We start from the raw sequence: 57,432 nt of genomic DNA, 5'->3' as shown, positions 1-57,432 counted from the left end.
CGGCGTCGCGGTGACGTTGCGGCGCGGCCATGACACATGCTCGAGCGAGATCAACTGCACGACGAGCACGCGGTTGTGCGAGGCCTCGGCCACCGCGAGATGGAAGTCGCGCGACAGGCGGGTGAACTCGTCGAGGTCGTCCATCGCGGCTTCCGCGTCGCGCAGAAGCTGGCGCAGCCGCGCGATGTCTTCGGGCTTCGCGTTCTCGGCGGCGAGTTCGGCGCCGAGCGTTTCGATGGCGCGCTGCGCATCCATCACCTCGCGGGCGGAGACGCCGGTGAGGTCGAGCTGCACAGCGAGCGCCTCGGCGAACAGCCGCGGATTGCCGTTGGCGATGCGGGCGCCGCCGCCTTTGCCCATGCGGATCTCGACGATGCCGAGGGCTTCGAGCGTGCGCAGCGCGTCGCGCGCGACGATGCGGCTGACGCCGAAGCGGGCGGCGAGGTCTTTTTCGGTGCCGACGAAGTCGCCGGGCTTGAGACGCTTGGCGAACAGCGCGTCGCGCACGTCGGCGACGATTTGCGCCGACAGCGACGAGGAGCGCCCCGCGAACATGATCCGCGCGGTCAGCGTGCCGCTGGTCGTGACGGAATTGGCAACCCGGTGGCGCATCGGTCCGGCGTTCCTTGCCTCAAGGTGCGAAAAGCTAGGCCGGCTGGTTACGATAGTAAAGATACTATCTTTTAAAAAGACATAGAAAAATCAGTATGTGACAGCGATTTCTGTGGCTTAAGCCGAAAAAAAACCCGCGCTCTGGAGGACCATTAGCGGGGGTGTCCGGTGTCGCGAAGTTCCGCGCCATCTTCTGTGGCGTGGCGTCTGCGTTCGCCCCGGTCGAAGGCAGGGTTGCATTCTTGCGGATTGCTAACAGGCGGGCCGCTGCGCAACGTCCCGCACCCGATTCACTGGACCCGCGCGTGCACGACATTTCAATCTGGATTCTCATCGCCGCCGTTTTTCTCCTCGCCGGCACGGTGAAAGGTGTGATCGGCGGCGGCCTGCCGACCATCGGCATCGGCCTGATGGGCCTCGTCATCCCGCCGGCGCAGGCGGCGGCGCTGATCGTGCTGCCTTCGCTCGTCACCAATGTCTGGCAAAGCTTCGGCGCCAACTTCCTTCCGCTGCTGAAGCGGCTCTGGCTGATGCAGGTCAGCATCGTCGTCGGCTCGCTGTTCGCCTATGGCGTCATGACCGGCAGCGATGCCGACATGGTGCGTGCCGGCCTCGGCCTCGCGCTGATCGCCTACGCGGTGTCGGGCCTCCTGAAGATCCGGCTGCACCTTGGGCCGCGCGCGGAATTCTGGCTCGCGTCGCCGGTCGGGCTGGCGACCGGCGCGATCGGCGCGGCGACCGGCGTGTTTGTCGTTCCCTCGGCGCTTTATCTGCAGGGCATCGGTCTCGACAAGGACGATCTCGTGCAGGCGCTCGGCATCACCTACACAGTGTCGACCGTCGCGCTCGCCGCCGCGCTGTATGAAGGCGGCGCGATGCACGTCTCCGTCGCCGGGCCGTCCGTGCTGGCGCTGGCGGTGTCTTTGCTCGGGATGAAAATCGGCCAGTCGATCCGCGCGCGGGTGCAGGAAAAAACCTTCCTCCTGTTGTTTTTCATCGGCCTGCTGCTGATCGGCCTGCATCTGGTTTTGCGGACGGTTTTGTGATCGGCTAACGCTGATCTGTTGGAATGAACCGGAGCAGTACGATGAAAATCGTCGACCTCACCCATGTCATGAACGTCCACACGCCGGGCTGGGTCGGCTATGCCGGCAACAAGATGTATTATGCGCAGAACCTCCAGACCGTGCGCATTGTCGCGCAGCGCATCGACACCGCGCTGCATGTCGGCACGCATTTCGACGGCGCGATGCACGCCACCGACAATCCGGTCGGCGACATGGCGCATCTGCCGCTCGATTATCTGTGCAATCGCGGCGTCGTGGTCGACATCTCGAAGCACATGCACGACTGGGCGGTGATCACGCCGGAGATCATCGAGTCCGCCGGCGCCGACATCCGCGAGGGCGACATTCTCATCCTGCACACCGGTTGGCACAAACACTATGAAGGCCAGCCGCAGCAGGATCTGGTGCGTTACTTCTGCTACCACCCTGGGCCGAGCCTCGACACGCTCAAGTGGATGCTGAAGAAGAAGATCAAGTGGTGGGGCATGGACACCGGCTCCTGCGACCACGCGATGAACACCTCGATCCGCTACATGCGGCCCGATCTCGCCGAGGAGTTCACCAAAAAGCACGGCAAGACGCCGGGCGAGTTCTTCGGCACTTTCGAATACACCCACAAGCGTTCGGGCCGGAAAGTCTCGGCCGACGTGTTTCCGTTCCACAACTGGGCGTTTCAGGAAGGCCTGCTGCACGCGGAAAATATCGGCGGCGACATCGAGCTGATGCTCAACAAGCGCTGCCTGATCGGCGCGTTTCCGTGGCGCTACGAAGGGCTTGAAGGCTGCCCGTGCCGCATCGTCTGCTTCGAGGATGCCGGCGATAACGTTCAGGCGATCGGCGACGCCGCCAAGGGCATTCTCCCGCCGCGCGTTTAATCGCGCGTCAGCCGCGCGCCAATCTTGGATCTGGGCTGTTGTTCTGCAGCGTCGACTGGATCGCCTCGCGCAGCGGGCCGTAGTCCTGCTTCGGCCACTGCGCGACATGAATGTCGGCCAGCAGCTTCGCCGATTTTCCGAACACCACGATGCGGTCGCCGACCGCGATGGCTTCTTCAAGTTGGTGCGTGATGAGAACGGCGGTCGAGCCGCTTTCGCGCGCCAATGCAAGGAACGTCGTCCGCAGTTCCGCCGCCGTCACCTCGTCGAGATGGCCGAAGGCCTCGTCGGCCAGCATGATGTCGGGCTGCACCGCGAAAGCCCGCGCGATGGCGACACGCTGGCGCATGCCGCCGGACAGTTCGTGCGGATAGGCGTTGACGAAGTTTTCAAGTCCAAGCCGCTTCAGCCAGGTCATCGTGCGGTCGCGCTGCCCTTCCTCGGGCAGGCCGATCAGTTCCAGTGGCAGCTTGGCGTTGTCGATCGCGGTGCGCCACGGCAACAGGCGGTCCTGCTGGAACACCGTCGCGATGCGCCCGCGGAAATGATTGAAGTCGTCATGCGGGTTCTTGTCGCCGATCCGCAGCGTGCCTTCGGTCGGCGCTTCGAGGCCGATCAGCAAATCGAAGAAGGTCGATTTGCCGCAGCCGGTTTGCCCCACGATGGCGACCACCTCGCGGGGCGCAATCGTCAGGTCGAGCCGGTCGATGGCGACGACCGACTGGCCGGACGTCGCCTGCCGGAACATCTTGCGGACGCCGCGCGCCTCGATCGGCGGCGGCCCGCCGTTGTTGCCGTTCACGCCCGCCATCGCAGCATCCTTGCTTCGACCCGCGCGACGCCGGCTTCCAGGAGAAACAGCAGGGCGACCAGAACGATGGTCCAGGCGAACACGTCGGACACCGAGAACAGCTCCTGCGCCACCGACAACTGATGGCCGATGCCGGTCACCGCGCCGACCAGCTCGGCGATGGTGACGACGCGGATCGCGAGGCTGATGTTGACCTTCCAGCTGGTGAACAGGCTCGGCAGGATCGCCGGCAGCATCAGCTTGATGAAATATTGGGGGCTGGTCGGCCGGAACGAGCGCATCATGTGGCGCAGCTCGCGCGGCACGCCGCGCATGGCGTCGAGGGAGTCGACCAGGAACACCGGCCCGCAGACCACGAACAGCACGAAGCCGATGCGGAACTCGACGCCGGGGAACCACAGCACCGCGAACAGAATCCACGACACCACCGGCACCGCCATCAGGATGCGGATCATCGGGTGCAGGTAGTCGTCGAGCGCCTTGGAACCGTACATCACCATCGCCAGCGACACGCCGATCACGAACGACACGATCAGCGCTCCGACCACGCGGGCGAGCGTCACCACGATGTCGATCGGGGTGACCTTGACGATGCTCTGGGCGATCTTGAACCAGCTCGGAATCGCGAAAGGCGGGATCCCGAGATAAGGCGCGAGATAGGACAAGGTCTCCCAGACGACCGCGAAGACCAGTAGGGAGACGAGAGTCTGTTTCGGAAAACTCAGAGCCGGAACGGACTCCCGGTACTCCTCAGGCTGCATGACGAATGCTGCGGCGGTTACTGGAGGAAGATCTTGTCGTCGGCCGCCTTGTCATAAAAGCCGGCCTTCACGGCGCGATCCATCATGTCCCGCAGCGACTTTTTCACCTCGGGGTCGGACACCGGCTTGATGATGAATTGCAACCGGCCGCTGTCGATCGCGGTTTGCAGGATGCCGGGCGGCAGCTTGGTCGTCTCGGTCGCGATCTTGTCGCCGGCCGCGGTTTCCTTATGCATCACGGCCGCGGTGTCGGCCAACGCGGCGAGCAGCATCTTCGGCGCATTGGGGTGCTTGGCGATGAAGTCGGCCCGCATGGCCGGCACGATCTCCCAGCCCGCGTCGCCGGTGATTTCCTTCCAGCCCTCGGCGCCGTTGAAAATGACGTGCCAGTCGGGCCGCTGCTTGGCGATGATGCTCGCCAGCGGCTCGATCACCAGCGCGGCGTCGACCCGGCTCGCCTCGAGCTGGGCGCGTGCGACGGCGAAGTTGGCGTTGACGACGGTGATGTCCTTGCCGAGGTCGATGCCCTTGGCGTTTGCATAAATCTTGACCACCTGGAACTGCGAGCCGCCCATGTCGATGGCAAGCTGCTTGCCCTTCAGGTCGGCGAGCGACTTGATGCTCTTGTCCTTGGCGAAGATCACGAGGTCGCCGAGCGTGAAGCCGGAGCCGATGATGCGCAGCGGAACGCCTTCATTATAGAGTTTCTGCAGCACCGTCGGCCCGCCGATCAGCACGTCGGTCTCGCCGGTGGCGAAAGCCGCGTAGAACGCGGAGATCGATGGATAGGCTTTCGCGTCGAGCACGAAACCGTGTTTGGTGTCGAAGCCGCGCGCCTTCATGATGTTCCAGACCAGCGGGTTGAACACCGGCAAGGTCAGGCTCGAAACGCGGATTGTCGGCTTGTCTTGCGCCTGCACAGTCGCGGCGCTTGAAAATGCAATGGCGGCAGCGGCGACAAGCGTCGTGACGCAGCGTCGTGACAGCTTCAGCATGGACGTCCCCCGTATCGACTGCGCCGACCCGGTCGCGGTCGGCATCAGATTTTGCTCAGGCTGCTTGCGGACCGGCAATGAGTTTAATAGCCTTTCGTTTGTACGCAAATAATAACAGGGGAACGCGGGGACGCTAAAATGCCGCACATCACCTCCCACGACGGCACGCGCCTGTATTACGAGGAGGCCGGCACCGGTACGCCGGTTGTCTTCGTCCACGAATTCGCCGCCGATTACCGCACCTGGGAGCCGCAGATGCAGCGCTTTTCGCGCTCGCACCGCTGCGTCACCTACAGCCAGCGCGGCTATCCGCCTTCCGACATCCCGAACGATCCCGACAAATACGATCAGGCGAAATTCCGCGACGACGTGATCGCGGTGATGGACAGCCTCAAGATCGACAGGGCCCATGTCGTCGGCCACTCGATGGGCGCATCGACCGCGCTGCATGTCGGCATCAAATATCCCGACCGTTGCATCTCGGTGGTCGCGGCCGGTTGCGGCTACGGCTCGAGCGCCGACCCGAAGACGGTCGAGGCGTCGCGGGCCGCCTCGCGCGACAACGCCAAGATGTTTTCCTCGCACACGATGGAAGAGGGCGCGCGCATCTACGGCGATGGGCCGACCCGCCAGTCGCAGAAATACAAAGACCCGCGCGGTTACGCGCATTTCGTCAAGATGCTCGGCGAGCATTCCAGCGTCGGCCACGCGATGACGATGGCCAATCTGCAGGCCAAGCGGCCGACGCTCTACGACATGGAAGCGGACCTGAAGAAATTCAAACCGCCGCTGCTCATCGTCGTCGGCGACGAGGACGAGTGGTGCGTCGACGCCAGCGTCTATCTGCGCCGCACCGCGCCGACCGCCGGGCTTCTGGTGGTGCCGCGCACCGGCCACACCATCACCAGCGAGGAGCCGGACAAATTCAATGCGGCCTTGGCGGAACTGTTCGCCGACGCCGAACGCGGACGCTGGCTTGCGCACAAGCCGTCAAAATAACGGGAGAACGCAGATGGATCTTCAACTGAAAGGCAAGACCGCGCTGGTCACCGGCGGGTCCGAGGGCATCGGCAAGGGCATCGCCCTCACGCTCGCCAGGGAGGGCGTCGATGTCGCGATCTGTGCGCGCCGCAAGGAGCCGCTCGAGGCGGCGGCGGCGGAAATCGCCAAGGCGACCGGCCGCAAGATCGTGCCGATCGCCGCCGACCTGCGTAGCGACAAGGATGCGAAAAACTTCATCGAGCAGGGCCACAAGGCGCTCGGCCGCGTCGACATCATGGTCAACAATGCAGGCTCGGCCGCCGGCGGCGTCATTGAGCATCTGACCGAGGACGACTGGGAAAAGGGCCTGCAGCTCAAGTTCATGGGCTATGTGCGCTGCCTGCGCTACGTGCTGCCGCTGATGGTCAAGCAGGGTGGCGGCCGCGTCGTCAATCTGATCGGCAACGACGGCGTGAAGCCGTCCTACTGGGAAATCTGTCCCGGCGCCGCCAACGCCGCGGGGCAGAACCTCACGCTCTCGCTCGCCGGGCAGTACGGCAAGAACAACGTCAGCTTCGTCGCGGTCAATCCGGGCCCGGTGCGCACCGAGCGCTGGGCCGGCCTCGTCGACGCGATGGCGCGCGACATGAAGATTACGCGCGAGGAAGCCGACAAGCTCGCGCCGGCCTCGATCCCGATGGGGCGCATTGCCGAGGTCGAGGAGGTCGCGAACCTCGTCGTCATGCTGGCCTCGCCTTTGATGACGATGGTCAACGGCACCATGATCGAGGTCGACGGCGGTCAGGACAAGCCGCTGATGGACCGGTTCCGCGACAAACCGCGCGGCTAGAAGGGCGCAACCCCGCGTGGCGAGCGTGTACGACATTCCGCGGTGGGTTGTGAGGGAGGACGGGGCGCCGCCCCGCCTTCGTTGGGCATGCCATTTGCATGCAAATCAACGGGTGGCGCCGGCGCTTTGTCATTCGAGACGCATGCCTTTTAATATGTGGCCAGCCAACAGGGAGGGAGAGCAGCCATGAGAATCGCGAGCTGTCTACTTTCGATTGCTTTCGCGGGCGCGGTATCGCTCGCAGTGTCCGGTCCGGCGTCGTCGCAGGGGACGATCAAGATCGGTGAAATGAACAGCTACAAGTCGCAGCCGGCCTTCCTCGATCCTTACAAGAAGGGCTGGGAGCTGGCGGTCGAGGAGATCAACGTCAAGGGCGGCGTGCTCGGCAAGAAGATCGAGGTGATCTCCCGCGACGACGGCGCCAATCCGGGCGAGGCGGTGCGCGTCGCCGACGAGCTGGTGACGCGCGAAGGCGTCAACATCATCGCCGGCACGTTCCTGTCGCATATCGGTCTGGCCGTCACCAACTTCGCCGGCCAGAAGAAGGTGTTCTTCCTCGCCGCCGAGCCGCTGACCGACAAGATCACCTGGCAGAACGGCAATAAATACACCTTCCGCCTGCGCGCCTCGACCTACATGCAGGTGGCGATGCTGATGCCGGCCGCGATCGCGGCCAAGAAGAAGCGCTGGGCCATCGTCTATCCGAACTTCGAATACGGCCAGTCGGCGGCGGCGAACTTCAAGGAACTGCTGAAGAAGGCGCAGCCCGACGTCGAATTCGTCACCGAGCAGGCGCCGCCGCTCGGCAAGATCGACGCCGGCGCGGTGGCGCAGGCGGTCGACGACGCCAAGCCCGACGCCATCTTCAACGTGCTGTTCGGCGCCGACCTCACGAAGTTCGTTCGTGAAGGCGACACCCGCGGCTCGTTCAAGAACCGCACGGTGGTCAGCCTCCTGACCGGCGAGCCGGAATATCTCGACCCGCTGAAGGCCGAAGCGCCGGTCGGCTGGATCGTCACCGGCTATCCCTGGGACAAGATCAAGACGCCGGAGCACGTCGCCTTCGTCACCGCCTACCAGAAGAAGTTCAACGACTATCCGCGGCTCGGCTCGATCGTCGGCTACGTCACCTTCAAGTCGCTCGCCGCCGGCATCGCCAAGGCCGGTTCGACCGACACCGAGAAGCTGGTGGAGGCCTTCAAAGGCCTGAAGGTCGGCAGCCCGTTCGGTGCGTTCGAATATCGTGCGATCGATCATCAGGCGACGATGGGTTGCTTCGTCGGCAAGATCGCGCTCGAGAACGGCAAGGGTACCATGACCGACTTCAAGTATGTCGACGGCGCCTCGGTCATGCCGCCCGACGCGGAGATCAAGAAGCTGCGTCCGGTGGCCAACTGATCGGACGGTCCCCGACGGGACGGGTGACACCAACAATCCGGGGCGGCGAAAAATCGTCGCCCCGGAATCCACCGCCGGGATGAGTGGCGGTTTGATCGGGCGGCGCCCGGGAACCGCGCCGCGTGGGGACAACCGGCGAGGATGGGGGAAGGGCGGCAAACCCCAAAACTCTCACATGACTCTCAGCGGTCTTCTTTTCCAGGCGCTCAACGGCCTCTCGACGGCGTCCGGGCTGTTTTTCATCGCCGTCGGCCTGTCGCTGATCTTCGGCGTCAGCCGCATCATCAATATCGCGCACGGGTCCCTCTATATGCTGGGGACCTACATCGCCTACAGCTTCGCGACCAAGATCGGCGGCGTGCTTGGCTTCTGGGGCGGCATCGTCGCCACCGCGCTGGTCGTCGCCGCGCTCGGCGCGGTCATCGAAGTGCTGTTGCTGCGCCGGATCTATCGCGCGCCGGAACTGTTCCAGTTGCTCGCCACCTTCGCGCTGGTGCTGGTGTTCAACGACGCGGCGCTGGCGATCTGGGGGCCTGAGGATCTGCTCGGGCCGCGCGCGCCGGGGCTGCGCGGCTCCATCGAAATTCTCGACCGTCATCTGCCGGCCTACGACCTGTTTCTCATTGTCATCGGACCGGTGGTGCTGCTGGCGCTGCATTTGCTGCTGGCGAAGACGCGGTTCGGCCGGCTGATCCGCGCCGCGACGCAGGATCGCGAGATGGTCGGCGCGCTCGGCGTCAATCAGGCGATGCTGTTCACCGCCGTGTTCGCGCTCGGCGCCGGCCTCGCCGGCCTCGGCGGCGCGCTGCAGATCGCGCGGGAGCCTGCCAACCTCGCGACCGACCTGATCGCCATCGGCGACGCTTTCGTCGTCGTGGTGGTCGGCGGTATGGGTTCCATCACCGGCGCGTTTCTCGCCGCCATCATCATCGCGGAAGTGAAGGCGCTGTGCATCGCCGTCGGCGTGGTCGATCTCGGCTTCGTTTCGCTCAACTTCTCGAAGATGACGCTGGTTGCGGAATTTCTGGTGATGGCGCTCGTGCTGATCGTGCGGCCTTACGGCCTGCTCGGCAAAAAGCAGGGCGCGGTGCGCTCGATGGCCGAGCCGGACGAGCCGATCCGCCCGGCGACGCTGCCGCTGAAGCTCGCCGGCGCGGCGATCTTCGTCGTCCTGCTGTGCTTCCCGCTGATGTTCCGGGAAAGCTCGCCCTATCTGCTGGTGCTCGGCATCGACGTGCTGATCGCCATCCTGTTCGCGGCGAGCCTGCACTTCATCGCCGGACCCGGCGGCATGCATTCGTTCGGCCACGCCGCCTATTTCGGGCTAGGCGCCTATGGCGCGGCGCTGCTGGTCAAATGGCTGAGCCTGCCGATGGGGCTTGCGCTGCTGGCCGCGCCGCTCGTCGCGCTGGCCGGTGCGCTGCTGTTCGGCTGGTTCGCGGTGCGGCTGTCCGGCGTCTATCTCGCCATGCTGACATTGGCGTTCGCGCAGATCGTCTGGGCCGCCGTGTTCCAGTGGGAGGAACTGACCGGCGGCTCAAACGGGGTGATCGGCGTCTGGCCGCCCGCGCCGTTCGACAAGCGCGGCATGTTCTTTCTGCTGACGCTGGTGCTGGCGGCGGGCGGCGTGCTGCTGCTGCGGCGGTTCCTGTTCTCGCCGTTCGGCTACGCCATGCGCGCCGGCCGCGATTCCGAATTGCGCGCCGAGGCGATCGGCATCGCCGTCAAGCGCGTGCACTGGATCGCTTTCGCCATCGCCGGGGCGGTGTGCGGCGTCGCCGGCGGGCTGTTCGCCTTCGCCAAGGGCTCGATCTCGCCGGAGACCATCCATGTCGGCCGCTCCATCGACGGCCTCGTCATGGTGCTGCTCGGCGGCCTCGAAACGCTGACCGGCCCCATTGTCGGCGCGACAGTCTTCGTCACCCTGCAGGACACCATCATCCGGCAGACTGAATACTGGCGCGCGCTGCTCGGCGCGATCATCCTGCTCCTTGTGCTGGTGTTCCCCGGCGGCATCGTCGGCGGCCTCTCGCGCATCGCGGCGCGGTGGAGGGCGCAGCCATGAGCGAGTTGTCGATCCGCTCCTTGTCGAAGTCGTTTGGCGGCGTCCAGGCCGTCAACGACGTGTCCTTCGAAGTCGGCAGCGGCGAATTTCTCGCCATGATCGGCCCGAACGGCGCCGGCAAGTCGACCTGCTTCAACATGATCAACGGCCAGCTTGCGCCGGACTCAGGCTCCATCATGTTCGAGGAGCGCGATCTGGCCGGCCTGAAGCCGCGCGAGATCTGGCGGCTCGGCGTGGGGCGCACCTTCCAGGTGGCGGCGACCTTCGGCTCCATGACGGTGATCGAGAACGTGCAGATGGCGCTGCTGTCGCACGCGGGCGACATCTATCGCATGTTCCCCGCTGCGTCGCGGCTGCACCGCGCGCGGGCGCTCGATCTGCTCGATCAGGTCGGCATGCGCGAGGCCGCCGACCGGCCGAGCCGGGAACTCGCCTATGGCGACGTCAAGCGCATCGAACTGGCCATCGCGCTCGCCAACGAACCGCGCCTGCTGCTGATGGACGAGCCGACCGCAGGCATGGCGCCGCGCGAGCGCAACGACCTGATCGCGCTGGTCAAGCGCCTCGTCGTCGAGCGCGGCATCTCGGTGCTGTTCACCGAGCATTCAATGGACGTGGTGTTCGCCTTTGCCGACCGCATCATCGTGCTGGCGCGCGGGCGGCTGATCGCCTCGGGCACCGCGCAGGAGATCCAGAACGACGCCAAGGTGCGCGAGGTTTATTTCGGCACCGGCAAGACCTATGCGGGAACTGCGTCATGAGCGCCGATGCCATTCTCAAGGTCGACGGCCTCAACGCCTGGTACGGCGCGGCGCATATTCTCTACGATCTCAGCTTTGAGGTCGGCCGCGGCGAGGTGGTGGCGCTGATGGGCCGCAACGGCGCCGGCAAGTCGACGACGCTTAAGGCGATCATGAGCCTGATCGGCAAGCGCGGCAGCGTGCAGTTCAACGGCCACGATATCTCCCGGCTCAAGCCGCACGAGATCGCGCGGCTCGGCCTCGGTTACACGCCGGAAGACCGCCGCATCTTCGTCGACCTCACCGTCACGGAAAATCTCGACATCGGCCGCCAGCCGCCGCGCAGCTTCGCGGACGGCCAGTCGGCGCCGGTGTGGACCCCGGAGCGGCTCTACAAATTGTTCCCGAACCTGGCCGAGATGACCGACCGGCCCGGCGGCCGCATGAGCGGCGGCGAGCAGCAGATGCTCACCGTCGCCCGCACGCTGATGGGGAACCCGCTGCTGGTGCTGCTGGACGAGCCGTCCGAGGGCGTCGCGCCGCTGATCGTCGAGCAGATGGCGGACACCATCGTCGAACTGAAGAAGGAAGGCCTGTCGATCCTGCTGTCCGAGCAGAACATGCATTTCTCGCGGCTCGTCTCGGACCGCGCCTACGTTCTCGAAAAGGGACAGATTCGCTGGCAGGGCAGCATGGCGGCGCTGGAACAGGACATCGACGTGCAGCGCGCTTATTTGACTGTGTGACGCCGGGGATATGCCAATCCAAGTGGATATGTCATACAAAGCCTTCGGGGGCTCTTTCGTGAGCGGCCGCGACGGGCCATCGTTGCGCGCCTGCCGAATCGTCGAGAATCTTTTTCATGCCGAGCGGTGACAAAGCGAAGCTTGCGGCGGTGTCGCCGGACGCGGCCAATGAAGGCCGCTATGTACTCGACGCCCAGATCGGCTTTCTGCTGCGTGTCACCATGCAGCGGCACACCTCGATCTTCATGTCGCAGATGGTCGAAGGGCTGACGCAGACGCAATTCGCCGCGCTTGCGAAGCTCTACGAGGTCGGGCCGTGCTCGCAGAATCATCTCGGCCGGCTGATCTATCTCGACGCTGCCACCATCAAGGGCGTGGTCGACCGGCTCAGCCTGCGCGGCTTCGTCACCGCGGCGAACGATCCGAACGACCGCCGCCGCCGCGCCGTCGAACTCACCAAGCGCGGCCAGCAGGTGACGGAACAGGCGATGCAGGTCGCCGCCAGGATCACCGCCGATACGCTCGCGCCGCTCACCGCTGACGAGCGCCGGCAGGTGCTCGCGCTGCTCGACAGACTGAGTTAGAGCGTTTTCAAGCGAAGTGGGTACCGGGCTTCGCCGGCCATAGCCGGCTTCGTCCGGCGGCGGCCGGTTCGCGTGAAGAAAACGCGGCGACAATAAAGCCCCTAACTCCGCTCGATCAGCGCCTTCAACCGCTGGGGCGTCACGGGGATTTCCGTGACCGCACCGGGCCGCTGAAGGGCGTCGTCGATCGCCGACGCAATCGCCGCGCCGACCGGCGTGATGCCGCCTTCGCCGGCGCCTTTCAGGCCGAGCGCGTTGAGCGGGCTCGGTGCGTCCTCGGTGACGATGACGCTGACGCCGGGCATTTCGTGCGCGGTCGGCATCAGGTAGTCCGCGAAGGTGACGGAGAGCGGCTCGCCGCTCTCGTCGTAGACGAATTCCTCATAGAGCGCACCGCCGAGGCCCTGCGCGACGCCGCCGAGAATCTGCCCTTCGACCATCTTCGGATTCACCGCGCGGCCGACATCGTAGGCGACATGGTAGCGCTCAATGGCGAGGCCGCCGGTGTCTGCGTCGAGCTTTACCTGCACGACATGCGCGCCATAGGGGTAGACCATGTGGCTCGACTTGAACTCCGCTTCGGATTGCAGGTTGCCGGCGCGGCTGGCCGACAAAGCGGCAAGCGTCATCGACGGGCCTGACGTGCCGATACGCACGATCTCGCCGTTCACGATGTCGAGTGCGTCCGGCGTCGTCTGCATCAGCTCGGCGGCGGCGGCGAGCGCGGTGTCGCGCAACGCCACGGCGGCCATCCTGGTCGCCTCGCCGCACATCACGGTCACTCTTGAGGCAAATGCGCCCATGCCCTTGTCGATGCGGTCGGTCTGGCCGTGGGTGACGGTGATGCCGCGATAGTCGACGCCGAGCGTTTCGGCGCAGATCTGCGCCATTGCGGTCTCGACGCCCTGGCCGATCGAGGCGACGCCGGTGATGACCTCGACTTGACCGGAGGGCGCAACCTCGATGCACACCTTGTCGAACGGCCCGAGGCCGCTTTTCTCGACGAACATGCCGAAGCCGCAGCCCACAAGCTCGCCGGCCGCGCGCCGCCGCGCACAGTCCTTCTGCATGGCGTCCCAGTGGCTCGCCGCCAGCAGCTTGTCGATCAGCGTGGCGTAGTCGCCGGAATCGTAGACCACGTCGGTGCCGAGCGTGCTGACGCCGCGGTCGAACGGCATCGCGCTCTTGTCGATCAGGTTGCGGCGGCGCAGCGCGATACGGTCAAGCTTGAGCCGCGCGGCAATCACGTCCATCAGCCGCTCGCGCACGAAGGTCGTCTCGTAGCGGCCGGGCGAGCGGTAGGTGCCGCACGGCGTCTTGTTGGTGAGGCGGATATGCCCCGTCGCACGATAGGCCGGCACGCGATAGGGGCCGGGCAGCATGGCGGCGGCGAGGTCCGGCACGGTCGCGGCGTGGGTGCGCATGTAAGCGCCGTTGTCGTGAAAGAACGTGTCGTCGATGCCGAGGATATGCCCGTCCGCGGCGACGGCGGCGCGGATTTTGTGGCGCTGCTGGCGCGAATGATTGGCGGCGATCAGGTGCTCGCGGCGGTCCTCGATCCATTTCACCGCGCTTTTGAATGTCAGCGCGGCAGCACAGACCAGCACGTCCTCCGGATACATCTCGCCGCGAATGCCGAAGCCGCCGCCGACATGGCCCTCGTAAAGCTGCACGGAGTCGATGGGCCGCCCGAGCATCTTGGCGAGCCGGTCGCGGTTCCAGTGCGGCACCTTGGCGGCGCCGTGCATTTCCAGCACGTCGCGCGCGGCGTCGTAGCGGGCGATGGCGCCGCGCGTCTCCATCGGCACGCCGGAATGGCGGCCGGTCGCAAGGTCGAGTTCGACGACAGTATGCGCTTTGGCGAACGCCACCTCGACGTCGCCGGACTGCTTGACGAGAATGGTCGCCTCGGTGTCGTGGCCGTCGTCGAACGGCCCCGGTTTTTCCGCTGCGTCGAGGACGACCGGCAACGCCTCGATGTCGAGGTCCACCGCGTCGGCGGCGTCCTCCGCGAGATAGGCGTCGCGCGCGAACACGGCGGCGACCGGCTCGCCGACATAGCGCACCATGTCCTGCGCCAGTGCGTATTGCCGGTAGGGATCGAGTTCGGAGAGGCCGGTGAGGCGGAAGCCGATCGGCGGAATATGCGCGACGTCCGCGAAGGTCCATACGGCAACCACGCCATCCATCGCCAGAGCGGTGGTGGCGTCGATGCCGCGTAGCCGCCCGTGCGCGACGGGCGAACGCACCACCCGCATGTGCAACTGGTCGGGGAAGTTCACGTCGGCGGCAAAGCGCCCCGCGCCGGTGACCAGCGGCCGGTCCTCCAGCCGGAGCACCGATTGGCCGATATATTTGTTGCTTCCCGCCATCGCGGCGGCCTCAGGCCTTGCGCATGTCGGCGGCTGCGGCCCGCACCGCCTTGATGATGTTCTGATAGCCGGTGCAGCGGCACAGGTTCGACGACAGCACGTCGAGCAACTCGTCGTCGCTGATGTCGGGCTCGCGCTCCAGCACGCCGACCGCCAGCATCAAAAAGCCCGGCGTGCAGAAGCCGCATTGCAGCGCGTGGTTGTCCATGAAGGCTTGCTGCATCGGATGCAGCGTGTCGCCCTTGGCCAGTCCCTCGACGGTGCGGATTGTCTTGCCGGCGGCCTGCGCGGCGAACATCAGGCAGGAGCGCACCGGCGCGCCATCGACGATGACGGTGCAGGCGCCGCAGATGCCGTGCTCGCAGCCGATATGGGTGCCGGTCAGCCCGCAATTGTCACGGATCGCGTCGGCCAGCGTGCGCCGCGGCTCGACGCTGATCGCGTGGTCGCGGCCGTTCACGGTGAGCGTGATGTTAACCCTGTCGTTCATGCTGCGTGTCCCGCGTTGCGCAGCGCCGCGCGGATGCGCTGCGGCGTCGCCGGCATTTCGTCGATCTGGACGCGAAACGGCGCCAGCGCGTCGTTGATGGCGTTCACCACCGCCGCCGGCGCGCCGATGGTGCCGCCTTCGCCGATGCCTTTCGCCTTGGTGATCGAGGCATCGGTGTGGGTTTCGATGTGATGCAGCTCGATCGGCGGAATCTCGTGCGCGGTCGGCGGCAGGTAGTCCGCCAAGGTGGTCGAGAGAATGTTGCCGGTGTCATCGTAGACGATTTCTTCCAGCAGCGCGTTGCCGATGCCCTGCGCGATGCCGCCCTGCACCTGGCCGTCCGCGATCATCGGATTGATGATGCGGCCGGCGTCCTCCGCGACGAGGAACTTCTCCATCGTTACCTTCCCGGTCTCGATATCGACCTCGACCGTTGCGACATGGCAGGCGTTGGAGAACGTGCCACCGGGATCGTAGGTGCCGGTCTCGTTGAGGCCCGGCTCCGTCTCGCCCTTGAAACGATGTGTCTGCATGTAGCTTTCGCGTGCCAGCGCCGCGACGGTGATGGCGCGGTCGGTGCCGGCGACCTTGGCCGCGCCGTCTTCCAGCACGATGTCGGCGGCGTCGGCCTCCAGCATGTGGCTCGCGAGCCGGATCAGCTTGGCGCGCACCTTGCGCGCGGCGATCAGCGTCGCGCCGCCGCAGATGACGAGCGAGCGGCTGGCGAAAGTCCCCCAGCCATAGGGGGCGCGGTCGGTGTCGCCATGCACCACCTTGATGCGCTGCGGCTCGATGCCGATCTCGTCGGCAATGATCTGGGCGAGCGTGGTGCGCAGGCCCTGGCCGTGCGGCGAGGCGCCGATCCGCGCCTCGACGAAGCCGGACGGGTCGACCGAGAGATGCACCGTTTCCCAGCCGGGCGTGATCGCCATGCCGCGCGCTGCAAAAGCGGGGCTGCCGTAGCCGGTGCGCTCCGAGAAGGTCGAGAAGCCGATGCCGAGATAGCGGCCTTCATCGCGCGCTTTCTTCTGCCGCGCGCGGAAAGCGGGCAGGTCGACCGCCTCGACCGCCATCGCCAGTGTCTTCTTGTAGGTGCCCTCGTCGTACACGAGGCCGGTCGCGGAGGTGTAGGGGAACGTATCGATCAGGTTGCGGCGGCGGATTTCGACCGGGTCGAGGCCGAAGGCGGCGGCCGCCTTGTCCATCAGCCGTTCCAGCGTGAAGGTGATGATCGGCCGCGACACGCCGCGATAGGGCGCCATCGGACAGGTGTTGGTGGCGACGCCGCGCGCGCGGCAGGCATAATGGCGTACGTCGTAAGGCCCCGGCATTTCCGCCATCGCCATCAGCGGCTCGACGCCGCAGGTGGTCGGAAAGCACGAATAAGCGCCGATATTCGACAGCACGTCGGCCTTGAGCGCAATCAGTTTCGCATTGGCGTCGAATGCGCCTTCGACGGTTACATACTGGTCGCGGCTGTGAAAGCCGCCGATCAGGTTTTCGCGGCGGTCCTCGGTCCATGAGAACGAGCTGCGATATTTGCGCGCCAGCCAGACGAGGATGACGTATTCCGGCGTCAGTGACATTTTCTGGCCGAAGCCGCCGCCGACGTCGGGTGCGATCACGCGCAGGTCGGACTCCGGCATGTCGAGAATGTCGGCGATCGCCGTGCGCATCAGATGCGGCATCTGCGTCGCGCAGGTGAAGGTGACGCGCCCCGTGGCGGCGTCATAGGCGGCGTGGCCGGCGCGGCCTTCCATCGGCGTCGCGTTCTGCCGGTAGGAACGAATATCGGCGGTGATGTGTTTTGTTGCGCCCGCCCAAGCCGCGTCGAACTCCGGTGTCTTGACCACGCCCTCGACAACGACGTTGTCCGGCGCGACCGCGTGCAGCGCCGGGGCTCCCGCTGCGACGGCATCGCGGCTGTCGACCAGCGGTGCGGTTTCCGCGATGTCGGCCTGCGTCTCTTCGACGAGATCCTCGGCCTGTTCGGCGGTCGGCGCGATCAGCGCCGCGATCACTTCGCCGGTGAAGCGCACGGCGTCCGTCGGCAGGATCGGCTGCGCCACCGCCTTGTAGTTGAACTTGCTCAGCATCGGCAGGATCGGCTTCAGGTTGCCGAGGTCGGCCGCGGTGACGAGCCACGCGCCATTCGGCGCGGTGATCTTGCCGAGCCGCCCGGCGGCGACCGGGCTGCGCAGGAAGCGCACGTAATGTTCGGCTTTCAGGTCCGCGGTGAAACGGCCGTTGCCGGTGACGAGCGCGGGGTCTTCCAGCCGCCGGATCGCGCGGCCGACCCAGTTCATGCCGCTGCCTTTGGTGGTCTGACCGGGGGCGGGCGCGCTCATCGTCGTGGGCCTTACGCGCTCGCCTGTTCGAGCGCGCGGCGGATCACGGCCCGGGTGAGATCGCGCCGGTATTCCGCCGTGGTCTGGTTGTCCTCCAGCGGATCGACCGCCTTGGCCGCGGCCTCCGCCGCCGCGCGGAACACCTTGTCGCCCGGAGCCTGGCCTTCGAGCAGCGTTTCGGCTTCCGCGATGCGGCGCGGGCGGTCCTCGACGCCGCCGAGACCGATGCGCACGTCCGTCATCTTGCCGCCGTCGAGCCGGTAGACCGCGAGCGAGGCGGCGAGCGCGAAGTCGCCGGCGCGGCGGTTGAACTCGTTGAAGCCGGACTTGGTGCCTTGGGCCAAGTCGGGCAGCCGCGCTTCGGCCAGCAGTTCGTCCTCGGCGAGCGCCGTCGACATGATGCCGCCGAAGAAGTCGCTCGCGGCGATCACGCGCTCGCCGCGCACACTCTTCGCGACCAGCTCGGCGTCGAGCGTCGCGGCGGTCAGGCACCATTCGGAGGCGGGGTCGGCGTGCGCAAGGCTGCCGCAGAACGTGCCGCGCATGCGGATCGGATAATGCGCGATGTTGCGCACGACATTCGCCAGCAGCGCGCCGAGCGGTCCCGGCATCACCGGCTTGTGGAACGCAGCGTGACGGACGCGCGCGCCGATGACGAGCTTGCCGTTCTCGATCTTGAGCTTGTCGAGTCCCGCGACCTCGTTGATGTCGACGAGATGCGCCGGCCGCGCCATGCGGAACGCCATGATCGGCACGAGGCTCTGCCCGCCGGCGAGCACGCGGCCGTCCTGCGGCGCGACCTCGCTCAGAATCTTCAGGGCTTCATCGACGGTATGCGGAACGTGGCGGGTGAAAGGCGCGGGCTTCATGGCGGGGAACCCTGTTGGCGCGGTCCGATTATTTGCACACAAACGATAAACCGGACGCGGGCGAAGTCAATTTGGAAAAATGCGCAAACTCGTCCGCCTCGCGCAAGCGTCGCCGCGCTGTGGCATCGCGGTCAGGACGGCAAGTTACGAAGGTTTGCGGCCGGTGAACACCGGTTTGCGCTTCTCGAAGAAGGCGCGCACGCCCTCGGCATAGTCGGGCGCGCGGCTTGCCTCGCGTTGCAGGTCGCGTTCGAGATCGAGTTGCGCGGCGAGGCCGTTGGTCTGCCCGGCGTCGAGCGCCTGCTTGACGAGGCCGAGGCCGTAGGTCGGCGCCCTGGCGAAATGCACGCAGAGCTTTTCGGCTTCCGCCATCAGCGCGGCGTCCTCGACCGCCTTCCAGATCAGCCCCCAGCTTTCGGCCTTTTCGGCCGGCAGCGGCTCGGCCAGCAGCGCGAGGCCGCGGGCGCGCGCCATGCCGACGAGGCGCGGCAGGATCCAGGTGCCGCCGGAATCGGGGATCAGGCCAATGCGGGCGAAGGACTGGGTGAAACTCGCGGACTTCGCCGCCAGCACGATGTCGCAGGCGAGCGCCACATTGCAGCCGGCGCCAGCCGCCGCACCGTTCACCGCCGCGACGACCGGGAAACGCAGGCCGCGCAGCCGCAACACCAGCGGGTTGTAATAGGTGTCGAGCGCCGCGCCGGCGAGCACGGTCTCGCCGGGCTTGGCGAGACGGTCGGCGAGATCCTGTCCGCTGCAGAAGGCGCGGCCCGCCCCGGTCAGCAGCAGCGCGCGGCAATCCTCGTCGCGTTCCGCCTCGTCGAGCGCGTCGCGCAGCGCCGTGTGCATCGCGTCGTTGAAGGCGTTGAGCTTGTCGGGCCGGTTCAGCGTGATGACGCGGTAGCCGTCGCGCTTGTCGGTGAGAACGGGTGCGTCGCTCATGGTGGCGCTCACGATCCCGTCACGCCGCCGTCGAGATTGATGCTCTGTCCGGTCAGGAATTCGGAGGCATCGGAGGCGAGAAACAGCATGGTGCCGACGAGGTCGGTCGGCGCCTCGGCGCGCTGGATGCACTGCATCGCGATGATCTTTTCCTTCTGCGCCGGCGTCACCGTCTTGCGCTCGATCTCGGTGAAGGTCGCGCCGGGCAGGATGGCGTTGACGGTGATTCCGTCAGCGCCCAGCTCGCGCGACATCGACAGGCTCATGCCGATCAGCGCCGACTTCGTCGCAATATAATGAAGGTAGTTCGGCCGGCCGAGCCGCACCGCGCCGGACGCCATGTTGATGATGCGGCCGCGCTTCTGCTTGCGCATCGCCGGCAGCACCGCGCGGGCGCACAGGAACGGGCCGGTGAGGTTGACGCGCAGCACGCGCTCCCATTCCTCGACCGGAATCTGGTCGAACGGGCGCATCTCCAGCGTCGAGAAAATGCCGGCATTGTTGATGAGCACGTCGATGCGGCCGAACTTGCCCGTCACGGTGTCGATCAGCGCCGCGATGGATTGCTCGTTCGACACGTCGCACGTCACCGCCAGCGCCTTGCCGCCTTCCGCCGCGATTTCGCCGGCGACGGCCTTGGCCTTGGCTTCGTTCATTTCCGCGATCACCGGGATCGCGCCGGAGGCGGCGAGTGCCTTCGCAAAGGCGCGGCCGATGCCTTGCCCCGCGCCGGTGACGATAGCGACGCGGCCGGTGATGTCGAACAGGTCTTTGGTTCCGGCGGTCATACGGCGCCTCGTTCAAGAGCGGGAAGTCTTTCGAGCGCAGCGCGGGCGTCCTGCGGTGTCCACCACGGCTTGAGGCCGAGGTCGCGGGCGATGACGCCGGCGCTGATGTAACCCGCGCCGCCGGAGATCGCGCCGCCGGGATGGCCGGCCGACCCCGCGCTGTAGAGATTGGCGACCGGCGAGCGGTAGCCGAAATGGTTGTACATCACCTGCTCGGCGTTGAAGGCGCCCATGAAGATGTCGCCGCCGCGCATGTTGATCATCTCTTCGACGTATTCGCGGCCGGTGTAGATGTAGCGGCCGAGAATGTTCTTTGACGTCATGTTCGGGCAATAACGCGCGAAGCATTCGACGATCCTGTCGGCGAACTCCTCCTTGAAGTTCTCGTAGCTCTGCCCGTTGAGTTCGGGGTTGAGCGGCATCACATGCCAGCAATAGGTCGTGTGCTTGCCGGGCGGCGCCTGCGTCGGATCGAGCAGGCTCAACGGGCCGGAACCGAACTGCACGAGCTTCGGCACGCGGCCTGCCTGCACGTCCTGATGCGCGGCGAACAGGTCTTCCATCGTCTCGGCGCCGATCGACCACTTCATCGCGCGGTTGACGTTGGGATCGAAGGTTTCGGCGGCGAAACGCGGGCTTTCGTTCAGCGCGAGATGCAGGCCGAATAGCGACCACGCGGTGTACTGGAAGCCGTCGAGCTTTTTCAGGAAGGCGGCCGGCAATTGCTCGCGGCCGACCAGCGTCTCGAACGTCTGGTGCACGTCGAGCGTCGAGGCGACGAACTGCTTTGCGCGCACCGTGCGGCCGTCGGCGAGTTCGATGCCGGTGGCGCGGCCGTTCTCGATGACGATGCGCTCGATATCGACCTGCGGCTGGTAGCGGCCGCCGGCGGCGATGAAGGTTTCCATCAGGCCGCGCGCGAGGTTGAACGAGCCGCCCTGGCAGAGCTGGTAGCCGCTTTCGAGATCGAAGGCGCGGATCACCGATCCCATCGGCGAGGTCTTCGACATGGTATCCACCAGCCATGTCCCGAACAGCGACACCTTGAACAGGAACAGCAGCCGCACATGTTCATTTTCGAACAGTTCGCGCACGACATCGAGCGGCTGGCGGTTCGCCATGTCGAGGAACTCGCGGCCGAGCGCTGTCTTGGAGATCAGCGCCTCGCGCTCGGCCTGCGGCAGCGGCTCGGCGTAGCGTTCGGGCAGGAAGATTTCCGCGGTGATTTTCTCCGCCTTGCGGTTCCATGCGCGGAACGTCTCGGCGTCCTTCTTCGAAAAACGGGCGATATTGGCGACCGATTCCTCGAGATCGCGGCCGAGGACCAGCGCCGTGCCGTCGTTGTGGGCCTGGCCGAATTCGTAGCGCGGCGTGATGTAGGTGACCCGCTCGTCGAGGCCGAGATCCTTGAACCACGGCGTTTCGCTGATGTGGAAATGATTGATCGAATGCAGGTTATGGTAAAAACCGGGCAGGGTGACTTCGCGGGTACACAAGCCGCCGCCATAGGTCAGCCGCCGCTCGACCAGAAGGATGTCGAGGCCGGCGCGGGCGAGATAGCTGCCGAGGATCAATCCGTGGTGGCCGGCGCCGATGATAATGCCGTCATAGGTCCGTTCGAGCGCTTTTGGCGTGTCCGGCATTATCGAAAGCTCCGCGTCATTCCCATTTCCATTGCGGCGCTACACTGACGACCGCGGGCCGATCAGGTCAATGCCCGGGCATTGCCGCGGACGAAATATAGTTCCGCCTCGCCTTGCCGCGACAACATCTCCACCAACAGGACTGTAGACCTGCATACGCGCATCCAGCTAAGTTATGGGCCAGTACAAACTGGCCCGATGAGGCCACTGGGAGGGAACTATCATGCGTAAGACTTTTCTGATCGCGGGCGCGGCGATCGCGCTCGCCGCCACGCCGGCGATGGCGCAGAACAAGTCGATCAAGATCGGCTACGTCAGCACGTTCAGCGGCCCGACCGCGGTGATCGGCAACGACATGCGCAACGCTTTCGAGCTGGCGCTCGACCACATGGGCCGCAAGATGGGCGGCCTGCCGGTCGAGGTGATCTATGAAGACGACGGCCAGAAGCCCGAGGTCGGCAAGCAGAAGACGCAGAAGCTGATCGAGTCCGACAAGGTCGATTTCGTCGCTGGCTATATCTGGTCGAACGTGCTGCTCGCTTCCGCGAAGCCCGTCATCGACGCCAAGACCTTCCTGATCGTCGCCAATGCCGGCGCGGAGCAGCTCGCCGGTGAGCAGTGCTCGCCCTACGTGTTCTCGACCTCGTGGACCAACGATCAGAATCCGCGCGCCGTCGCCGAGTACATGAACAAGAAGGGCATCAAGACGGTCTACATGATCGGCCCGAACTACGCCGCCGGTAAGCAGAACCTCGGCGGCATGAAGGAAGCGTTCAAGGGCAAGGTGGTCGGCGAGGATTACACGACCTGGCCGTCGCAGCTCGACTTCTCGGCGGAACTCGCCAAGGCGAAGGCGGCGAAGCCGGACGCGATCTACACCTTCTATCCGGGCGCCGCCGGCGTGCAGTTCCTCAACCAGTACGCCCAAGCCGGTCTGAAGGGCACGATCCCGCTCTACACTACCTTCACCGTCGACTCGCTGTCGCTGCCGCGTCAGAAGGACGCCGCCGTCGGCGTGATCGGCGCGCTGCAGTGGGGCGCCGACCTGAAGAACGACGCCAACAAGAAGTTCGTCACCGACTTCGAAGCGAAGTTCAAGACCGAGCCGTCGTTCTACGCCGCGCAGTCCTATGACGCCGCCAACCTGATCGCCTCGGCGGTCGCCGCCACCAAGGGCAAGCTGTCCGACAAGGCGGCGGTGCAGAAGGCGCTCGAAAAGGCCGACTTCAAGTCGGTTCGCGGCGGCTTCAAGTTCGACACCGACCACTATCCGATCCAGAACTTCTACATGCAGGAAGTGGTCAAGAACGGCGACAAGTACACGCTGAAGACGGTTGCGACCGCGATCGAGAACAGCCGTAACGTCCACGTCAGCAAGTGCAAGATGACCGCTGCGAAATGATGTAGTCCCGCCGATCCTGCGGGTCTGTCAGGGGCTCGCGCGCAAGCGCGAGCCTCTTGACCATTTGACGGGCGCGGCGGCGCTGCCGAACCGGTTGTCCCGAAACGGGCGGGGAACCCGGCGTAAAACTTGCAAGTCCATATGGCGCGTTGGCGATGCAGTTTGCGGCACTTCAATTTTGTCTTATGAAAGACGGGCGGACCGGGGGGGCTTCGCTGATATGACGCTCTTTATCGAACAGTGCCTCAACGGCCTTCAGTTCGGCCTGCTGCTGTTCCTGCTGGCGGCCGGGCTGACGCTCGTGTTCGGCATCATGGATCTCGTCAATCTGGCGCACGGCTCGCTTTATATGGTCGGCGCCTATTTCGCCGCGACGTTCACCGCCTTCTTCGACAGCTTCATCCTCGGCGCGCTGCTCGCGCTGCTCGCGACCCTGCTCGTCGGCATGGCGATGGAGGTGATCGCGATACGACGATTGTACGGGCGAGATCATCTCGACCATGTGCTGGCGACCTTCGGCCTGATCCTGTTCTTCGACGAGTCGGTGCGGCTGATCTGGGGCCCGGCCGGCCTCAGCCTGCCGCTGCCGTCCTGGCTCAACACCTCGGTGCAGGTGCTGCCCGGCATTAGCTACTCGGCCTACCGCCTCGCCATCATCGTGGTGACGCTGGCGGTTGCGGCGGGGCTTTATGTCCTCGTCATGCGGACCCGGATCGGCATGCTGATCCGCGCCGGCGCCACCAATCGCGACATGGTCAGCGCACTCGGCATCAACATCAAGCTCTTGTTCACGCTGGTGTTCGGCCTCGGCGCAGCGCTCGCCGGCCTTGCCGGGCTGATGCAGGCGCCGATCCTCACCGTGCAGATCGGCATGGGCGAGAGCATCCTCATTCTGGCCTTCGTTGTCACGGTGATCGGCGGCATCGGCTCGATCCGCGGCGCCTTCATCGCCGCCATTCTGGTCGGCTTTATCGACACGCTCGGCCGCGCGTTCTTTCCCGAACTGCTGCGCCTTGTGCTGCCCGGTGCGGCCGCCTCGACCGCCGCGCCCGCGCTGTCGTCGATGCTGATCTATCTTCTGATGGCGATCGTGCTGATCGTGCGGCCGGAAGGTCTGTTCCCGGCGGGTTCGAAATGACCGGCATGTTCACCGTCCGCAATGCCGTCGTCGTCGCCATGCTGGTGGCGCTCGCGCTGCTGCCCGTCTATTCGGCGCTGACCGGCGACCGCTTCATGCTGACGCTGTTCACCCGCATCGTCATTCTGTCGATGGCGGCGGTCAGTCTCAATCTCATCCTCGGCTACGGCGGCATGATGAGCTTCGGCCATGCCGCTTATCTCGGCGTCGGCGGTTACGCGGTCGGCATGCTGGCGCATGAAGGCATCATGTCGGGCTGGGTGCAGTGGCCGGTGGCGCTTGGCGCCTCCGCGCTGTTTGCGCTCGTCATCGGCGCATTGAGCCTGCGCACCCGCGGCGTCTACTTCATCATGATCACGCTGTCCTTCGCGCAGATGGCCTATTACGTCGTGGCCGGCATCGCGCGCTATGGCGGCGATGACGGCCTGACGATCTACCAGCGCAGCGATTTTAGCGGCCTGATCGACATGAACAACAAGACGCAGTTCTATTACGTCTGCCTCGTGTTGCTTTATGCCTCGATCTATCTGGTGTGGCGGCTGATCAATTCGCGCTTCGGCATGGTGATCCAGGGCTCGCGCTCGAACGACAACCGCATGCGCGCGATCGGCTTCCCGACCTACCGCTACAAGCTGGTGTGCTTCGTCATTGCCGGCACGATGTGCGGCCTGTCCGGCGCGCTGCTCGCCAACCATACCGATTTCATCAGCCCGGCGGCGATGTACTGGACGCGCTCCGGCGATCTCATCATCATGGTCGTGCTCGGCGGCATGGGCTCGCTGTTCGGTCCTGTGTTCGGCACCGTCGCACTGCTGGTGCTGGAAGAAACGCTGTCCGGCATCACAGAGTTCTGGCAGATCATCCTCGGTCCGTTGCTACTGCTTGTCGTGCTGTTTGCGCGCGGCGGCATCGACGGCGTGCTTGCGAAGGTGGGCCGTGGCTGAAGCGCTGTTGCAGATCGAAGGCCTCGCCAAGCGGTTCGGCGGCATCGTCGCGACCGACGACGTCACGCTGTCCATTCCGCAGGGCGAGCTGCACGCGATCATCGGCCCCAACGGCGCCGGTAAGACCACGCTGATCGCGCAATTGACGGGGCAACTGACGCCGGATCACGGCCACGTTCGCTTCGCCGGCGAGGACATCACCGCGCTGCCGACCTGGCAGCGCAGCCTGATCGGCATCGCGCGCTCGTTCCAGATCACCTCGCTGTTCCTCGATCTCAGCGTCATCGACAATGTCGCGCTCGCGGTGCAGGCGCATGCCGGCCACTCGTTCGAGTTCTGGCGCAATGCGCGCAAGGACGAAAGCCTGATCGAGCCGGCGCGGGCCGCGCTGGCGCGTGTTGGACTCGCCGGCCGCGCCAATGAAGTAGCGTCCGCGCTCAGCCACGGCGAGCATCGCCAGATTGAGCTGGCGATGGCGCTTGCCGGCAAGCCGCGCATGCTGCTGCTCGACGAGCCGATGGCCGGGATGGGGCCGGACGAGTCGGCGCGCATGGTGGCGCTGTTGCGCGAGCTGAAGAAGGAATACACGATCCTGCTGATCGAGCACGACATGGAAGCGGTGTTCGCGCTCGCCGACCGCATCAGCGTGCTGGTCTATGGCCGCGTCATCGCGACCGGCCTGCCGGAAGACATCCGCGCCAATGCCGAGGTGCGCCAGGCCTATCTCGGCGACGACGGCACCGGGAGCGGTCATCATGGCTGACCGCAACCTGCTCGAAATCGACAACGTCGAGACTTGCTACGGTCTTAGTCAGGTGCTGTTCGGCATCTCGTTCGCCATCGCGCCCGGCGAGATGGTGACGCTGATGGGCCGCAACGGCATGGGCAAGACCACCACCGTGCGCTCGATCATGGGGCTGACCGCGGCGCGCGCCGGCTCGATCCGTTTCGACGGGCGGGAGGTGCGCGGCCTGCCGTCCTATCGCATCGCCAAGCTCGGCCTCGGTCTGGTGCCGGAAGGGCGGCAGGTTTTCCCGACGCTGACGGTGCGCGAAAACTTGGTCGCCACTGCGGTCGAGCGCGGCGGCGAAGGCCGCTGGACCATCGACCGCGTCCACGATCTGTTTCCACGCCTCGCCGAGCGCGGCGGCAGCATGGGCAATCAACTGTCCGGCGGCGAGCAGCAGATGCTGGCGATCGGCCGCGCGCTGATGACCAATCCGCGCCTGCTCATTCTCGACGAGGCGACCGAGGGCCTCGCGCCGCTGATCCGCGCCGAGATCTGGAAGAGCCTCGAGCGGCTGAAGAGCGAGGGCCTGTCGGTGCTGGTGATCGACAAGAACGTCGAGGCGCTGACCCGCGTCGCCGACCGCCACTACATCATCGAGCGCGGCCGGGTGGTGTGGACCGGCCTGTCGCGGGAGCTTGCCGCCGCGACCGACATCCAGCACCGGTATCTGGGAATCTAGCGTTCGACGCCTTTTATTCGCTGTCATCGCCCGCGCAGGCGGGCGATCCAGTAATCACTGACGAATGATGTCTCGCAGGCGATTGCGTTTACTGGATGCCCCGCCTTCGCGGGGCATGACAGATGAGCGATTCGCACGGAAGGGATAAAGCGCGTCTACTCCGCCGGCTGCATCGCCGGCGATTTTCCGCCGGAAGCCTTGCCGCCTCTTGCGCCGCGGCCGCCCCACAGCCTGCGGTGCACCTTGTCGAGCAGCAGGTAGATCACCGGCGTCGTGTAGAGCGTGAGGATCTGCGATACCAGCAACCCGCCGATGATGGTGATGCCGAGCGGCCGCCGCAGCTCGGTGCCTGGCCCGACCGCGATGACGAGCGGCACTGCGCCCAGAAGCGCCGCCATCGTCGTCATCAGGATCGGCCGGAACCGCTCCATGCAGGCTTCGCGGATCGCTTCGACCGGCGGCAACCCGCGCCTGCGCTCGGCCTCCAGCGCGAAATCGACCAGCAGAATGCCGTTTTTCTTGACGATGCCGATCAGCAGGATGACGCCGATGAAGGCGATCACGGTCAGCGCGCTCCCGGTCACCTGCAGCGCGATCAACGCGCCGAGTCCGGCGGAGGGCAGCGTCGAGATGATCGTCAGCGGGTGCGCGAGGCTCTCGTACAGCACGCCGAGCACGATATAGACGGCGATCAGCGCGGCAAGCACCAGCAGCGGCTGCGCGGCGGCGGTCTGCTTGAAATCCTTGATGTCGCCGGCGAAGTCGGTGCGGATCTGATCCGGCAGGTGCATTTCGGCGACCGCCTGCTCGATCGCGGCGGTCACCTCCTGCAGCTTCGTCGTGTCCGTGAGATTGTAGGTGATCGTCACCGAAGGGAACTGGCCCTGATGGTTGACGACCAGTGGCGAGATCGACCGCTCGACATGCGCCACCGCCGAGATCGGCACCTGCGTGTTGCCGCTGCCGTTGACGTAGAGATGGCTGATGTCGGTCGGGTCGCGCAGGAACGGCTTGTCGACCTCGAGGATCACCCGGTACTGGTTGCGCTGGGTGTAGACGGTCGACACCTGCCGCTGCGAGAAGGCGTTGTTCAGCGCGTTGTCGACATCCTGAATGCTGACGCCGTAGCGTGACGCCGCCGCGCGGTCGATCACGACATTGGCCTGCAGGCCGCCCTGTTCGCGGTCGGTGTTGACGTCGGTGACGCCGGGCACCTCCTTCACGCGGTCGAGCACGCGCGGCACCCAGGTCTGCAGCGCCTCGAAATCGGCGCTCCACAGCGTGAACTGGTATTGCGAGTCGCTCTGGCGGCCGCCGCCGCGCAGGTCTTGCGAGGGCACCAGGAAGGTGCGGATGCCGGGAATGCGGTTGAGCTTCGGCCGCAGCCGGTTGACGACCTGCTGGCTCGTCACGCCGCCGCGCTCGTTGAGCGGCTTCAGACTGATGAACAGCCGCCCGCGGTTGACCGAGGCGTTGAAGCTCGAACCGCCGATCGAGGAGCCGAGCCCGGCGACGGCGGGGTCCGACAGCACCACCTCCATCGCCTTCAGTTGCAGGTCGCGCATCGCCTCATAGGAGATGTCGGTCGAAGCGGAGGTGCCGCCGAAAATGAGGCCGGTGTCGTCCTGCGGGAAGTAGCCTTTCGGAACTTTGACGAACAGCGCGGCGGTCAGCACCAGCGTCGCCATGAAGGCGACGAGGCCGAGCACGCGGTGGCGCAGCACGATGTCGAGCGTGCGGGCGTAAAAGGCGAGCAGGCGCGCCAGCACACCCTCGACCAGCCGGTCGAACCAGGTCGCGTCCGGGCTCGGCGGCGAGCGCACGAAGTAGGCGCAGATCATCGGCGTCACCGTCAGCGACACCACTGTCGAAACCGCGATGGCGAAGGCGAGCGTGACGGAAAATTCCCGGAACAGCCGGCCGACAATGCCGCCCATGAACAGCAGCGGGATAAAGGCCGCAATCAGCGAAATGCTGATCGAGACGACCGTGAAGCCGATCTGCCGCGCGCCTTCGAGCGCCGCGCGCAGCCGCGACTTGCCGGCCTCCAGATTGCGGAACACATTCTCGATCATCACGATGGCGTCGTCGACCACGAAGCCGACGCTCACCGCCAGCGCCATGAGCGAGAGATTGTCGATCGAGAATCCGGCCGCCCACATCGCCGCGCAGGTGCCGGCGAGCGACAGCGGCACCGTGACGCCGGCGGCGAGCGTCGCGGCGCCACGCCGCAGGAAACAGAACACGACGAGCATCACCAGCACGATGGTTGCGGCGAGCGTCAGCTGCATGTCGAGCACGCTCGCCCGGATCGTCTGGGTGCGGTCGGCCAGCACTGAAATGTCGAGGCCGGCCGGCAGCCATTGCTGCAATTCGGGCAGCAGGTCGTAGATGCGGTCCACCGTCTCGATCACGTTGGCGTCGGCCTGCCGCGTGATGACGAGCAGCACGGAGGGCTCGCGGTTGAACCAGCCGGCGGAGCGGCTGTTGCGCACGCTCGGCGTGATGGAGGCGACCTGCGACAGGCGGATCACCGTGCCGTCCACCGTCTTGACCACCAGCGGGTCGTAGTCCTTGGCGTCGCGCAGCTGGTCGTTGATGCCGATGGTGGTGGCGCGCCTCTCGCCGTCGAACGAGCCGAGCGGGCCGACCGCGTTGGCGTTGGAAATCGCGTTGCGCACCTGCTCCATGCTGACGCCCATCGCGGCGAGCCGGGTCGGGTCGACGCGGACGCGGACCGCCGGCTGCTCGGAGCCGGCCACCGTGACGTCGGCGACGCCGTCTACCTGCGCCAGCCGCTGCGCGATGATGCTGTCGGCGGCGTCGTAGATCGCGCTCGGCTGGATGGTCTTCGAGGTCAGCGCCAGGATCAGCACCGGCGAGGCGGCGGGGTTGCGCTTGCGGAAGGTCGGCAGCTGCGGCAGGTCGAGCGGCAGGTCGCTCAGCGCCGCGTTCAGCGCCGCCTGCACGTCGCGCGCCGCGCCCTCGATGCTGCGGTTCAAGTCGAACTGCACGGTGATGTTGGTCGAGCCGAGCGAGCTGCGCGAGGTGATCTCGGTGACGCCGGAGATCTCCGCGAGCCGCCGCTCCAGCGGCGCCGCGACTGTCGAGGCCATGATGGTCGGGTCGGCGCCGGGCCGCCCCGCGGTCACCGAAATGGTCGGCAGGTCGACGCTCGGCAGGCTGGCGACCGGCAAAAAGTTGTAGGCCACCGCGCCGACCAGAAACAGACCTATGGCCAGCAGCGTGGTGCCGATCGGCCTGCGGATGGCGGGGCGGGAGAAGTTCATCGGATGCGCCTATTCCACCGGCCGCCGCGTGGCGTATTTGCGCTCCAGCGTCAGCCAGAGCCGCAGCCGCTCCATGTAAAGATAGATCACCGGTGTGGTGTAGAGCGTCAGCAATTGACTGAGCAGCAGCCCGCCGATGATGGTGACGCCGAGCGGGTTGCGCAGCTCGGAGCCGGTGCCGCCTTCCAGCGCGAGCGGCAGCGCGCCGAACAGCGCGGCGAGCGTCGTCATCATGATCGGCCGGAACCGCAGCAGCGCGGCCTGCGTGATCGCCTCGCGCGGCGGCAGGCCTTCGCGGCGCTCCGCCTCGATGGCGAAGTCGATCATCAGAATCGCGTTCTTTTTAACGATGCCCATCAGCAGCACGATGCCGATCAGCGCGATCACCGACAGGTCGTAGCCGAACAGCATCAGCGCCAGCAGCGCGCCGATGCCGGCCGAGGGCAGGGTGGACAGGATCGTCACCGGGTGGATGAAGCTCTCGTACAGCACGCCGAGCACGATGTAGATGGCGACGATGGCGGCGAGGATCAGCCACGGCTCGCTGGCGAGCGATTTCGCGAATTCCGCGGCGTCGCCGGAATAGATGCCGAGCACGGAAGCCGGCACGCCGAGTTGCCGCTCCGCCGCGCTGATCGCGGTCACCGCGTCGGACAGCGCCGCCCACGGCGCGAGGTTGAAGCTGATGGTGACGGAGGGGAACTGCTCCTGATGCGCAATCGAAAGCGGCGCGGCGGTGTGCTCGAAGCGGGCGAAGGCCGACAGCGGCACCTGCGAGCTGCCGGTGACGGCGTTCGGCGTCGCGCTGGTGTTGGTGTTGAGCGTGCCGGTCGCGGTGTTGCCGGCGGTGGCGGTGGTGCCGGTCGAGGTGACGTTGCCGGTGACGTAGATCTTCGACAGCGAAGCCGGGTCGGTCTGGTAGCGCGGCTGCGCTTCCAGGATGACGCGGTACTGGTTGGCCTGTCCGTAGATCGTCGAAACCTGGCGCTGGCCGAAGGCGTCATAGAGCGTGTCGGTCACGGTCTGCATCGAGACGCCGAGCCGGCCCGCCTTCTCGCGGTCGACATTGACGAAGATGCGGGGGGCGCCGTCCTGCGCTTCGTTGGCGACGTCGCGCAGCGCCGGGCTCTGCCGCAGCAGCTGCGCGAGCTTGCCGGCCCAGTCGGTGACTTCCTCGGCGGTGGTGCCGGTCAGCGTGTATTGATACTGGCCGCGGCTGGAGCGCGTCGAAATCTGGATGTCCTGCGCGGCGCGGAAATAGACGGTGATGCCGGGGATCGCCGCCACCTTCTGCTTCAGCCGCTCGATGATGGCGTCGGCCAGCGCGCCGCGATCGTCGCGGGGTTTCAGCGAGATCGACAGCCGCCCGGCATTGGGCGTCGGATTGACGGGGCTGACGCCGATCACCGACACGACGCCGGCCACGTCCGGATCGTCGCGGATCACCGCTTCGGCCTGCTGCTGCAGGCGTTTCATCTCGGGGAAGGAAACGTCGACGCCGGCCTCGGTGACGGCGGTGATGAGGCCGGTGTCCTGCAGCGGCAGGAAGCCCTTCGGCATCACCACATAAAGTCCGATGGTGACCGCGACGGTCGCCAGCGTCACCGCGAGCGTGGCGGGCTGGCGTCCCAGCACCCATTCAAGGCTGCGATGATACCCGGCGATCGACCGTTCGATCCAGACGTTGAACCGCTCGGTCAGCGCGTTGCCGCGTTCCTCGGATTCCGGCCGCAGCAGCCGCGCGCACATCATCGGCGTCAGCGTCAGCGACACCACCGCCGAGGCGACCACCGCGATGGTCAGCGTCAGTGCGAATTCGCGGAACATCCGGCCGACGAGGCCGGTCATGAACAGGAGAGGAATGAACACCGCGATCAGCGACATAGTGAGCGAAATCACCGTGAAGCCGATTTCCTTGGCGCCGCGCAGCGCGGCGTCAAGCGGGTTCTCGCCCTTCTCGATGTGGCGGACGATGTTCTCGATCATCACGATGGCGTCGTCGACCACGAAGCCGGTGCCGATGGTCAGCGCCATCAAGGAAAGATTGTCGAGCGAGAAGCCGCAGAACCACATCACGCCGAAGGTGGCGATCAGCGACAGCGGCAGCGCGACGCCGGCGATGATCGTGGCGCGCACCGTGCGCAGGAAGATCAGCACGACCAGCACGACGAGGGCGACGCTGAGCACCAGCGTGAACTGCACGTCATGGATCGAGGCGCGGATGGTGTCGGTGCGGTCGTTGACGATGGAAATATCGACGCCGGCCGGCATCGCGCGGTTGAGCCGCGGCAGTTCCTCGCGGATGCGCGACACCACGTCGATCACGTTGGCGCCCGGCTGGCGCTGGATGTCGATGACGACGGCGGATTCGCCGCGATACCACGCGCCGACCTTGTCGTTCTCCAGCCCCTCGACCACGGTCGCGACGTCGGACAGCAGCACCGGCGCGTTGTTGCGGTAGGCGATGACGATGGAGCGGTACACCGCCGGATCGGTCACCTGATCGTTGGCGGCGATGGTGTAGGACTGGTGCGCGCCGTCGAGCGCGCCCTTGGCGCCGGCGACATTGGCGCCGACCACCGCCGAGCGCAGGTCCTCAAGGCCGATGCCGTAGGCGGCCAGCCGCGCGAGATCGGCCTGGATGCGGATCGCCGGACGCACGCCGCCCTGCACCGAGACGCGGCCGACGCCGGTGACCTCCGAGAGCCGCGGCGCGATGATGGTGTCGGCCATGTCGCTCAGGGTGCGCATGGTCTGCGTCTTCGAAGTCAGCGCCAGCGTGATGACCGGCGTATCGGCCGGGTTCACCTTCGAATAGAGCGGCGGGTAGGGCAGGTTGCGCGGCAGCGAGGAGCCGGCGGCGTTGATCGCGGACTGCACGTCCTGCGAGGCGGCGTCGATGTCGCGGTTGAGGTCGAACTGCAGCGTGATCTGGCTGATGCCGAACGAGCTTGAGGACGTCATCGCCTCGAGCGCGGGGATCTGGCCGAACTGGCGTTCGAGCGGTGCGGTGACCAGCGCGGTGATGGTGTCGGGCGAGGCGCCCGGCAGCTGCGTCGTCACCTGAATGGTCGGGAAGTCGGTCTGCGGCAGCGCCGACACCGGCAGCCACCAGTAGCCGAGCGCGCCACCCAGCATCACCGCGATGCCGAGCAGCGAGGTCGCAATCGGCCGCCGGATGAAGGGTGACGAAACGCTCATTGCGCCGTGCCGCCTCCACTGCTGCTGGGCGCGGCGTTGTTGCGCCGCTGGCCGCGCGCGCCACTACGCTCGCCATTGCGGCGTTCGCTCTGTGGAGCGCCGGCGGCGGGCGCCGCGCCTTGCGGGGACGACACGCTGATCTTGCTGCCGTCGGTCAGGTTCACGAAGCCGGTGGTGACGACCTTCTCGCCGGGTTCGAGACCCTTGCCGATCACCGCCTGCAATTCATCCTGCCGCGTCACCGTCACGTTGCGCACCGCGACTGTGTTGTCGTCCTTGACCGTGTAGACGAAGGTGCCCTTCGGCCCGCGCTGCACCGCGCCGGTCGGCACCACGATCACCTGCTTCAGCGTGTCGACCAGCAGCCGCACATTGACGAACTGCCCCGGCCACAGTTGCAAATTCCTGTTCGGCAGCTCGGCCTTGAGCCGCACCGTGCCGGTCGACTGGTCGACCTGGTTGTCCACCACAGTCAGCGCGCCGTGGTCGATAATCGCGTCGGTGTCGGATCGCATGGTGTCGACCGGCAGCGCGTCTTTCTCGAACGCGGAGTTGACCTGATCGAGGTTCTGCTGCGGGATGTTGAACACCACCGAGATCGGCCGGATCTGCGTGATGACGACGATGCCGCTGGTGTCGGACGAACGCACGATGTTGCCTTCGTCGACCGCGCGGATGCCGGTGCGGCCGTCGATCGGCGCGACAATGGTGGTGTAGCCGAGGATGGCGCGGGCGTTGTCGATCGCGGCCTGGTCGGACTGCACCTGCGCGCCGAGCTGCGCGACCAGCGCCTTCTGGGTGTCGGCCTGTTGCTGGTTGATCGAATTGGTGGCGGCGAGCCGCTCGTAGCGTTCGAGGTCGCGGCGCGCGTTGGAGAGCTGCGCTTCGTCCTGAGCCTTCTTGGCGACCGCCTGATCGAGCTGGGCCTGATAGGTGGTTGGATCGATCCGCGCCAGCACGTCGCCCTTCTTGACGTCCTGGCCTTCCTTGAAATTGATCGCAATCAGCTTGCCGTCGACCTGCGGCCGCACGGTCACGATATTGAGCGCGCGCGCGGTGCCGACCGCCTCGATATAGACCGGCACATCGGCGCGCTTGGCGATGTCGGCGAGCACCGGCACCGGCGCGTTGCCGCGGGCGAACCGTCCGCGGCCGCGCTGCTGCGCATCGCCGCCGGTGCTGCCGCTGAAGGCGTAATAGACCGCGCCGGCCAGCGCGATCATCAGCAGGATCGCGATATAAACGCCCCAGCGCCGTCCGGTTGCCGGAGCGGTTTTGGCGTCTGCGGGTTTCGGTGCGTCACCGTGCATTGTCGGCAACCTCCGGTTTCGGCAGCCAGCCGCCGCCGAGCGCCTGATAAAGGCTGACGACCGCCTGCAGGCGGGCGAGCCGCGCCTGCGTCAGCGCGTCGAGCGCCTGATAGAGCGACTGCTGGGTGTTGAGCACGGTGACGAGATCGACGGTGCCCTCGCGCAGCCGGCGCTCCGAAATGTCGAAGGCGCGCCGCGAACTCGACACCACCTCGCGCTGGATCTGCTCGCGCCGCGCGGTCTGCCGGATCGCGTCGAGCGCGGTTTCGACATCGGCGAAGCCGGAGATCACCGCCTTGCGGTAGGCTTGCAGCAATTCGTCCTGCCGGCCTTTCTGCAGATCGAGATTGCCGAGCAGCAATCCGCCCTGGAAGATCGGCTGCGTCAGTCCGGCGGCCGCCGAATAGAACGCCGACTGCGGGCTGATGAGCGTCTTGAGCACCGCGCTCTGGTAGCCGCCTTCGCCGGTCAGCGCGATGTTCGGGAAAAACTGCGCGCGCGCGTTTTCGACATTGGCGCTGGCCGAGGCGAGTTGCGCTTCCGCCTGGCGGATGTCGGGGCGCTGCGCGATCAATTCGGAAGGCAGGCCGGGCGTCACCCGCGGCACCGCGACGCTGTTGAGCCGGCCGCCATGCACGGTCACGCGCTGCGGCGGCATCGCGATCAGCACCGCGAGCGTGTTGCGGTTCTGCGTCACGGTCTGCTCGAGCTGCGGGATCGCGGCGCGCTGGGTGTTGACCAGGCTTTCCTGCTGCGCGGTGTCGAGTTCGGAAGCCGTGCCGGCTTCGAGCCGCTGCTTGATGAGGTTCAGCACGCGCGTCGCGCTTTCGACGTTCTCGCGCGCGGTGCGCAGCCGGTCCTGCGCGGCGAGCACCTGGAAATAGGCGTTGGCCGCGGCGGCGACGGTCGACAGCGTGACGACCTCGCGCTCGTAGCGGCTCGCCACCGCGGTCTCTTCCGCGGCGCGCAGCGCGGCGCGGTTCTTGCCCCAGAAATCGATCTCGTAGCTCGCCGACAGCGAGGCGGAGAAGGTGCGGTTCTCGGCGCCGCTGCCGAGCCGCGAGGAGGACTTCGACTGGCTCGCATCGCCGTTGAGGTCGAGCGTCGGCAACAGGGCGGAGCCGGCGATGCGGGCCTGCGCGTCGGCCTGCACGATGCGCGCGATCGCGGCGGCGATGTCGAGATTGGCCTCGCGCGCCTGTTCGACGATCGCGGTCAGTTCGCGCGAGCGGAAGCCACGCCACCAGTCGAGCTTCGGCAGCGTCGCTTCGGCGGCGCGCTCGGAGCGCGGGCCGGCGCGATAGGATGCCGGAATGTCGAGTGCGGGGTCCGGCTTGTCTTGCAGCAAGCATCCGGCCAACGGCATCGCGACGCCTATCCCAATGCTTGCGGTAGCCATGGTGCGCAGGATCGCTCGCACGCCGCTGTCCGCCCTGCCGCCACCCATAAAGACCGACTTTCGCAACGCTCACGAGGATCGCCGGATTATACGCAGACTGTCCGGCAGGAAGGCGGAATTATCGGCCGATTGGGTCGCAAGCAAGCCGCAGTACCTTAAACTTTTGTCATTTGGCGCGGATTTCAGGGCGTCTTTCGCAGCCTCGTCCCGCGACGTCGCACTGTGGACAGCGATACCGGCGCGCGGCTGTCGCCGGGGCGCCGCACCGGGCTGAAAACTGTCGCGACATCATCACATTAGTGCTATCGCCGTAATCCGGTCTTGAATGTGCCCCGATCATGGGCGAGGAAGCACTCGAAATTCGCACGTCGAGGTGGGAATGAATCGCGAAACCCGTGTCTTTTTTACCGCTCTGATGATGTCAGCCGGAGCGGTCGCGCTGGCGTCTGCGCCGGCGAACGCACAATCCGGCCCGTCGCAGACCGGCTCGATCGGCCGGCATGGTTCCGAGCGCCCGGTCGCTTATGACCAGTTGCCGGCGGGAACGCTGTCGCAGGAAGAGCGCGACGCGCGCGAGCAGGAAGCTCTGCGCCAGCGCTACTGGCGTGAGCGCCGCGAGGCCGAGGCGGGCACGCCTCCGGCTTCCGCGGTTCCGGGTGCCGCGCCCGCGCCGGGCGCCCAGTTGCCGCAGCCGGCTTTCGCAGCCCCGCAGGGCCAGCCGTCCGATCCGTCCACGCCGCGCCCGCCCGGCGCCGTCGGCGTTGCGCCTCCGGGCGCGAGCGCGACCTCGGCCACCGTCGCCGCGCTGCCGCCGGAAGATCAGCCGGAAACCGGTACTCCGAAGGAACTGCCGCCGAACCTTCAGCGCCAGATGGTCGACTTCCAGTCCAAGGAAGCGCCCGGCACGCTGATCGTCGATACCGACAACACTTACCTCTATCTCGTGCTCGGCAACGGCAAGGCGATGCGTTACGGCATCGGCGTCGGCCGCGAAGGCTTCACCTGGGCGGGCACCGAGCGCGTCTCGCGCATGGCGGAATGGCCGGACTGGCATCCGCCGGCGGAGATGATCGAGCGTCAGCCTTATCTGCCGCGCTTCATGGCCGGCGGCGACGGCAACCCGCTCGGCGCGCGTGCGCTCTATCTCGGCAAGACGCTGTACCGCATCCACGGCACCAACCAGCCGTCGACGATCGGCAGCTATGTGTCGTCGGGCTGCATCCGCCTGCTCAACAAGGACATCGAAGACCTCTACAGCCGCGTGCAGGTCGGCACCCGCGTCGTGGTGTGGCCGAGCAAGAAGCCGGCTGCGCCGCCGCCGACCAACATCGCCGCGCCGAACACCGCGCAGGCGCAGTTGCCGCCGGCGCCGGCTGCTCCGGCTCCGGCGGCGAACGCCGCTCCGGTTCCCGGCCAGCGCGCGCCGGGTTCGGCCGCGCCGCCGCTTGGAGCGCCGACCACCGTTCGGTGAGGATCGTCGTTTGAAAGTTTCGGACGGGCCGCCTAACCGGCGGCCCGTTTCGTTTTGGCGCCGCCGGCGATCGCCGCGTTGACGCGCGGCATCACCTGTTCGGCCATCAGCTGCATCGAGCGCTTGCCGAGCGCCGGATCGACCCAGTCCATGCCGGCATAGACGATCTCGCCGAAATCGCCGGTCTGCTCGCGCATCGCCAGGATCTTGTCGACCACGTTGTTGACGGTGCCGGCGATGACGCAGTGATCCATCACGAAGTCGAGCGTCACCTCGTCGTCCGGCTGCTCCTTGTGGCTCTTGAAAACATAGAGCCGGTTGCCGCGCTTCATCTTGGCGTGCATCTGCTGGAAGTAGAAACGGTAGGGGCTGTTGTCGTCGTCGCGGCCGTAGCGCCGCGCGGTCGCCTCGTCGTCGGCGACGAAGATGGTGCGCGCGACGCGCCAGTCGGAAATGTCGGCCTGCTGGCCGGCTTCCGCCTTGCCCTTTGCGTAATTCGTCCAGTGCGAGGCGAGGTGGCAGGGCAGCAGGAAGTTCGCGGACAACGGATGGAAGTCGCGTTTGCCCATCAGCACGACGCCCGGCGAGAACGGCGCGACCACGGTGCCGACGATCTCCGGCCGCGGCTTCTGGAACGGCTTGCCCATATAGCCGACGCCGAGATGCAGCGCCGCGCCGCGGTCGATCGTCACCTTGAAGCGGTTGTCGGGGAAATCGATGTTGTAGGGCGGCTCGCGCTCCCAGATCGCGAGGATGACGTCGATCGACTCGGCAAACATCTTGTTGCGGTCGAGATCGAGAATGCCGAGCGCCTGCGCGTCGGACGACAGCGCGCCGGGGCTGATGCCGAAGATGAAGCGGCCCTGCGCCATGTGGTCGAACATTGCGGCATGCGCGGCGACCAGCACGGGGTGCATGTGCGACAGGTTCGAGGTGCCGGTGGCGAGCTTGATGTTTTTTGTCGGCTCGATCAGCGACGACAGGAAGATCATGCTGTTGGTGACGTTCTCGCAACGGTCCGCGAGATGCTCGCCGACGAAAGCGTCATGAAAGCCGAGCTTGTCGGCGAGGATGATCGCCTCGCGGTCCTCGCGCAGCGTCTCGCTCCAGTCGCGGTGCATCGGATGCACCGGCATCGTGAAGTAACCCAACCGCATTGCTGACGCCTCCACACTCAGTCCGGTGTCAGGTTAGCCGAGCTTGCCCGTCAATGCAGCAAAGCCCGCTTTCCGCCTTTCGTCGTGCGGCATGGTGGCGTGTAAAACTGCGGCCGCCCTTTCGGGCTACGAAAAGCAGCCGCGCTCTTTCGTCCATTCAAAAAACCGCCTGTGGCGCAAGGCATTTTTTCTGATGATCCGCCTATCGCAGCGGCGCGTCGCCGCGTGCCCTTTACGTCATTGTCGCCATGCGCAAATCTAGGCGCCAAAGTCAGAACAAGCGCCGGCCGGGCCGTGCGCCGAACGGGAGACGACCGATGAACAAGCCTCTGTCCGGAGACCCCTCGCGTGGCGCGCACGCCTTTACCGGGCGGGTCGAGGACGAGCCGCTGCTGCGCGGCGCCGGCCAGTTCGGCGACGACCGGCGGCCGGAGGGCGCGCTGGCCGCGGCTTTCGCGCGCTCGCCGCATGGCCATGCCAAAATCAACCGCGTCGATGTCAGCGCGGCGAAGGGCATGCCCGGCGTGATCGCGGTCTATACGGCGGCCGATCTTGAAGCCGCTCATTATCATTCGGTGACGCACGCCCATCCGATCCCCGGCCGCAACGGTGCGATGCCGGTGTCGCCGCACCGCCCGGTGCTGGCCGGCGAGCGCGTCATGCATGTCGGCGAGCCGGTGGCGATGGTGGTGGCCAAGACCGCGGCGCAGGCGCAGGACGCCGCCGACGCCATCGCGGTCGATTACGAGGAGTTGCCGGCGGTGGTCGACATGAAGGCGGCGGTCGCGCCCGGCGCGCCGCAGCTTTACCCGGACGTGCCCAACAACACCGTGTACGACTGGACCGCGCCAGCCGATCCGGAGGGCAAGGTCGCCGCCGCGCTGGAGAAGACCTTCAAGGAGGCCGCGCATGTCGTGACGGTCGAACTCGTCAACCAGCGCCTCGTCGTCGCCTCGCTCGAGCCGCGCACGGTGACGGCAAACTACGACAAGGCGAAGGATATCTTCGAACTGTGGTGCCCGACGCAAGGCTTCCAGAGCGTGCGCATGCAGGCCGCCGCCGCGCTCAACTGCAAGCCGGAGCAGATCCATATCCGCACCGGCGATGTCGGCGGCGCCTTCGGCATGAAGGGCTGGCTCTATCCCGAATACATCGCGACGCTGCATGCGGCGCGCGCGCTCGGCAAGCCGGTGTATTGGGCGTCGTCGCGCTCGGAAGCCTTCCTCACCGACAATCAGGGCCGCGACTCGCTGTGGACCGCGCAGCTCGCGCTCAATTCGCGCGGCCGCTTCCTCGCGCTGCGCGTCGACGGCCTCGGCAATATGGGGGCCTACTTCACCGGCGTTGCGCATTTCGTGGTGACGCTGCACATCTCCGGCTGCCTGCCGACCGTCTACGACATTCCGCTGATGCAGGTGAACAGCCGCTGCATCGTCACCAACATGCTGCCGACCGGCGCCTATCGCGGCGCGGGCCGCCCGGAGGCGAGCTACCTGCTGGAGCGCGTCATCGACGCCGCCGCCGACAAGCTCAACATCGATCCGGCGGAAATCCGCCGCCGCAACATGATCGCGCCGGCGAAAATTCCCTACAAGACCGCGTTCGGCGCGACCTATGACAGCGGCGACTTCCCGGCGATGTTCGAACTCGCGCTGAAGCAGGCCGACTATGCCGGCTTCAAGGAGCGGCGGAAGGCGGCCAAGAAGGAAGGCAAGCTGCGCGGCATCGGGCTCGGCTGCTATCTCGAAATCGCCGGCGCGTTTCCCGAGGAAGCCGCTGCCGTGATGTTCCCAGGCGGCAACAGGATGCAGATCAGCATCGGTGCCGGACCGAGCGGGCAGGGCCATGCCACTGTGTTCGGCCGCGTCGCCGCCGACCGGCTCGGCATCCCGCTCGAGCAGGTCGAGTTGCTGCACGGCGACTCGTTCCGCGATCCGCCGGGATTCGGTGCGGTCGCCTCGCGCTCCGCGATGTATGTCGGCGGCGCAATCGTCAACACCGTCGATGCGCTGATCGCCAAAGGCAAGAAGATCGCCGCCGTGCTGCTGCAGGCCAACGAGGCCGAGGTGCAGTATCAGGACGGTCAGTTCAGCGCCGGCAACCGCAAGATTTCATTGTTCGACGCCGCCGAGCGCGCCAACGAGCTGGTGAAGCAGGGCGTGATTCAAGAAAACATGAACACCAGGGGCAGCGTGAAGGCGCCGCCGTCGTTCCCGAACGGCTGCCATATCGCCGAGGTCGAGATCGACCCGGTGACCGGCGGCGTCGATATCGTCAACTACACGGCGGTCGGCGATTGCGGCAACCTGCTCGACGAAACCATCGTCGAGGGTCAGGTGCATGGCGGCGTCGCGCAAGGCATCGGCCAGGCGCTGATCGAGGACACGATCTATGACGCCGGTGGGCAGCTCTTGTCCGGCTCGTTCATGGATTACGGCATGCCGCGCGCAAGCTCGGTGCCGGCGCTGCACGTCACCCACGCCGCGATTGCCTGCAAGACCAATCCGCTCGGCGTCAAAGGCACCGGCGAGGCCGGCACCACCGCCGCGCCGCCGGCGGTGATGAACGCGGTGCTCGACGCGCTGCCGCCCGGCACCGCGATGGACATGCCGGCGACCCCGGCGCGGATTTGGCGAGCCTTGCAGCAAAAGGCGTCGTAACCGCAGGCGTTGCAACAAAATTAAGCCAAAGTCCCCTAGCATCCAGCGGGTTGGATCGAGGACTTTGCATGACCTTTTGCCTGCGCGTTCTGGGGCTTGCCTTCGCCATTGTGCTGGCCGGCTGTGCCGACACCTACAAGCCGCCGGAACAGCCGAGCTTCTATCGCAGCCTCGCGCAGCCTGGCGCGCAGCTCGACGCCGCCGCGGCGGCCTCGATGATCTCCGGCTATCGCGCCAACAACGGCCTGCCGGCGGTGACGCTCGACACGTCGCTGATGCAGCTTGCGCAGGCGCAGGCGAGCGAGATGGCGCGCCGCGACAAGCTCGATCACGATGTGCGCAAGCCGTTCGTCACGCGGCTGAAGGCGTCGGGCTATGACGCGAAGACCGCGGCGGAGAATATCGGCGCCGGCTATCACACGCTTGCGGAGGCGTTCTCCGGCTGGCGCGATTCGCCCTCACACAAGAAGAACATGCTGCTCAAAGGCGCGACCCGCATCGGCATCGCCGCGGTCTACACGCCGGCCTCGAAATACAAGGTCTACTGGGCGCTGATCCTCGCCGAGCCGGACGACCGCAAGGGCTGAGTCTTTCGTCATGGCCGGGCTTGTCCCGGCCATCCACGTCTTTCTTGCTGTTCTGTCGCTAAGACGTGGATGCCCGGCACAGGGCCGGGCATGACAGCGTTTGGACTCTCAAGGGCAAAGCACTGGACCTCGCCGCCGCAGGCTCCTAACGTCCGCCCGCCATGCCGGGTTCATCTGCCGCGCGCGACTACGACGCGCTTTATCGTCAGTTCCGCTGGAACGTCCCCGAGCGCTACAACATCGGGGTGGATGTCTGCGACCGCTGGGCGGCCGTCGATCCCGGCCGGCTCGCGATCCTGCAGGTCCATCCCGACGGCGGCGCCGACCGCGTCACCTATGGCTGGCTGCGCGAGACCTCGAACCGGCTCGCCAATGTGTTGCGCGCGCAGGGCGTGCGGCGTGGCGACCGCGTCGCGATCTTCCTGCCGCAGTCGCCGGAAGTCGCCGCGATCCATGTCGCGATCTACAAGCTCGCCGCCGTCGCGCTTCCGGTCGCGATGCTGTTCGGGCCGGACGCGCTGCTCTATCGCCTGCAGAATTCCGGCGCGCGGGCGCTCGTCACCAACAAGGCGGGGCTCGCCAAGCTTGGCGAGGTTCGCGACCAGATCGTGGACCTCGCCTGTGTCGTCAATATCGACGGCGCGGCTGACGGCGCGCTGGGCTTCGCCGACGAACTCTCCCGCGCGTCATCGGATTTCACGCCGGAGGATACCTCCGCCGAAGACCCGGCGATGATGATCTACACCTCCGGCACGACAGGCCAGCCGAAGGGCGCGCTGCATGCGCATCGCGTGCTGCTCGGCCACCTGCCGGGCGCCGAGCTGCCGCATCATCCGTTCCCGCAACCGGGCGATTCCTACTGGACGCCGGCGGACTGGGCCTGGGCCGGCGGCCTGCTCGACGTTCTGCTGCCGAGCCTGCACCACGGCGTGCCGGTGGTGGCGCGGCGTTTCGACAAGTTCGACCCGGAAGAAGCCTTCGTGCTGATAGCGAAGCACGGCGTGCGCAACGCCTTCATCCCGCCGACGGCTTTGCGGATGATGCGTGCGGTGCCGAGCCCGCGCGGCCGGCATGACCTGAAGCTGCGCACCGTCGCCTCGGGCGGCGAGTCGCTCGGCATCGAGGCGCTGGAATGGGGCCGCGAGGCGTTCGGCCTCACCATCAACGAGTTCTACGGGCAGACCGAGTGCAATCTCGTGCTCGGCTCCTGCGCGGACCTCGGCGCATTCAAGGCCGGGGCGATCGGCAAGGCGGTGCCTGGCCATGTCGTCGCGGTGATCGACGCGGATGGCAATGCGGTCAAGGCCGGCGCGGTGGGGCAGATCGCCGTGAAGCGGCCGGATCCGGTGATGTTCCTCGAATATTGGGGCAAGCCGGACGCGACGCGCAGCAAATTCATCGGCGACTGGATGACGACCGGCGACCAGGGCGTGATGGACGAGGAGGGCTATATCAGCTTCGTCGGCCGCGACGACGACGTGATCACCTCGGCGGGCTTCCGCATCGGCCCCGGTGAGATCGAGGACTGTCTCATTCGTCACCCGGCTGTGGCGCTCGCCGCCGCCGTCGGCAAGCCGGATGCGATCCGCACCGAGATCGTCAAAGCCTTCGTGGTGCTGAAAAAGGACTTCGCGCCGTCCGAGGCGCTCGCCGCCGAGATTCAGGGCTTCGTCAGGACGCGGCTGTCGGCGCACGAATATCCGCGCGAGATCGCCTTCATCGAGCAGATGCCGATGACCACCACCGGCAAGATCATCCGCCGCGCGCTGCGCGAGCAGGCTTAACGGGTCTTCCCGCCGAGGACGAAGGCGTGGATGCCCAGCCGCTGCCGCGTCACGATGTAGAGCAACGCCGATTCCGCGACCAGCGCAAAGCTCAGCGATACCGCCGCGCCCTCGATGCCGAAGCGCGGGATCAGCAGCAGGCAGCCGGCAAGATTGACGACGAAGGCGCCGGCATAGATCGCCGCGCAGATGTTCTGCTGGCCGAGCATGTTCAGCAGCCGCTCCGCCGGGCCGATCGAGGCGCGCGCCAGCATGCCGATCGCGAGAATGAACATCACCGGATAGGCGGCGGTGAAGCTCTTGCCGAACAGCGCGAGCAGCGGCCAGCCGAAGGCGAGGATGCCGGCGCTCGCCGCGAGCGAGGGCCAGAAGGTCCAGCGCACGGTGCTGGTGAAGAACGCGCCGAGCCGCTCGCGGTCGCCGGCGACATGATACTCGGTGAACTTGTGCGTGGTCGCCCCCGCGATGGCGAAATAGACGAAGGCGACGATGGCGAGGATGCGCGCGGCGGCATAATACGCCGCGACCTCGTCCGGGTTGCGGAAGTGCTCGAGCGCGAGAATGTCGACATAAGTGAGCAGCAGGTAGAACGCCTCGACCATGAAGATCGGCAGCGAGGTTTTCACCCACAGCTTCGGTTCGTAGCGGCGCGGCCCGGCCGGCACCTTGCCGCGCAAGCCGCGATACAGCACCGCGGATTGCCCGAAGGTCACCGCCCAGGTCGCGGCGACGGCGATGATCATCGTCGTCACCGCGTCGGTCGCGTAGCCGCAAAGCCAGACGACGCCGACCGCGGCGGTGATCGCGAGCTGCCGCCAGATATAGAACGGCATCAGCGCGAGATTCTGCCAGTCGTAGCTCTGTGCGATGCCGGACTGCACCTGCACCAGTCCGTAGATCGGAATGGTCGCGCAGGCGAGAAACAGCGGAACGATGGTGTAGTCGTTGAGCCAGGGGCGCAGGCCCAGCACGATCAGCGCGCCCGCCGCGCCGATCAGCGTGGCGATGCCGAAGGCGAGCCAGCAGCTTCCGATCAGGAAGCCGCGCAGATTGTCGAAGGCCTGCTTCGCCGCGTATTCGGGAATGAAGCGCCGCGCGGCGCTGGAGAGGCCGAGGTCGGACAGCGCGCCGATCATCAGCACCCAAGTCCAGACATAAATGAAGATGCCGAACTCATGCGCGCCCATCCAGCGCGCCAACAGCACCTGCGAGGCGAGCGCGAGCACCGCGCTGCCGACGCGCACGAGGAACGCCGTGCCAGCCATTTTCTGCGCGATGCGGTTGTCGCTGCGATCGGCGAGGATCGCGCGCACGCGGCCGATCAGCGCGCTGAGCGAGAGCATCGGCCGTGCGGTGGGGCTGGGCTGGTCGATCGAGGTCACGTCGCCAACTTGGCAACAAGGCGTTAAGAATCGGTTGGGTGATGCGGGATGTGCCGGTTAATGGCGGGTTTTCGCGCCTCAGAGCGCCGCGGCGCTCTTCAGGATCGCCTCGACCGCCTTGCGGCTTTCGGCCGACAGCGGCTCCTGCGGCGGCACCGGATCGCCGACCGCGTAGCCCTGAATTTCCAGCCCCGCCTTGATGCAGGCGGCGAGGTTGAACTTCGCGAAGGCCTCGTTCATCTGCCACAGCTTGCGTTGCAGCGTCATCGCCTCGTCCCATCGCCCGGCGCGGCAGAGATCGTAGAGCGTCACGCTCTGGCGCGGGATCACGCAGGCCGGTCCCGCCATCCAGCCGACGCCGCCGATCATCATCACCGCCGCCGGGATATGCGCTGAGGCCGCAAACACATCGAGATCGGGACAGCGATTGCGGATCGACAGCAGCCGTCCGGTGTTGGTCGAGGCGTCCTTGATCGCGACGATGCGCGGATGAGCCGCAAGCTTCGCGATGACATCGAGTGTCAGATCGCTGCGCTGGAAATTCGGATTAGTGTACATCACCACCGGAATATCGACGGCGTCGGCGATGGCGCGGAAATAGCTTTCGACCTGCGCATCCTTCAGCGGAAAATACGCTTCGAGAATGGCGAGGATGCCGTCGGCGCCGAGTGCCTGCCACTCGCGCGCCTGCGCCACCGCGTCGGCGGTCGAAGTGGAGGCGACGCCGGCCACCACCGGCACGCGCTTTGCCGTCGCTTCGATGGTTGTGCGTACCACGGCGCGGCGCTGCTCGCGGTCGAGATAGGCGAACTCGCCGGTCGAGCCGAGCGGCGTCACGCCATGCACGCCGGCCTTGACGAGATCGTCGGTCAGCCGCGCCAGCACGCCGGTTTTGATCCTGCCGCCGGCATCGGCCGGCGAGACGAGATAGGGAAAGACGCCGTGCAGCTTTGCCATCAGAAGATCCACAGGTCCTTGGCCGGCAGCTCGATGAAGTAGTTGCCGCTGCGCAGCCGCTCGGCGGCGCGCGCGCGCAGCGTGAGGTTGCCGCGCGAGAACACAATCTCCCAGCGTTCGCCCATGTACATTTGCGCGGACACCGTCATCGGCAGGCGGTTCGGTCCGGGCGCATCGGCGATGCGCACGCGCTCGAGCCGGATCACGCCGGTGACCAGCGCGCCGGCGTCGGCGTCGGTGCGCAGGATGCCGGTCAGCCGGTGGCCGTCGACGTCGATCGCGGCCTCCATGCCGGTGTTTTCCACCAGCGTCGCGGGCAGGCTGTTGTTGCTGCCGAGAAACTCGGCGGCGAACAGCGTGCGCGGTCCGTTGTACAACTCGTTCGCGGTGCCGGATTGCTCGACCGTGCCGTCGTTGAGCAGCGCGATGCCGTCGGCCACCGCCATCGCCTCGGTCTGGTCGTGGGTGACGCAGAGCGCGGAGAGATTGAGTGAGCCGATCAATTGCCGCAGCCACAGCCGCGCGTCCTCGCGCAGCTTGGTGTCGAGATTGGACAACGGCTCGTCGAGCAGCAGCAGCCCCGGCTCGTAGACCAGCGCGCGCGCGAGCGCGACCCGCTGCTGCTGGCCGCCGGACAACTGATGCGGATAGCGCGCGCTCAAGCCGCCGAGGCCGAGCCGCGACAGCGTCGTCTCGACGCGCTCCCTGATCTCCGCCTTGCCGATGCGGCGGAGCGTCAGGCCATAAGCGATGTTGTCGAACACCGTGCGGTGCGGCCACAGTGCGTAGGACTGGAACACGAGGCCGAGGCCGCGTTGTTCCGCCGGCATGTCGATGCCCCGCGCGGCGTCGAACAACACGCGCTCGCCGATCCGGATCGAACCGGCGTGTGGCGCCTCGAGGCCGGCGACTGCGCGCAAGAGCGTGGTCTTGCCGCTGCCGGAGGGGCCGAGCAGGGCGGTGATCTTGCCGCGCGGCACGGTGAGCGAGACACCCTTGAGGATGTCGTGGTCGCCGAGCCGCAGCCGGAGGTCTTCAATGACGAGGTCGGACATTCGGGGTCATGCTGTAACGCAGGGCGGCGCGCCTCGCTAGTGCGGGCCTAGCCCGCAAATCCGCCCTCGTCGAGAAAGGCCTGTTCCTCCGGCGTGGTGGCGCGGCCGAGCGCCTTGTTCCGGTGCGGGAAGCGGCCGAAGCGGCGGATGATGTCGGCGTGGAGTTTCGCCCATTTCAGGCCGTCGTCGTCGCCGGCCGCCGCAAACAGCCGCATCGCCAGTTCCTGGTCGGCCATGTCCTCGGAATGCTCGAACGGCAGGAAGAAGAACGAGCGCATGCCGGGGATCGCGGCGTCGAAGCCGCGCGTCAGCGCGCGCGCCGCGATGCCGCGGGCTTTCTCGTCGGCGGCGAAGGCATGGGCGTCGTTGCGGAACATGTTGCGGGAGAACTGGTCGAGCAGCAGCAGCAGCGCGAGCGCGCCTTCCGCCGTCGCCTCCCAGCCGTCGAGCTTGCCGGCGGCGGCCGCCTCGTGCGCGGCGAGAAAGCGCGTGCGCAGTTCGGCGTCGAAGTTCTCGTCCTTCTTGAACCATTTGTCCGGGCCGGCGTCGCGCCAGAACGCGACGATCTCGGCGGGCGTGACGGCAGCCTGCGGGTTCGTCATGACGCCTTCGCCACTTCCTCGTCGCGCAGCGCGCGGCGCAGGATCTTGCCGACATTGGTCTTGGGCAATTCGTCGCGGAATTCGATATGGCGCGGCACCTTGTAGGGCGTCAGCCGCGCGGCGAGAAAGGCGTGCAGCGCCTGCTCGGTCAGGCCCGGGTCCTTGCGCACGGCAAACAGCTTCACCGCCTCGCCGGAATGTTCGTCCGGCACGCCGACGCAGGCCGCCTCCAGCAATCCGCCGTTCTGCATCGCGACGTCCTCGACCTCGTTCGGGAATACCTTGAAGCCCGATACGGCGATCATGTCCTTCTTGCGGTCGACGATGCGCACGCGGCCCTGCTCGTCCATGATGCCGATGTCGCCGGTGCGGAAATATCCGTCCGCGCTCATCACCTTCGCGGTTTCGTCGGGCCGTTGCCAGTAGCCGGGCATCACCTGCGGCCCGCGCGCGCAGATTTCGCCGCGCTCGCCCTGCGGCACGTCGCGGTTGTCGTCGTCGCGGATCGCGATCTCGGTCGAGGGCAGCGGGAAGCCGATGGTGCCGGTCCATTCCGGAATGTCGCCGCGGTTGCAGGTCAGCACCGGCGACGTCTCGGACAGGCCGTAGCCTTCGATGATTGGCTTGCCGGTCGCCTTCACCCAGTTGTCCGCCACCGCCTTCTGCACCGCCATGCCGCCGGCGACCGCGGCGCGCAAGTCGCTCCAGTCGATCCTGCCGAAGTCGCGATGGTGCAGCAGCGCGTTGTAGAGCGTGTTGACCGCCGGGAACATATGCACCTTGCAGCCGCTCATGTCCTTGATGACCGCCGGCAGGTCGCGCGGATTGGGGATCAAGAGGCACATGCCGCCGGTGCGCAGGCCGAGCAGGAAACAGGCCGTCAGCGCGAAGATATGATAAAGCGGCAGCGCCGCGACGATGATGAGGCCGCGTTCGGCGTCGCCCGGCCGCAACAGCGGCCGCAGCCAGGCTTCGACCTGCAGGGCGTTGGCGGCGAGATTGCGATGCAGCAGCGTCGCGCCCTTCGGCACGCCGGTGGTGCCGCCGGTATATTGCAGGAAGGCGATGTCGTCGGGGCCGATCTTCGGGTCGGTCAGCGTTTTTGTCTTGCCGGTCGCGATCGCGTCGTTGAAGCGCGTGGCGTGCGGCAGCGTATAGGCCGGCACCATGTGCTTGACGTGCCGCACCACCAGATTGACCAGCGCGCCCTTCAGCGTGCCGAGCATGTCGCCGAGGCTGGCGACCACGACGTGCTTCACCGCGGTCTTCGGCAGCGCCTGCTGCAGCTCGACGGCGAAATTCTCCAGCACGACGATGGCTTGCGCGCCGGAATCCGTCAGTTGCGTTTCAAGCTCGTGCGCCTTGTAGAGCGGGTTGATGTTCACCGCGACGAAGCCGGCGCGCAGAATGCCGGCGATCGCCATCGCATATTGCGGCATGTTCGGCATCATGATGCCGACGCGGGCGCCGCGCGGCAGGCCGCAAGCCTGCAGGAACGCGCCGAAGGCGCGCGAGGCCGTGTCGATCTCGCCATAGGTCAGCCGCTTGCCCATGAAGGAGACGGCCGGGCGGTCGGGGAACGCGCGGAAGCTCTGCTCCAGAACGGCTGTCAGCGTCGGCGCGGCCGACGGCTCGATCTCGGCCGGCACGCCCTGCGGATAATGCTTGAGCCAGATCCGGTCCATGATCCGGTTTTGAACCGCTTGATGTGTCGTGGCCGAATCGCCGGCCAGCCCCTCGGACGTTCCGGCAACCATCGGCGGGAATGCGCGCGGGCGCAAGAGAGCGAAAAGAGAGCGGGCGGCGGCGGAACCGCGCGGGTGCGTCAGCGATGCGCGCCGCCGAACGGCACCAGCGGATTGTCGGTGAGCGCGGCGGCGTCCGGCCGGTCCGGCGCAATGGAGCCGAGGATGGCGCCGAACAGCTCCTGCATTTTCTGCTCGGGCAGGTCGCGGGTGATGAAGACCAGCCGCGTGCGGCGGTCGTCGTCGGGCCAGCTTTCCAGGTAGGTGAACGGGTGGAAAACATGCTGCACTGCATGAATGACCAGCGGTTTCTCCGGCTGGTCGGCGAGCTGCACGATGCCCTTGAGCCGCAGCAGGTTCTCGCCGTGCATCGAGCGCAGCAAGTCGAGGAAAATGTGGAAGGTGCCGGCCGGGATCGCCGTCTCGGTCGCGAGCGTAAAGGCGCGGATGCGCTCGTCGTGGCGGTTCGGGTCGTGGTGGTGATGGCCGTGATGGTGGTGGCCGCGATGCGCAGCCTCCTTGGCCTCCGCATAGGCTTCTTCGGCGAGCCAGCGCTTCACGTCCGGGATCTTGCGCGCGGGATCGTACAGCCCGCAGCCGAGCAGATTGGCCGGCGTCGCTTCGCCCTTCGCGGCGTCGAGGATGCGCGCGGCCGGATTGAGCGCGCGCAGCCGCGCGGTGAGTGCGTCGCGCTTTGCCGGGTCGGTGACGAGATCGGTCTTGCTGAGCACCAGCCGGTCGGCGACGGCGGCCTGCTTCACCGCCTCCATGTGAGCGTCGAGCGTCGCTTCGCCGTTCACCGCGTCGATCATAGTGACGACGCCGTCGAGCCGGTAACGGATCGCGAGATAGGGATGCATCATCGCGGTGTGCAGCACCGGCGCGGGGTCCGCGAGGCCGGTCGTCTCCAGCATCACGCGCTCGAACGTCACGCGGCCGTTGTCGCGGTTGCGCAGGAGCTGCTCGAGCGCGCTGACGAGGTCGCCACGCATCGTGCAGCACAGGCAGCCGCTCTGCAGCAGCATGATGTTGTCGTCGATATGCTGGACCAGAAGGTGGTCGAGGCCGATCTCGCCGAATTCATTGATGATGACGGCGGTGCCGGCGAGCGCCGGGTCTTTCAGCAGGCGGTTGAGCAGCGTCGTCTTGCCGGCGCCAAGAAAGCCGGTCAGCACCGTCAGTGGAATGGGTTCGGGCGGCCCGCGCCTGGCGTCCGCCGGCGCGCCGCTCATTGCGAGGATTTCTTCTTGGTGTCGGCGCTCGCGGCCTGATGGCCCTTTTTCTTTTTCGCGGTCTTCTTCTTGTGTGGCTTGGCCTTGCTGGCGGCGACGGCCTCGACCTTGTCGGGATTGTTGGCCGGGCCGGTATAGACGGTGATGGTCTCGCCGACATGGGTTGCGGCGGGCAGCACATATTTTTCGGTCGCGGCCTTGGTGCCGGCGAAGCCGAGCGCCTGCGATGACGCCGGGTCGCCCGCATTGGCTTCCTGCTCGTCATTGTCTTCCGACGGCGGCTTGCGGCGATGGCCGCCGCACATTTCGTCGCGCAGGTTCGGCGGCTGGGCGTCCACCGGCACCAGCGCCTCGACATTGCCGAGCGAGGGCGTCAGCCACGACAGGCCGGCGCTGTTGAAGCCGCGCTCGAGCAGCGTCGCCGCTTTCTGCGCGCGGACCGCCGAGGAATAGGAGCCGAGGATGACGGCGATCAGCCGCTTGCCGTTGCGCGTGGCCGAGGCGACGAGGTTGAAGCCGGAGGCGCAGATGAAGCCGGTCTTCATGCCGTCGGCGCCGGGATAGCGGTCGATCAGCGTGTTGTAGTTGCGGAACGTCCGCTTGCCGTAGCGGATCGCGGAAATGTGCCAGTAGGAATCGTATTGCGGGAATTCGCGGATCAGCGCGCGCGCCACCAGCGCGAGATCGCGCGCCGAGGTGATCTGCTCTTCCGCCGGCAAGCCGTTCGGATTGACGTAATGCGTTTGCGTCATGCCGAGCCGGCGCGCATTGGCGTTCATCTGGTCGGCGAAGCCTGAGATCGAACCGCCGACACCTTCCGCGAGCACAACGGCGATGTCGTTGGCCGATTTCACCATCAGCATCTTCAGCGCGTTGTCGACGGTGACGGTGGTGCCTTCCCTGAAACCCATCTTGGTCGGCTGCTGCGCGACCGCGTTGCGCGACACGGTGAGCAGCGTGTCGAGCCTGATGCGGCCTTCCTTCACCGCGCGCAGCGTGGTGTAGGCGGTCATCAGTTTGGTGACCGAGGCCGGATACCACGGATAGGTCGCGTTCTCGGCGTAGAGCACCTTGCCGGTGTCGGCATCGACCAGCAGTTGCGCCTCGGCATGGGCGCGGCTTGCCCCGGTCAGGGCGAGCGCCACGATGGCGGCTGCGGCAGGTAAAAGGTTACGGAGGCGGTGTTTCGGCGCAGAAGTCACAATCGATGATCCGCTTGATGGTTCGGCCGCAAACCCCAGGTCCCGCAGGCCGGCGCGTTAAACTACCCAAGCGCGGCCCCGCAGGCAAAGCCACAGGGTGCCGGGCTTGTGTTAAGGTTGCTCCGTCGCTCCCCCTTCCGTTACCTATGAAAGCGACCGAATTTCGACAGGGAGACGTTTATGACCGCCTGTATCGTCGGCTGGGCCCATACTCCGTTCGGAAAACTGAGCGGCGAGACGGTGGAAAGCCTGATCGTTCGCGTGGCCGGGCAGGCGCTGGCGGATGCCGGGGTCGCCGCCGCCGATGTCGACGAAATCGTGCTGGGGCACTTTAACGCAGGGTTTTCGCCGCAGGATTTCACGGCGGCGCTGGTTTTGCAGGCGTCGCCGGACCTGCGCTTCAAGCGCGCCACCCGCGTCGAGAACGCCTGCGCCACGGGTTCCGCGGCGGTCCATCAGGCGCTGAAATCGATCGAGGCGCGCGCCTCGCGCGTCGTGCTGGTGGTCGGCGTCGAGCAGATGACCGCGACGCCGGGGCCTGAAATCGGCAAAAATCTGCTCAAGGCGTCCTATGTGCGCGAGGAGGCCGATATCGAGGGCGGCTTCGCCGGTATTTTCGGCAAGATCGCCGGGCTGTATTTCCAGAAATATGGCGACCAGTCCGACGCGCTGGCGATGATCGCGGCGAAGAACCACAAGAACGGCGTCGGCAACCCGTTCGCGCAGATGCGCAAGGATCTCGGCTACGAGTTCTGCCGCACCGAAAGCGAGAAGAACCCGTTCGTCGCCGGTCCCTTGAAGCGTACCGACTGCTCGCTCGTCTCCGACGGCGCCGCCGCGGTCGTGATCGCGGATGTCGAGACGGCGCTGCGGCTCAACAAGGCGGTGGCGTTCCGCTCGGCCGCGCATGTGCAGGACTTCCTGCCGATGTCGAAGCGCGACATTCTCAAGTTCGAGGGTTGCAGTCTCGCCTGGAAGCAGGCGCTGGCGAAGGCGGGGCTTTCGCTCGGCGATCTCTCCTTCGTCGAGACGCATGATTGCTTCACGGTTGCGGAACTCATCGAATACGAGGCGATGGGCCTTGTGCCGGAAGGTCAGGGCGCGCGCGCCATCAAGGAAGGCTGGACCGCGAAGGACGGCAAGCTGCCGGTCAATCCGTCCGGCGGCCTCAAGGCCAAGGGTCATCCGATCGGCGCCACCGGCGTCTCGATGCATGTGATGACGGCGATGCAGCTCGTGGGCGACGCCGGCGAGTTGCAGCTGCGGAACCCGAAGCTCGGCGGTATTTTCAATATGGGCGGTGCTGCGGTTGCGAATTACGTCAGCATCCTCGAGCGCATCAAATAGGCGCGCGGCCGCACATATCACGTCTTGCGATGACCTATTTTGCGGCGGTGGCGCGTGGAGCGGCATCGCCGCGAAAACGCAGCTGAACGACCGCAAACGGGGCCGGATCGCTGCGCGCGTCTGCGCGCGCCACGCGCATCCCGCGTCGTCATGCGCATTTGCGCAGGGCGCACCCGCATAACGCATAAATTGCCGTCGCTCGGTATTGTGCTAAGTTTTATTCGAGAATCGCGTGCCACGAGCTTCGCTTCCAGGCACCCAATTGGCGGGAGCAAGTCGCGCATGACCAATATTCCGACCGATTTGTTGCGTACTCTTGTTGCAGTCTACGATCTGAAAAGTTTTACGCGCGCCGCGCGAATGCTCGGCGTCACCCAGCCGGCGGTCAGCGCACAGATCAAGCGGCTGCAGTTCCTGCTCGGCACCGAGATTTTCGATCGGACCAATCCCGGCGTCAGTCTCACCAAATACGGCGAAGAGGTCGTCCATCACTCGCGCCGCATGCTGGCGATCAACGACGAGATTCTCTCGGCGGCCGCCGCGCCGCCGCGCCCCAAGCAGATTCGCATCGGCCTGCCGGGCGATCTGTCCGGCCCGATGCTGCCTTGGGCTTTCGCAAAGTTCCGCAAGAAACATCCCGGTTACAGCTATCATTCGCGCTCCGGCTCGAAGTCGAAGCTGTTCGAGGAACTGCGCGCCGGCGATCTCGACATCATGGTGGCGATGTCGTGGGAGCAGCCGGACGATGCGCGGCACTTCTGGAAAGACCAGCTGGTCTGGGTGCGCAGCGGCGCGACCTGGATCGATCCGGCCGGCCCGGTGCCGCTGCTCGCCTTCAGCGGCGAGTGCATGTGTTACCGCGCGGCGACCGAGGCGCTCGCCAGGATCGGCCGCGAGTCGCAATTGATGATGACGTCATCGACCTTCCTGTCGCTGTCGTCGGGGGTCGATGCCGGTCTCGGCACGCTGGTGATGACGCGCGGCCGGGTGCGCATGACGCAGATGCAGATCTGGCACGATGCGCCGCTGCCGGCGCTGCCGGAGGTTTTTACCGGCATCTATGTCCGCGACGGCGCCGAGACCGCGCCGCTTCTCGACTTCGCCGACGATCTGGTGCCGATGCTGCGGCCGCGTCCGGAAACGGTGAGCGAGCCGGGCGAGGTGCAGCGGTCGCTGCGGGTTGCCTTCGACAAGGCCGAGACGATCGGCCGCCAGCAGGCGCGCGGGGCGTAGCACACCAAAGCGACGTCACCCTGAGGTGTGAGCCGCGAAGCGGCGAACCTCGAAGGGCGACGGCGCGAATGTCATCCTTCGAGGCTCCCCGGCTTCGCCGGGTCGCACCTCAGGATGACGCCCAGTCAGTTGGCCTTGCGCTCGGCGTCGGGCGGCAGGAATGACGCGTCGAAGATGTCACCGGGCTTCGGCTTCGTGTTCCTGAACTTGTAGGCAATCTCGAGCTGGTCGATCGCCCTGGCGAAGCGCGCCTCGTCGATCCCGCCGTAGCCGTTCGCCTTCACCTCCGGCGTCACGATGTTGTCGCGGATCGCCATGACGAGCCGTTCGGTCTCGGTGTCCTTGCTGGCGAGATCGCTGCGCTTGAGCACCGGCTCGATCGCCGCGGCGGGCGCCCGCACGGTTTCCTTGAGCGCGCGGGTGAAGGCCTTCAGGAAACCCTTCACCGCGTCGGGATGATCGGCGGCGAATTTCGGATTGACGAAGATCGCGTTGCCGTAAAGCGCGACGCCGTGGTCGGCCATCAGCAGCACCGCGATGTCGTTCATCGGCGCGCCCTTGGCCTTCAGGTTGACGTAAGCGGAAAACGACCGGCCGGTGATGGCGTCGACCTGGCCTGCCGCCAGCATCGGCTCGCGCACGGGCAGGCCGACATGCTCGATGGTGACCTTCGAAGTGTCGATACCGTTGACCTGAGCGAAAATCGGCCATTGCGCATAGGCGATGTCGGCGGCCGGCGCACCGATTGTCTTGCCTTCGAGATCCTTCGGCGTCGCGATGCCGCGGCTCCTGCGGCCGAGGATCGCGAAGGGTGGGCGGTTGTACACCATGAACACCGCCATCATCGGCACTTTCGGATTGGCGTCGCGGAACTTGATCAGCGCGTTGATGTCGCTGAATCCGATGTCGTAGGCGCCCGACGCGACGCGCGCGATCGGCTCCGGCGGCCCCGCGGACGGGTCGATCGCGACATTGAGCCCTTGCGCCTTGTAGTAGCCCTTGTCGAGCGCGAGCAGGAACGGCGCGACCGGGCCTTCAATCCTGGAGTCGAGACTGAGCCGGACATTGGTTTCCGCGGCGGCCGTTCCGCCGACGAGCGCGCTTGCGATCGTGGTGGCCATGAGGAGGCCGGCAGCGGTTTGGCGCAGGCTCCGAATGTTCATGATCGCCTGGATACTCGTCACTGCTCACCGGCGCTTGTCGTTGCGGCCGCACAATCAGCAAAGCTCATTGAAATCAGCAAAGATCATGATGTCGCAAAGCGCAAGCCAAGCCGCCGTGACCGGATGCGACATGGTAGCCGCTCCTGCGTTTAATCTTAACGCGCGTCGTCGCATCCGCGCGCGGCGGGGCGCGCTGTCGCCGTCATGTCGCCGCCGCTGCGTCGCCGGTCCGCCGCCGGCGTGCCGCCGGCGCGCCATTCTCGCGGGCTCGCGCGTTCACCGGCGCGGGCCGGGACACCCGCCTTGGTTCCCCTCAAATCCCATTGATTTCATGGGCTTGGACGGCCTTTCGGCGCCAGCCTGGCGGGCTTTAACGAATTTGCGGGGCTGTTCCGCTAGCATTACCGCATGGCTGATTCGGTCGCGCGGCTCTACGACGCGGTGTGCGCTTCGCGCAAAGGCGATCCGGCGACATCGCGGACCGCGCGCCTGTTGCGGTCCGGACGCGCCAAGATGGCGAAGAAGCTTGCCGAGGAGGCGGTCGAAGTCGTCATCGATGCGATGGCCGACGAGCCAGAGGCCGTCATCCGCGAAAGCGCCGACCTCATTTACAACCTTGTCGTGCTGTGGGTCGCCGCCGGCGTCGAGCCGGAACAGGTCTGGGCGGAAATGCGCCGTCGCGAGCGGATGTTCGGCATCGCCGAAAAACTTCCGAAAAACCTCCCGGAATCCGCCGTCCGCCGCAAGGTCGTGCCGATCGACCGCCGCCGCCTCAACAAAAGCCGGTCGTCCAAGGCCGGCTGACGTGAGGTCTGGCGGATTTAAGGTCCGCCTGATTTAACGTCCTCGCTCATTTCCGTCACACATCCCGTATAAGACCACCACGATGACCGACCAGGCGGCCGCTCCCAGATCCTTGCTGCATCGCTTGTACGCCTGGTGCATGGCGCAGGCCGACAAGCGCCATTCGTTCTGGACCATCGGCGCGGTGTCCTTCGCCGAAAGCTCGGTGTTCCCGATCCCGCCCGACGTCATGCTGATCCCGATGTCGCTTGCGCGGCCGGATCGCGCCTATGTGCTGGCGGCGTGGTGCACGCTGACCTCGGTGCTCGGCGGGATGGTCGGCTATGCGATCGGCGCGCTGCTCTATGACTCGGTCGGACAGTGGCTCATTGCGCTCTATGGCTACGCCGACAAGGTCGAGTCGTTCCGCCATGCCTATGCGGAATGGGGCGCCTGGATCATCCTGCTCAAGGGCCTGACGCCGATCCCCTACAAGGTGGTCACCATCACCTCCGGCTTTGCCGGCTACAATCTGGCGCTGTTCATCCTGTTTTCGGTGATCGCCCGCGCCGGGCGGTTTTTCCTGCTGGCTTTCCTGCTGCACCGCTTCGGGCCGCAGGCCCGCGATATCATCGAGCGCCGGCTCGGCCTGTGGGTCACGCTCGGGGCCGTCGTGGTGATCGGCGGGCTGATCGCCTCCGCATATTTGATATAGCGGCATCGCGCCGCGATTTCGCCGCCGCGCGACATAGGCTATTGTACGGCCGGTCCGTTGATTTGCGCCGGTCGCGCACCAGCCGGGTTTGCGCCGCGATGAATGCCGCCGCCGATACCAAGACAGCGAAGCGCCGCGTGACGGCGCATGGCAGCCGCGTGCTGTTGTGCGCCGCGCTGGTCACCGCCTGTGCGGCTTCGGTCGCCGCGCAGGAGCAGCATCGCCAGAAACCGGGCGAGCCGCCCGGCGTGTTCGAGTCGGTCGGCC

The 57,432-nt window shown here is 66.4% G+C and carries 47 protein-coding genes (2 of these 47 only partly in view); 23 read left to right on the top strand and 24 right to left on the bottom strand.

The annotated features are described in order from the left end of the window. Positions 1-612: the 5' portion of a FadR/GntR family transcriptional regulator gene (locus tag AB7F10_RS10480; RefSeq protein ID WP_428560516.1), read on the bottom strand. It extends 168 nt beyond the left edge of the window; 612 of the gene's 780 nt are visible here — the first part of the coding sequence; the start codon lies at positions 610-612; the stop codon falls past the left edge of the window. Between the two features lie 305 nt (positions 613-917). On the opposite strand from AB7F10_RS10480, the gene AB7F10_RS10475 reads away from it, so the two are divergent. Continuing rightward, positions 918-1,658 (top strand): sulfite exporter TauE/SafE family protein, encoded by a 741-nt coding sequence (locus AB7F10_RS10475; RefSeq protein WP_428560514.1) that lies wholly within the window; start codon positions 918-920, stop codon positions 1,656-1,658. Positions 1,659-1,699: 41 nt separating this feature from the next. Then, on the top strand, positions 1,700-2,554 hold the full coding sequence (locus AB7F10_RS10470; RefSeq protein ID WP_428560512.1) for a cyclase family protein: 855 nt from the start codon (positions 1,700-1,702) through the stop codon (positions 2,552-2,554). Positions 2,555-2,561: 7 nt separating this feature from the next. Here AB7F10_RS10470 and AB7F10_RS10465 read toward each other — a convergent pair whose 3' ends face one another. The 3 genes from AB7F10_RS10465 to AB7F10_RS10455 are packed head-to-tail and all read right to left on the bottom strand — an operon-like array spanning position 2,562 to position 5,121. Beyond that, the gene (locus tag AB7F10_RS10465) at positions 2,562-3,365 is read right to left on the bottom strand and encodes an ABC transporter ATP-binding protein (RefSeq protein ID WP_428560510.1); all 804 of its coding nucleotides are present in this window, start codon (positions 3,363-3,365) and stop codon (positions 2,562-2,564) included. Then, entirely contained in the window at positions 3,353-4,126 is a 774-nt protein-coding gene (locus AB7F10_RS10460; protein WP_428560508.1) for an ABC transporter permease, read from the bottom strand. The genes AB7F10_RS10465 and AB7F10_RS10460 overlap by 13 nt, the downstream gene beginning before the upstream one ends. 17 nt (positions 4,127-4,143) lie before the next feature. Next, positions 4,144-5,121 (bottom strand): ABC transporter substrate-binding protein, encoded by a 978-nt coding sequence (locus AB7F10_RS10455; RefSeq protein WP_428560506.1) that lies wholly within the window; start codon positions 5,119-5,121, stop codon positions 4,144-4,146. A 138-nt stretch (positions 5,122-5,259) separates the two neighbouring features. On the opposite strand from AB7F10_RS10455, the gene AB7F10_RS10450 reads away from it, so the two are divergent. From AB7F10_RS10450 to AB7F10_RS10420, 7 genes are all read left to right on the top strand, one after another. Continuing rightward, entirely contained in the window at positions 5,260-6,120 is an 861-nt protein-coding gene (locus AB7F10_RS10450) for an alpha/beta fold hydrolase (protein ID WP_428560504.1), read from the top strand. A 13-nt stretch (positions 6,121-6,133) separates the two neighbouring features. Next, positions 6,134-6,952 carry an SDR family NAD(P)-dependent oxidoreductase gene (locus tag AB7F10_RS10445; protein ID WP_428560502.1) on the top strand — a complete coding sequence of 273 codons (819 nt, stop codon included), beginning with the start codon at positions 6,134-6,136 and terminating at the stop codon, positions 6,950-6,952. Positions 6,953-7,138: 186 nt separating this feature from the next. Further along, on the top strand, positions 7,139-8,350 hold the full coding sequence (locus AB7F10_RS10440) for an ABC transporter substrate-binding protein (protein ID WP_428560499.1): 1,212 nt from the start codon (positions 7,139-7,141) through the stop codon (positions 8,348-8,350). Positions 8,351-8,525: 175 nt separating this feature from the next. Then, positions 8,526-10,415, top strand: a complete 1,890-nt coding sequence (locus AB7F10_RS10435) for an ABC transporter permease (RefSeq protein WP_428560497.1) — start codon at positions 8,526-8,528, stop codon at positions 10,413-10,415. Next, complete coding sequence (locus AB7F10_RS10430; RefSeq protein WP_428560495.1) at positions 10,412-11,176, top strand: ABC transporter ATP-binding protein; 765 nt, start codon at positions 10,412-10,414, stop codon at positions 11,174-11,176. The genes AB7F10_RS10435 and AB7F10_RS10430 overlap by 4 nt, the downstream gene beginning before the upstream one ends. Then, positions 11,173-11,901, top strand: a complete 729-nt coding sequence (locus AB7F10_RS10425) for an ABC transporter ATP-binding protein (protein WP_428560492.1) — start codon at positions 11,173-11,175, stop codon at positions 11,899-11,901. Before AB7F10_RS10430 ends, AB7F10_RS10425 begins: the two co-directional genes overlap by 4 nt. A gap of 116 nt (positions 11,902-12,017) precedes the next feature. Further along, positions 12,018-12,485 (top strand): MarR family winged helix-turn-helix transcriptional regulator, encoded by a 468-nt coding sequence (locus AB7F10_RS10420; RefSeq protein WP_428560490.1) that lies wholly within the window; start codon positions 12,018-12,020, stop codon positions 12,483-12,485. Between the two features lie 101 nt (positions 12,486-12,586). Here AB7F10_RS10420 and AB7F10_RS10415 read toward each other — a convergent pair whose 3' ends face one another. The 7 genes from AB7F10_RS10415 to AB7F10_RS10385 form a co-directional block, all read right to left on the bottom strand. After that, complete coding sequence (locus AB7F10_RS10415; protein WP_428560488.1) at positions 12,587-14,857, bottom strand: xanthine dehydrogenase family protein molybdopterin-binding subunit; 2,271 nt, start codon at positions 14,855-14,857, stop codon at positions 12,587-12,589. A 10-nt stretch (positions 14,858-14,867) separates the two neighbouring features. Beyond that, complete coding sequence (locus tag AB7F10_RS10410) at positions 14,868-15,347, bottom strand: (2Fe-2S)-binding protein (protein ID WP_428560486.1); 480 nt, start codon at positions 15,345-15,347, stop codon at positions 14,868-14,870. Beyond that, positions 15,344-17,695: a xanthine dehydrogenase family protein molybdopterin-binding subunit gene (locus AB7F10_RS10405; protein WP_428560483.1), complete on the bottom strand. Its 2,352-nt coding sequence runs from the start codon at positions 17,693-17,695 to the stop codon at positions 15,344-15,346. The genes AB7F10_RS10410 and AB7F10_RS10405 overlap by 4 nt, the downstream gene beginning before the upstream one ends. Positions 17,696-17,706: 11 nt before the next feature. Beyond that, positions 17,707-18,564 (bottom strand): FAD binding domain-containing protein, encoded by an 858-nt coding sequence (locus AB7F10_RS10400; RefSeq protein WP_428560481.1) that lies wholly within the window; start codon positions 18,562-18,564, stop codon positions 17,707-17,709. 144 nt (positions 18,565-18,708) lie between these two features. Further along, entirely contained in the window at positions 18,709-19,506 is a 798-nt protein-coding gene (gene paaG, locus AB7F10_RS10395) for a 2-(1,2-epoxy-1,2-dihydrophenyl)acetyl-CoA isomerase PaaG (protein WP_428560479.1), read from the bottom strand. 8 nt (positions 19,507-19,514) lie between these two features. Continuing rightward, entirely contained in the window at positions 19,515-20,294 is a 780-nt protein-coding gene (locus AB7F10_RS10390; protein ID WP_428560477.1) for an SDR family NAD(P)-dependent oxidoreductase, read from the bottom strand. Next, positions 20,291-21,937 (bottom strand): phytoene desaturase family protein, encoded by a 1,647-nt coding sequence (locus tag AB7F10_RS10385; protein ID WP_428560475.1) that lies wholly within the window; start codon positions 21,935-21,937, stop codon positions 20,291-20,293. The genes AB7F10_RS10390 and AB7F10_RS10385 overlap by 4 nt, the downstream gene beginning before the upstream one ends. 223 nt (positions 21,938-22,160) lie before the next feature. Here AB7F10_RS10385 and AB7F10_RS10380 point away from each other — a divergent pair, with 223 nt between their 5' ends. From AB7F10_RS10380 to AB7F10_RS10360, 5 genes are all read left to right on the top strand, one after another. Continuing rightward, positions 22,161-23,339 (top strand): ABC transporter substrate-binding protein, encoded by a 1,179-nt coding sequence (locus AB7F10_RS10380; protein WP_428560473.1) that lies wholly within the window; start codon positions 22,161-22,163, stop codon positions 23,337-23,339. A gap of 220 nt (positions 23,340-23,559) precedes the next feature. Further along, the gene (locus AB7F10_RS10375) at positions 23,560-24,477 is read left to right on the top strand and encodes a branched-chain amino acid ABC transporter permease (protein ID WP_428560471.1); all 918 of its coding nucleotides are present in this window, start codon (positions 23,560-23,562) and stop codon (positions 24,475-24,477) included. Continuing rightward, positions 24,474-25,421 (top strand): branched-chain amino acid ABC transporter permease, encoded by a 948-nt coding sequence (locus tag AB7F10_RS10370; protein WP_428560468.1) that lies wholly within the window; start codon positions 24,474-24,476, stop codon positions 25,419-25,421. Before AB7F10_RS10375 ends, AB7F10_RS10370 begins: the two co-directional genes overlap by 4 nt. Beyond that, positions 25,414-26,184 (top strand): ABC transporter ATP-binding protein, encoded by a 771-nt coding sequence (locus tag AB7F10_RS10365; protein ID WP_428560466.1) that lies wholly within the window; start codon positions 25,414-25,416, stop codon positions 26,182-26,184. Before AB7F10_RS10370 ends, AB7F10_RS10365 begins: the two co-directional genes overlap by 8 nt. Next, entirely contained in the window at positions 26,177-26,890 is a 714-nt protein-coding gene (locus tag AB7F10_RS10360; protein ID WP_428560464.1) for an ABC transporter ATP-binding protein, read from the top strand. Before AB7F10_RS10365 ends, AB7F10_RS10360 begins: the two co-directional genes overlap by 8 nt. A gap of 155 nt (positions 26,891-27,045) precedes the next feature. On the opposite strand, the gene AB7F10_RS10355 is transcribed toward AB7F10_RS10360, so the two are convergent. The 4 genes from AB7F10_RS10355 to AB7F10_RS10340 are packed head-to-tail and all read right to left on the bottom strand — an operon-like array spanning position 27,046 to position 36,057. Beyond that, positions 27,046-30,180 (bottom strand): efflux RND transporter permease subunit, encoded by a 3,135-nt coding sequence (locus tag AB7F10_RS10355; RefSeq protein ID WP_428560461.1) that lies wholly within the window; start codon positions 30,178-30,180, stop codon positions 27,046-27,048. A gap of 9 nt (positions 30,181-30,189) precedes the next feature. Continuing rightward, the gene (locus AB7F10_RS10350) at positions 30,190-33,381 is read right to left on the bottom strand and encodes an efflux RND transporter permease subunit (RefSeq protein WP_428560458.1); all 3,192 of its coding nucleotides are present in this window, start codon (positions 33,379-33,381) and stop codon (positions 30,190-30,192) included. Continuing rightward, entirely contained in the window at positions 33,378-34,691 is a 1,314-nt protein-coding gene (locus tag AB7F10_RS10345) for an efflux RND transporter periplasmic adaptor subunit (protein WP_428560456.1), read from the bottom strand. The genes AB7F10_RS10350 and AB7F10_RS10345 overlap by 4 nt, the downstream gene beginning before the upstream one ends. After that, positions 34,681-36,057 carry an efflux transporter outer membrane subunit gene (locus AB7F10_RS10340; RefSeq protein ID WP_428560454.1) on the bottom strand — a complete coding sequence of 459 codons (1,377 nt, stop codon included), beginning with the start codon at positions 36,055-36,057 and terminating at the stop codon, positions 34,681-34,683. Before AB7F10_RS10340 ends, AB7F10_RS10345 begins: the two co-directional genes overlap by 11 nt. Positions 36,058-36,469: 412 nt before the next feature. On the opposite strand from AB7F10_RS10340, the gene AB7F10_RS10335 reads away from it, so the two are divergent. Beyond that, entirely contained in the window at positions 36,470-37,561 is a 1,092-nt protein-coding gene (locus AB7F10_RS10335) for a L,D-transpeptidase family protein (protein WP_428560452.1), read from the top strand. Between the two features lie 32 nt (positions 37,562-37,593). On the opposite strand, the gene AB7F10_RS10330 is transcribed toward AB7F10_RS10335, so the two are convergent. Beyond that, a complete protein-coding gene (locus tag AB7F10_RS10330) occupies positions 37,594-38,718 on the bottom strand; it encodes an LLM class flavin-dependent oxidoreductase (protein WP_428560450.1) in 1,125 nt (374 codons plus the stop codon). Positions 38,719-39,035: 317 nt separating this feature from the next. On the opposite strand from AB7F10_RS10330, the gene AB7F10_RS10325 reads away from it, so the two are divergent. From AB7F10_RS10325 to AB7F10_RS10315, 3 genes are all read left to right on the top strand, one after another. After that, positions 39,036-41,378, top strand: coding sequence for a xanthine dehydrogenase family protein molybdopterin-binding subunit (locus AB7F10_RS10325; RefSeq protein ID WP_428560448.1), 2,343 nt, complete (start codon positions 39,036-39,038; stop codon positions 41,376-41,378). A 68-nt stretch (positions 41,379-41,446) separates the two neighbouring features. Continuing rightward, entirely contained in the window at positions 41,447-41,965 is a 519-nt protein-coding gene (locus AB7F10_RS10320) for a CAP domain-containing protein (protein ID WP_428560445.1), read from the top strand. 161 nt (positions 41,966-42,126) lie between these two features. Further along, on the top strand, positions 42,127-43,749 hold the full coding sequence (locus AB7F10_RS10315) for an acyl-CoA synthetase (RefSeq protein ID WP_428560443.1): 1,623 nt from the start codon (positions 42,127-42,129) through the stop codon (positions 43,747-43,749). On the opposite strand, the gene AB7F10_RS10310 is transcribed toward AB7F10_RS10315, so the two are convergent. From AB7F10_RS10310 to AB7F10_RS10280, 7 genes are all read right to left on the bottom strand, one after another. After that, positions 43,746-45,131, bottom strand: a complete 1,386-nt coding sequence (locus AB7F10_RS10310; RefSeq protein ID WP_428560440.1) for a lipopolysaccharide biosynthesis protein — start codon at positions 45,129-45,131, stop codon at positions 43,746-43,748. The two genes, AB7F10_RS10315 and AB7F10_RS10310, sit on opposite strands and share 4 nt — an antisense overlap. Positions 45,132-45,209: 78 nt before the next feature. After that, positions 45,210-46,088, bottom strand: coding sequence for a dihydrodipicolinate synthase family protein (locus AB7F10_RS10305; protein WP_428560438.1), 879 nt, complete (start codon positions 46,086-46,088; stop codon positions 45,210-45,212). Then, complete coding sequence (locus AB7F10_RS10300) at positions 46,088-47,143, bottom strand: ABC transporter ATP-binding protein (RefSeq protein WP_428560435.1); 1,056 nt, start codon at positions 47,141-47,143, stop codon at positions 46,088-46,090. Before AB7F10_RS10300 ends, AB7F10_RS10305 begins: the two co-directional genes overlap by 1 nt. 47 nt (positions 47,144-47,190) lie before the next feature. Beyond that, complete coding sequence (locus AB7F10_RS10295; protein ID WP_428560432.1) at positions 47,191-47,745, bottom strand: DUF924 family protein; 555 nt, start codon at positions 47,743-47,745, stop codon at positions 47,191-47,193. Next, positions 47,742-49,430: a long-chain-fatty-acid--CoA ligase gene (locus AB7F10_RS10290; RefSeq protein ID WP_428560429.1), complete on the bottom strand. Its 1,689-nt coding sequence runs from the start codon at positions 49,428-49,430 to the stop codon at positions 47,742-47,744. Before AB7F10_RS10290 ends, AB7F10_RS10295 begins: the two co-directional genes overlap by 4 nt. 140 nt (positions 49,431-49,570) lie before the next feature. Then, positions 49,571-50,722, bottom strand: a complete 1,152-nt coding sequence (locus AB7F10_RS10285) for a CobW family GTP-binding protein (protein ID WP_428560426.1) — start codon at positions 50,720-50,722, stop codon at positions 49,571-49,573. Next, complete coding sequence (locus AB7F10_RS10280) at positions 50,719-51,867, bottom strand: D-alanyl-D-alanine carboxypeptidase family protein (RefSeq protein WP_428560424.1); 1,149 nt, start codon at positions 51,865-51,867, stop codon at positions 50,719-50,721. The genes AB7F10_RS10285 and AB7F10_RS10280 overlap by 4 nt, the downstream gene beginning before the upstream one ends. Before the next feature lie 237 nt (positions 51,868-52,104). Here AB7F10_RS10280 and AB7F10_RS10275 point away from each other — a divergent pair, with 237 nt between their 5' ends. Together AB7F10_RS10275 and AB7F10_RS10270 are read left to right on the top strand one after the other, a co-directional pair. Continuing rightward, positions 52,105-53,271, top strand: coding sequence for an acetyl-CoA acetyltransferase (locus AB7F10_RS10275; RefSeq protein WP_428560422.1), 1,167 nt, complete (start codon positions 52,105-52,107; stop codon positions 53,269-53,271). A 282-nt stretch (positions 53,272-53,553) separates the two neighbouring features. Further along, a complete protein-coding gene (locus AB7F10_RS10270) occupies positions 53,554-54,504 on the top strand; it encodes a LysR family transcriptional regulator (protein WP_428560420.1) in 951 nt (316 codons plus the stop codon). Between the two features lie 125 nt (positions 54,505-54,629). On the opposite strand, the gene AB7F10_RS10265 is transcribed toward AB7F10_RS10270, so the two are convergent. Then, positions 54,630-55,625: an ABC transporter substrate-binding protein gene (locus AB7F10_RS10265; protein WP_428560418.1), complete on the bottom strand. Its 996-nt coding sequence runs from the start codon at positions 55,623-55,625 to the stop codon at positions 54,630-54,632. A gap of 450 nt (positions 55,626-56,075) precedes the next feature. On the opposite strand from AB7F10_RS10265, the gene hisE reads away from it, so the two are divergent. The 3 genes from hisE to AB7F10_RS10250 all read left to right on the top strand — a co-directional run. After that, entirely contained in the window at positions 56,076-56,471 is a 396-nt protein-coding gene (gene hisE, locus AB7F10_RS10260) for a phosphoribosyl-ATP diphosphatase (RefSeq protein WP_428560416.1), read from the top strand. 112 nt (positions 56,472-56,583) lie between these two features. Then, positions 56,584-57,165 (top strand): YqaA family protein, encoded by a 582-nt coding sequence (locus AB7F10_RS10255; RefSeq protein ID WP_428561549.1) that lies wholly within the window; start codon positions 56,584-56,586, stop codon positions 57,163-57,165. 98 nt (positions 57,166-57,263) lie between these two features. Continuing rightward, positions 57,264-57,432, top strand: the beginning of a protein-coding gene (locus AB7F10_RS10250; protein ID WP_428560414.1) for a hypothetical protein. It continues 380 nt past the right edge of the window; 169 of the gene's 549 nt are visible here — the first part of the coding sequence; it begins with the start codon at positions 57,264-57,266; the stop codon falls past the right edge of the window.

The organism is Pseudolabrys sp. (assembly GCF_050250095.1).
In the GTDB taxonomy this organism is placed as follows: Bacteria; Pseudomonadota; Alphaproteobacteria; order Rhizobiales; family Xanthobacteraceae; genus Pseudolabrys.
Note: the sequence above shows the minus strand (reverse complement) of the source record. Positions and strands in the feature narration are given on the sequence as shown.

What these genes read in the sequence shown, in the direction of transcription:
- AB7F10_RS10460 (WP_428560508.1), bottom strand. Translation starts at nt 4,126, where the DNA reads ATGCAGCCTGAGGAGTACCGGGAGTCCGTTCCGGCTCTGAGTTTTCCG.
- AB7F10_RS10320 (WP_428560445.1), top strand. Translation starts at nt 41,447, where the DNA reads ATGACCTTTTGCCTGCGCGTTCTGGGGCTTGCCTTCGCCATTGTGCTG.
- AB7F10_RS10285 (WP_428560426.1), bottom strand. Translation starts at nt 50,722, where the DNA reads ATGAGCGGCGCGCCGGCGGACGCCAGGCGCGGGCCGCCCGAACCCATT.
- AB7F10_RS10295 (WP_428560432.1), bottom strand. Translation starts at nt 47,745, where the DNA reads ATGACGAACCCGCAGGCTGCCGTCACGCCCGCCGAGATCGTCGCGTTC.
- AB7F10_RS10445 (WP_428560502.1), top strand. Translation starts at nt 6,134, where the DNA reads ATGGATCTTCAACTGAAAGGCAAGACCGCGCTGGTCACCGGCGGGTCC.
- AB7F10_RS10340 (WP_428560454.1), bottom strand. Translation starts at nt 36,057, where the DNA reads ATGCCGTTGGCCGGATGCTTGCTGCAAGACAAGCCGGACCCCGCACTC.
- hisE (WP_428560416.1), top strand. Translation starts at nt 56,076, where the DNA reads ATGGCTGATTCGGTCGCGCGGCTCTACGACGCGGTGTGCGCTTCGCGC.
- AB7F10_RS10275 (WP_428560422.1), top strand. Translation starts at nt 52,105, where the DNA reads ATGACCGCCTGTATCGTCGGCTGGGCCCATACTCCGTTCGGAAAACTG.
- AB7F10_RS10375 (WP_428560471.1), top strand. Translation starts at nt 23,560, where the DNA reads ATGACGCTCTTTATCGAACAGTGCCTCAACGGCCTTCAGTTCGGCCTG.
- AB7F10_RS10385 (WP_428560475.1), bottom strand. Translation starts at nt 21,937, where the DNA reads ATGCCGGACACGCCAAAAGCGCTCGAACGGACCTATGACGGCATTATC.
- paaG (WP_428560479.1), bottom strand. Translation starts at nt 19,506, where the DNA reads ATGAGCGACGCACCCGTTCTCACCGACAAGCGCGACGGCTACCGCGTC.
- AB7F10_RS10265 (WP_428560418.1), bottom strand. Translation starts at nt 55,625, where the DNA reads ATGGCCACCACGATCGCAAGCGCGCTCGTCGGCGGAACGGCCGCCGCG.
- AB7F10_RS10270 (WP_428560420.1), top strand. Translation starts at nt 53,554, where the DNA reads ATGACCAATATTCCGACCGATTTGTTGCGTACTCTTGTTGCAGTCTAC.
- AB7F10_RS10335 (WP_428560452.1), top strand. Translation starts at nt 36,470, where the DNA reads ATGAATCGCGAAACCCGTGTCTTTTTTACCGCTCTGATGATGTCAGCC.
- AB7F10_RS10410 (WP_428560486.1), bottom strand. Translation starts at nt 15,347, where the DNA reads ATGAACGACAGGGTTAACATCACGCTCACCGTGAACGGCCGCGACCAC.
- AB7F10_RS10415 (WP_428560488.1), bottom strand. Translation starts at nt 14,857, where the DNA reads ATGGCGGGAAGCAACAAATATATCGGCCAATCGGTGCTCCGGCTGGAG.
- AB7F10_RS10420 (WP_428560490.1), top strand. Translation starts at nt 12,018, where the DNA reads ATGCCGAGCGGTGACAAAGCGAAGCTTGCGGCGGTGTCGCCGGACGCG.
- AB7F10_RS10330 (WP_428560450.1), bottom strand. Translation starts at nt 38,718, where the DNA reads ATGCGGTTGGGTTACTTCACGATGCCGGTGCATCCGATGCACCGCGAC.
- AB7F10_RS10350 (WP_428560458.1), bottom strand. Translation starts at nt 33,381, where the DNA reads ATGAGCGTTTCGTCACCCTTCATCCGGCGGCCGATTGCGACCTCGCTG.
- AB7F10_RS10425 (WP_428560492.1), top strand. Translation starts at nt 11,173, where the DNA reads ATGAGCGCCGATGCCATTCTCAAGGTCGACGGCCTCAACGCCTGGTAC.
- AB7F10_RS10355 (WP_428560461.1), bottom strand. Translation starts at nt 30,180, where the DNA reads ATGAACTTCTCCCGCCCCGCCATCCGCAGGCCGATCGGCACCACGCTG.
- AB7F10_RS10465 (WP_428560510.1), bottom strand. Translation starts at nt 3,365, where the DNA reads ATGGCGGGCGTGAACGGCAACAACGGCGGGCCGCCGCCGATCGAGGCG.
- AB7F10_RS10315 (WP_428560443.1), top strand. Translation starts at nt 42,127, where the DNA reads ATGCCGGGTTCATCTGCCGCGCGCGACTACGACGCGCTTTATCGTCAG.
- AB7F10_RS10345 (WP_428560456.1), bottom strand. Translation starts at nt 34,691, where the DNA reads ATGCACGGTGACGCACCGAAACCCGCAGACGCCAAAACCGCTCCGGCA.
- AB7F10_RS10300 (WP_428560435.1), bottom strand. Translation starts at nt 47,143, where the DNA reads ATGTCCGACCTCGTCATTGAAGACCTCCGGCTGCGGCTCGGCGACCAC.
- AB7F10_RS10360 (WP_428560464.1), top strand. Translation starts at nt 26,177, where the DNA reads ATGGCTGACCGCAACCTGCTCGAAATCGACAACGTCGAGACTTGCTAC.
- AB7F10_RS10305 (WP_428560438.1), bottom strand. Translation starts at nt 46,088, where the DNA reads ATGGCAAAGCTGCACGGCGTCTTTCCCTATCTCGTCTCGCCGGCCGAT.
- AB7F10_RS10455 (WP_428560506.1), bottom strand. Translation starts at nt 5,121, where the DNA reads ATGCTGAAGCTGTCACGACGCTGCGTCACGACGCTTGTCGCCGCTGCC.
- AB7F10_RS10390 (WP_428560477.1), bottom strand. Translation starts at nt 20,294, where the DNA reads ATGACCGCCGGAACCAAAGACCTGTTCGACATCACCGGCCGCGTCGCT.
- AB7F10_RS10440 (WP_428560499.1), top strand. Translation starts at nt 7,139, where the DNA reads ATGAGAATCGCGAGCTGTCTACTTTCGATTGCTTTCGCGGGCGCGGTA.
- AB7F10_RS10370 (WP_428560468.1), top strand. Translation starts at nt 24,474, where the DNA reads ATGACCGGCATGTTCACCGTCCGCAATGCCGTCGTCGTCGCCATGCTG.
- AB7F10_RS10405 (WP_428560483.1), bottom strand. Translation starts at nt 17,695, where the DNA reads ATGAGCGCGCCCGCCCCCGGTCAGACCACCAAAGGCAGCGGCATGAAC.
- AB7F10_RS10450 (WP_428560504.1), top strand. Translation starts at nt 5,260, where the DNA reads ATGCCGCACATCACCTCCCACGACGGCACGCGCCTGTATTACGAGGAG.
- AB7F10_RS10435 (WP_428560497.1), top strand. Translation starts at nt 8,526, where the DNA reads ATGACTCTCAGCGGTCTTCTTTTCCAGGCGCTCAACGGCCTCTCGACG.
- AB7F10_RS10325 (WP_428560448.1), top strand. Translation starts at nt 39,036, where the DNA reads ATGAACAAGCCTCTGTCCGGAGACCCCTCGCGTGGCGCGCACGCCTTT.
- AB7F10_RS10290 (WP_428560429.1), bottom strand. Translation starts at nt 49,430, where the DNA reads ATGGACCGGATCTGGCTCAAGCATTATCCGCAGGGCGTGCCGGCCGAG.
- AB7F10_RS10470 (WP_428560512.1), top strand. Translation starts at nt 1,700, where the DNA reads ATGAAAATCGTCGACCTCACCCATGTCATGAACGTCCACACGCCGGGC.
- AB7F10_RS10430 (WP_428560495.1), top strand. Translation starts at nt 10,412, where the DNA reads ATGAGCGAGTTGTCGATCCGCTCCTTGTCGAAGTCGTTTGGCGGCGTC.
- AB7F10_RS10400 (WP_428560481.1), bottom strand. Translation starts at nt 18,564, where the DNA reads ATGAAGCCCGCGCCTTTCACCCGCCACGTTCCGCATACCGTCGATGAA.
- AB7F10_RS10380 (WP_428560473.1), top strand. Translation starts at nt 22,161, where the DNA reads ATGCGTAAGACTTTTCTGATCGCGGGCGCGGCGATCGCGCTCGCCGCC.